The sequence below is a fragment of the Paracoccus sanguinis genome (genome assembly GCF_900106665.1).
Taxonomy (GTDB): domain Bacteria; phylum Pseudomonadota; class Alphaproteobacteria; order Rhodobacterales; family Rhodobacteraceae; genus Paracoccus; species Paracoccus panacisoli.
On record NZ_FNNA01000002.1, the window covers coordinates 729,964 to 784,183 of the forward strand.

Here is a 54,220-nt window from a genome sequence, read left to right on the forward strand (position 1 = left end):
GTCCTCGTAGGCGCGGTCCTCGAAATGCCCGCGGACGAAGGCGCCGCGGTCGATCCGCTCCATCGCGGCCAGCACGCGGGGGTCGGTCACCCCGCGCGAGCGGAGCTGGAAGACGAAGCGCATCTGCCGCTCGGCGGCGTCCGCGTCGGTGTCCAGCCCGAACGCCCCGGGGGCATCCTGGCCGTGGCCGATGTCATCCTCGGGCCCTTCGCCCGAGCCGTCGAAACCGTTGCCCGGGCCGGGGCGCGGCGCCATCGCCTCAGGCCCCGTCCCAGAGCGCGCCGAGCCGCGCGGTGGCGGCGGCGCAGGTCAGGTCTGGCCGCATCGCCGTGACGGCGACATGCCCGCCGAGCAGCGCCTCGACGTCGCTGCCCGCACCGGCAGGGGCGTCCTGCCCGCCGCCCGTGACCCAGAGGAACCGCCGCCCGTTCGGCGCCACCTGCGGCTTGACCGCAAAGCGCACCCCCTGCCGCCGACCCTGCGTCGTGGCCCGCGGGGCGCGGGTCTCGGCGGCGCTGACGGGGGGGAAGTTGACGTTGTAGAAGAGCGGGAAATCCTCGCCCTCGCCCCAGTCGGCACGCTCGAGCAGGGCTCGGATCACCCCCGGGCCGTGGACCCGGGCACTCTCGAACGGGTCCGCAAGCCGCGCCGTCGCCGGGCCCAGATACTGCGACAGCGCGATCGAGCGGATGCCCTGCAACGCCCCCTCCATCGCGCCGCCGACGGTGCCGGAGTACATCACGTTCTCGCCCGCGTTGTTGCCGCGGTTCACGCCCGAGAGGATCAGGTCGGGCGGCGCCGCGGCCATGATGTCGCCGACGCCGGCCAGCACGCAGTCGGCCGGGCTGCCCTCGGCCGCCCAGCGGCGGGGGGAGAGTTCGGCGATCAGCGTCGGGTGTGCGTAGCTGATGCAGTGCCCCACCCCCGACTGCTCGAAGGCCGGGGCGACGGTCCAGACCTCGCCCGCGGGGCCGGCGATCTCGGCGGCGATGTCGGCCAGCGCCTCGAGCCCCGGCGCGTTGATCCCGTCGTCGTTGGTGATGAGTATGCGCATGACAGCCCCGCCGAAAGGCGACCTGCCCCCGGTTCCGTCACTTGCTTAGCGCCCCGGCGCGGTCTGGCGCAAGCAACCGGGCCACGTGCGCCGCGTCACGCGACCCATTCGGGGTTTGACCCTGTGCGCGCCCGGCGTCAGGATGGGGAAAAGCCGGGCAGTCATGCAGATCTTCCTTCCCATCGCCGAAGTCTCGGTGAACGCCTTCACGCTGGTCGGGCTGGGCGGGATCGTCGGGCTGATGAGCGGCCTCTTCGGGGTCGGCGGCGGGTTCCTGATCACGCCGCTGCTGTTCTTCATCGGCATCCCCCCGGCCATCGCCGTGGCGACCGGGGCGAACCAGGTGGTGGCCTCGTCCTTTTCCGGCGTGCTGGCGCATCTGCGCCGCAACACCGTGGACATCCGCATGGGGCTGGTGCTGCTGGTGGGCGGGGTGGCCGGGTCGGCGCTGGGGGTGCTGGTCTTCAACCTTCTGCAGCGGGTCGGGCAGATGGAGCTGTTCGTGCAGCTGAGCTACGTCGTCTTCCTGGGCCTGATCGGCCTGACCATGCTGCGCGAGAGCCTGTCGGCGCTGCTCGCCGCGCGCAAGCGCAGCGGGGTACGGCGGCGGCTGCACCGGCACAGCTGGGTCCACCGCCTGCCGTGGAAGATGAAGTTCCGCGCCTCGGGCCTCTATATCTCGGTGATCCCGCCGCTGCTCGTGGGGCTGGCGGTCGGTGTGCTCGCCGCGGTGATGGGGGTGGGCGGCGGCTTCGTCATGGTCCCGGCGATGATCTATCTGCTGGGGATGCCGACCAAGGTCGTGATCGGCACCTCGCTCTTCCAGATCGCGGCGGTCAGCGCCTTCACCACGCTGATGCACGCGATCAGCTCGAACACCGTGGACATCATGCTGGCGGTGCTGCTGATCGTCGGCGGGGTGGTGGGGGCGCAGATCGGCACCCATCTCGGCGCCCGGCTCAGGGCCGAGCAGCTGCGGGTGCTGCTGGCGCTGCTGGTGCTCGCCGTCTGCGCGCGGCTGGCGATCGATCTGGCGCTGCCGCCCGAGCATCTGTTCTCGATCGCGCCGGGGCGGTCGTGAGGGGCGCGCGCGCCCTGGCCGCGGGGGTGCTGCTGGCGCTGCTGGCGGGTGGCGCCGGGGCGCAGACGCAGCCCGCCGCGGTGGCGCCGGCCGAGGCCCCCGCCGCGCCCGCCCGCGCCCCCGCCCCGGCCGAGCCCGGCACCCCCGAGCCGGAACGCATCGTCACCGGGCTCTCGCAGGACGCCGTCTCGATCACCACCAGCTTCACCGGCTCGGAAATCCTCATCTTCGGCGCCATCCGCCGCGACGCCCCCCCGCAGGCGGGGCCGGTCGGCATCATCGTGACGGTCGAGGGGCCCTCGCAGCAGGTCACCGTGCGCCGGAAAGAGCGGCTCGCCGGGATCTGGATCAACACCCAGTCGCTCAGGATCGCCGCGGCGCCGGATTTCTATGCCGTGGCGACCAGCGCGCCGCTGCCGGCGCTGCTCGACCCGGCCGAGGACACGCGCTTCCGCATCTCGCCCGCGCTGGCGATCCGGGCGCTGTCGGCCGAGGCCGAGGTCGAGAACGTCACCCCTTTCACCCAGGCGCTGCTGGACCTGCGCACCGCCTCGGGGCGCTACCGCGTTGACGAGGGGGCGGTGCACATCGTCGATGACACGCTGTTCCGGGCCGACGTGCGGATGCCCTCGAACCTCGTCGAGGGCGACTATCGGGCGCGCATCTTCCTCGTCCGCGACGGGGCGGTGATCGACTATGACCAGGCCCCGATCCGGGTCCGCAAGGTGGGGCTGGAACGCTGGCTCTACCGTTTGGCGATCGAGCAGCCGTTCTGGTACGGGCTCATGTCGCTGGCGATTGCGATGGCGGCGGGCTGGCTCGCCTCGGCGGCGTTCCGGGCGATCCGCCGCGGGTGACGCCTCGCCGGAACGTGAGGCACCCAAGCCCGCCCGGCGGCGTTACCGTTCCGCAACCTGATCCAACCCCGAGGTGCAAGATGACCCGTCCGCAACGCCCCGCCGCCCGCCGCCGTGTGGCACTGATCGGCGCCGCCGCGAGCCTGCTCGCGTGGCCCGCGCTGGCGCAGACCGCGCCCGCCGCGGCCCCTGCCGATCCCCACGCCGGGCACGCGGCCCCCGCTGCCACCACCGCCGCCGCCGCACCCGCCGGGGGGGCCGAAACCGACGCCGCCCGCGCCTACGCCCGGGCGATGGAGGCCATGCACGAAGGCATGATGGTCGCGCCGACCGGCGACGCCGACGTGGATTTCGTGCGCGGCATGATCCCGCACCATCAGGGCGCCATCGACATGGCCCGCATCCAGCTGCAGTTTGGCAAGGACCCCGAGCTGCGCAAGCTGTCCGAGGGGATCATCGCCGCGCAGGAGCGCGAGATCGCCGAGATGCAGGAGTGGCTGAAGCAGAACGCGCCCGACGTCGCCCGCACCGACGCCGAGCAGGCCGAGGCCGGGAACACGCCGGCGGCCTCGCCTGCGGGGACGCCCACGCCCTCGCCCGCCGGGACGCCCGAGCCGAAGCCCGCGACCCCGCCGTCGAACTGAGGCCGCTGCGGCGGCGCGCCCGGCCTCAGCGCGCGCCGCTGCACCGGGCGATCTCGGCCGCGGCGGCCGCCGTGCCGCCGGGGCCGTGGGTCAGGCCCAGCGCCGCCATCCCGGCCTCGACGCTCGCCAGCGTGCCGAGATGCATATGCGCGCTGACATGGCCCATATGCGCGATCCTGAGCGCGTCCGCGGGTTCGGCCGCACCAAGACCGATGCCGAGCGTCAGCCCGGCGTTGGCCTCGGTCCAGTGCCGCAGCCGCTCGGCCCCCGCGAGCGCCACCGCGGTCACCGACCGCCCCCGCGCCGCCGGATCGGCCACCTGCGCCCGGCAGGCGCTCCCCGCACCCCAGGCGTCGAGCGCCGCCCAGGTCGCGGCCGCCAGCGCCTCGTGCCGCGCCCACGCGGCCTCGAGCCCCTCGTCGTCCAGCAGCATCGCCAGCGCCTCGGTCAGCCCGTAGATATGCTGCACCGGCGGCGTGCCGCCCCAGAACTGCCACAGCTCCTGCGCGTTGGCCCGCGGCCCCCAGTTCCAATAGGGCGTCGGCCGCCCCCACCCCGCAGCCACCCGGTCCGAGAACCAGACGAACGCCAGCCCCGGCGGCACCATCAGCCCCTTCTGGCTGGCCGAGACGAGCACGTCGATGCCCCAGTCGTCCATCCGCATCTCCTCGCAGCCGAGCGAGGCGATCGCGTCCACCGCCAAGGCCGCCGGGTGGTCGCCCATCGCCGCGCGGATCGCGGGGATGTCGGCGCGCACCGAGCTGGCGGTGTCCACCTGGCAGACGAGGACGGCGCGGATCCGCCCCTCGCGGTCGGCGGCCAGCCGGTCGGCCACCCGCTGCGGATCGGGGGCGGTGAAGGGCGGGGACTCGATCATCTCGACCTCGACCCCGATCCCCTCGGCCGCCGCCGCCCAGGCGCGGCCGAAATGCCCCGAGACGAGCACCAGCGCCCGGTCGCCGGGGGCGAGCAGGTTGATGTTCGCGGCCTCCCACGCGGCGTGGCCGTTGCCGATGTAGGGCGCGACGTTGGCCCGCGTCCCGGCGAGTCGCTTGAGCTGCGCCATCGCCGCCTCGTTCAGCCCGACCAGCTCGCCGCCGTAGATGTCGGGCGAGGGCCGGTGCATGGCCCTGAGCACCCGGTCGGGCACCGGCGAGGGACCGGGGATGGCAAGCACGGGACGGCCGGCGGCGAGGCTCATGGCGGGCACCTTTCGGGGGGAGGAGCGTCGCCCGAGTGGTAGGCCCCGCCCGCCGCGGCGTCCAGAGCGGGGGCGGTGAGGGGGGCGGCGGGGGGGGCGCTCATGCCAGCGCTGACGCGCTGCGCGACGTTTGTGCAGCAGGAAAGCCCGCACGATGGCGTGGATGCCCGCCGCGTCCGACGCGCGCGGCTCGGGGCAGCCGACGGTGAGCGGGGGTGGACGCCAGCCGTGCGACGAACCGGATTGAGACGCTAAATCCGGTGCGCCCGCATCGGCGCAGACCGATCCGGGTCTGCGCCCTCCATCAGCAACGTCGCCCAGAGGCCGATCTTGGCCGGGGCGGGGCATCGAGATAATCGGCCAAACCCTGGCACCCGCTGGGCCGCCGCATCGGCATCATCGAGGCTGGTCCCGGCGACCTGCCGCCGGATCGGCAACCCCGAAGCCGACCGTGCGGCCGTCCCGGTGCAGCCGCTCAGGGCCGGGCTGCAAAACCCGTGCGCGGCGGGCGGCGTGAACAGCGGGGTGGAGCTGAGCCGCCGCTCAAAGCGTCATGAACATCCGCTGGAACGCCACGGCGCAGGCCACGACGCCGAGCACCGCGAGCAGCATCTGCCCGGTGGCAAAGGCGGCCGCCGTGGCAAAGAACACCACCGCGGTCAGGATCAGGCGCAACGCCAGCGGCCAGTGCGGCATCGGTCAGCCCTCGCTTCGGACCGCCCCACCCTCGCCGCCCCGGCCCCGACCGTCAACCGGACGCGCGGTCGCAGGGCCCCGGACCGATCGCCAACCGAGTGGGCGAGTGCGGCCGCAGTTTAGAGTGGCCGCGGCAACAGCTTTAGGTGCGCGATCGGGCAGCCCTCGCGTCAAACAACCGCCTTGTGGCCCGGCCCGGCAGGCGGCCCCTGCCCCGCACGCGGCCCCGGCCCCACACCCGGCCCGGTCCCCACACACGGCGCCGTCCTCGCAGACGGGCCCGGCCCGATCCGTCAGCCCGGAGCCCGCTGCCGATCAGCCCGACCGCACCCGCCGCACGTCCGCCCTAGCGTCAGCCTTCTTTATGGCCCAAAACCCGCCCGCGACGGGCGCAGGCGGCTCACGCCTCGACCGGCACCATCGTCCCGAGCATCGTCGCCACCTGCTTGCGCCCCGCAGGCCCCTCGGCCCAGACGTCGGACGCCACCACCACGATCCGCCGGCCGGCCTTGACCACCCGCCCCTCGGCCACCAGCCGGGCGCCGACCGCGGGGGCGAGCAGGTTGATCTTCATCTCGACCGTGACCACCTTGGACCCCTCGGGCAGGACCGAGAGCGCCGCATAGCCCGCCGCGCTGTCTCCGATGGAAAACGCGAGCCCCGCGTGCGCCGCCCCCTGCTGCTGCATCAGATGCGGCGCGATGGGCGCGGCGATCACCACTTCGCCCGCCGCGGCGCGCGCCATCTCGGCCCCCAGCGTCGTCATCATCGTCTGCCGCGCGAAACTCGCGCGCAGCCGTGCCTCGATTGCGTCCATCGCCACCTACTCCTCGAACAATCCCGCCTGCGCCGTGCGCGGCATCTCGAGCCCCAGATGCCGCCAGCCGGTCGCCCCCAGCATCCGCCCGCGCGGTGTCCGCTGGATCAGCCCCTGCTGGAGGAGATAGGGCTCGATCACCTCCTCGATCGCGTCGCGGCTTTCCGACAGCGCCGCGGAAAGCGTTTCCACGCCGACCGGGCCGCCGCCGTAATGCTCGGCCATCAGCGTCAGATAGCGCCGGTCGGCGCCGTCGAGCCCGAGGTCGTCCACCCCCAGCCGCGTCAGCGCCCGGTCGGCGAGCGCCCGGTCCAGCCGCCCGTCGCCCTCGACCAGCGCGAAATCCACCACCCGGCGCAAGAGCCGCCCGGCGATCCGCGGGGTGCCGCGGGCGCGGCGCGCGATCTCGCGCGTGCCCTCGGCATCGGCGTGGACGCCCATCAGCCGGGCGCCGCGGGCGACGATCTGGTCGAGCTCATCGACGGTGTAGAACTGCAGCCGCGTCGGGATGCCGAAGCGGTCGCGCAGCGGGGTCGTCAGCAGCCCCAGACGGGTCGTCGCGCCGACCAGCGTGAAGGGCTGCAGCTCGATCCGCACCGTGCGCGCCGCCGGCCCCTCGCCGATCACGAGGTCGAGCTCGAAATCCTCCATCGCCGGGTAGAGGATTTCTTCGACCGCCGGGTTCATGCGGTGGATCTCGTCGATGAACAGCACGTCGCGGGCGTCGAGGTTGGTCAGGATCGCGGCCAGATCGCCCGCCCGCGCCAGCACCGGCCCGGATGTCATCTTGAAGTTCACCCCCAGCTCGCGCGCCATGATCTGCGCGAGCGTGGTCTTGCCTAAGCCGGGGGGGCCATGGAACAGCGTGTGGTCCATCGCCTGCCCGCGCATCCGGGCGCTGTCGATGAAGACGCGCAGGTTGGCGCGCGCCTCGGCCTGGCCGATGAACTCCTCGAGCTTCTGCGGGCGCAGGGCGCGATCCTCGGCGTCGCCCTCCATCGGCGCGGGGCGCAGGGTAGGGTCGGGCTGGCTCAACGGACGACGCCGGGGGTGCGGGTGCCGGCCATCGCGGCCAGCCGGTCGATGCGGTCCTGGGTCGGCGGGTGGGTGGCGAACATGGCGTCCATCTTCAGCGCCCCCAGCGGGTTGACGATGAACATCGAGGCCGAGGCCGGGTTCCGCTCGGCCGGCAGGTTCACCGTCCGCCCGGCCGCGTTGGCGATCTTGGCCAGCGCCGAGGCGAGCTTGAGCGGCTGGCCAGAGATCTCGGCGCCGATGCGGTCGGCCTCGTATTCCCGGGTGCGCGAGATCGCCATCTGCACCAGCCCCGCGGCGAACGGCGCGACGAACATCGCCACCAGCCGCCCGATCCCGCCGCCGCGCCCGTCGCGGCCGCCCGCGAACATCATCATGTTGCCGAGCATGGCGATGGCGCCGGCGAGCGTCGCCGTCACCGTCATGGTCAGCGTGTCGCGCTGGCGGATATGGGCCAGCTCATGGGCGATCACCCCGGCCAGCTCGTCGCGGTCGAGGGTCCGCAGAAGCCCCTGCGAGACCGCCACGGCGGCATTCTGCGGATTTCGGCCGGTGGCAAAGGCGTTCGGCTGCTCGGCGGGCAGGATGTAGACCGCGGGCATCGGCAGCCCCGCGCGGTCGGCCAGCGCGCGCACCAGCGCCACCAGCTCGGCGCCGTTCGCCTCGGTCACGGGGATCGCCTGCTGCTGGCGCAGCACCGCCTTGTCGCTGTTCCACCACGCCCAGAGGTTCGTGGCCCCGGCAAAGACCAGCGCCATGATCGCGCCGCCCTGCCCGCCCAGAAGCCAGCCGAGTCCCATCACCAGCGCGGTGAGCGCCGCCATGAGGACGAAGGTGCGGGTGTAGCCGTTCATGCGCGTCGTCTCCTTGGTCCGGTCTCGATCAGGCCCCAGTCCTCGGGGGCGCGCAACCCTTTCGGCGCGCGCCGATCCGACGTCACTCCTTCGGCGCCAGCGCCCGCAGCGCGGCGCGGATCAGCGCGGGGGTGGGGGCGGCGGGGTCGCGGGCGGCGGCCTCGGCGACCGCGGCGGCGGCCTCGGAGGGGCCGTAGCCGAGGTTCGTCAGCGCCGAGAGCGCGTCGGCCGAGGCAGCGGCCGAGCTGGGCGCCGCGGTGCGGGGCGAGGGCGCCGGGGCGGGGGTGGCGTCGGGTTCGACCAGCCCCGCGCCCGCGTCGCCCAGCCCCGCGTCCACCGTCAGCGCGCCGCCCATGGCGATGACCTGCGGGGCGCGGTCCTTCAGCTCAAGCACCACGCGCTGCGCGAGCTTCGGCCCCACCCCCGGCGCCTTGCGGACCGCCGCCCAGTCGCCCAGCGCGATGGCGCGGCCCACGCCCTCGGCCCCGAGCGTGCCGAGGATCGCCAGCGACGCCTTGGCGCCGATCCCCTGCACCGAGGTCAGAAGCCGGTGCCATTCCTTCTCGAGCAGCGTCGGGAAGCCGAAGAGCTGCAGCAGATCCTCGCGCACGACGAGGTCGGTATAGAGCGCGGCGGCCTCGCCCACCCGCGGCAGGCTGGCGGCGGTGCGCTCGCTCACATGGACGATGTAGCCCACGCCGCGCACGTCGATCAGCACGTGGTCGGGGGCGCGGTGCAGGATCACCCCGGCGATGCGGCCGATCATCGGGCGGCCCTCATGCCACCACCTTGATCCTGAGCACCCGGCTCTGCAGGTGGCGCGCGTGGCAGATGGCGATGGCGAGCGCGTCCGCCGCGTCCGGCCCGGCCAGCGCCACGCCGGGGAGCGTCAGCCGCACCATGTGCTCGACCTGTTGCTTCTGGGCGTGGCCGACGCCGACGATGGCCTTCTTCACCGCGTTCGGGGCGTATTCCCCGACCGTCAGCCCCGCCTGCGCGGGGGCCAGAAGCGCGACCCCGCGGGCCTGCCCCAGCTTCAGCGTCCCCACCGCGTCCTTGTTGACGAAGGTCTGTTCGACCGCCGCCGCATCCGGCGCGTGGGCCGCGATCACCGCCACCAACCCGCGGTGCAGCTCGCACAGGCGCGCGGCGAGGCTGTCGGCGCCCGAGCGCACGATGCCGTTGGCGATGTGGGTGACGCGCGAGCCGTCGACCGCGATCACCCCCCAACCCATGTTCACCAGCCCGGGATCGATGCCCAGAACCCTCATGCCCGATCCCTCACCTCGTGCCATGGCGGTTCCGGTCCGCCCGAGGGCGCGCCGTCCGCGTTTTTTCAAACCGCTAGCACGAAACGCGAACATCGCCTAGCGGCATTTCGCCGTTTGCTTGACACCCATGGCCCCGCTTGGGAAACGGGGCCAAACGGGGGATTGAGATGTCGCCAGCCTTGATTGCCGCGCTGCCGTTCCTCGGGGCGCTGCTGCCCGGCCTGATGGTCCGCGCGGGCCGATCGGCCGCGGCGATCGCCTGCGGGACGGCGACGGCGCTGGCGCTGCTGGGCCTCGTGCTGCACACGCCGGCGATCATGGCGGGCGAGGTCATCACCGCCCGCATCCCGTGGATGCCGCAGATCGGGCTCGACGCCGATTTCCGCATCGACGGCTTGAGCCTGCTCTTCGGGATCCTGATCCTCGGGATCGGACTGCTGATCATCCTCTATGGCCGCTACTACCTGTCGCGCAAGGACGCGGCGGGGCCGTTCTTCACCTATCTGATGCTCTTCCAGGGCGCGATGATGGGGATCGTGCTCAGCGACAACATCCTGATGATGCTGGTCTTCTGGGAGCTGACGTCGCTCTCGTCCTTCCTGCTGATCGGGTTCTGGAAGCACCTGCCCGAGGGGCGGCAGGGGGCGCGGATGGCGCTGACGGTGACCGGGATGGGCGGGCTCGCGATGATCGCGGGCTGCCTGATCCTGGGGCAGATCGCCGGGTCCTACCGGCTTTCCGATATCCTGCTGGTGCGCGAGGCGATCCAGGCCTCGCCCTACTACCTGCCGGCGCTGGTGCTGATCCTGATCGGCGCCTTCACCAAGTCGGCGCAGTTCCCGTTCCATTTCTGGCTGCCGCGCGCGATGGCGGCCCCCACCCCGGTCAGCGCGTACCTTCACTCGGCCACGATGGTGAAGGCGGGGCTGTTCCTCATGGCGCGGCTCTGGCCGGTGCTGTCGGGGACGCCCGAGTGGTTCGCCATCGTCGCCACCACCGGCCTGCTGACCATGCTGATCGGGGCGGCGATCGCGCTCTTTCAGGACGACCTCAAGGGGCTTCTGGCCTATTCAACGGTCAGCCACCTCGGGCTGATCACCATGCTGCTGGGCTTCGGGACCGAGGCCGCGGCCATCGCTGCGGTGTTCCACATCATCGCCCACGCGAGCTTCAAGGCCGCGCTCTTCATGGCCGCGGGCATCGTCGATCACGAGGCGCACACCCGCTCGATCAAGCGACTGGGCGGCCTGCGCGGGCTGATGCCGCTGACCTTCGGGATCGTGCTCATCGCGTCGCTCTCGATGGCCGGCATTCCGCCCTTCAACGGCTTCATCTCCAAGGAGATGATGCTCGAGGAAGCGGCCCACGCCGTCTGGCGCGGGATGCCGTGGCTCGTGGGCGGCGTCGCCACCTTCGCGGCGCTGATCTCGGTCGCCTATGCGCTGCGGATGATCGTGCACGTCTTCCTCGGGCCGGTGCGCGACGACTATCCGGCCGCGCCCCATGATCCGGGCCCGGGGCTGATCTTCTCGCCCGCGCTGCTGGTGGGCATCGTGATCGTGACCGGCCTGTTCCCCGCGGCGACCGTGGGCTGGCTGGTCGATGCCGCCGCCGCGGCCGTCACCGGGGGCACGCCGCACGCGCATCTGGCGCTGTGGCACGGGGTCACCCCGGCGCTGTGGATGTCGGTGATCGCGGTCGCCGGCGGCGCGGTGCTGCTGGCGCTCTGGCACCCGATCGAGGCGCTGCGGACCCGCCTGCGGCCCCCGGACGCCAAGGCGATCTTTGACGCCATGACCGGCACGGCCGAGCGGTGGGCGCGGGCCTTCACCGACCGCTTCACCAACGGCTCGATGTCGCGCGCGCTCGCCGCCTTCATGCTGACCGCGGTGGCGGCGAGCTTCGTCGCCTGGCACACCGGGCAGGTCGGGCCCGAGACGCGGCCGATGCTGCCCATCACCCCGGTCGCGCTGGTCGGCTGGGTGATGCTGATGGTCGCCACCGGCACGATGGTCGCCCTGCACCGCCGCCGCATCCTCGCGCTGGTGCTGGTCGGCATCATCGGGCTGATCGTCAGCTGCACCTTCGTCTATCTCTCGGCCCCCGACCTCGCGCTGACCCAGATCACGGTCGAGGTGGTCACGGTCATCCTTCTGCTGCTGGCGCTGAACTTCCTGCCCAAGCGGACGGTGATGGACACCGGCAACTTCAAGCGCGGGGCCGATGCCTTCGTCGCGGCGGTGACCGGGCTCGGCGTCGGCGGGCTCGCCTATGCGATCATGCGGCGCGAGCCGGCGTTCGACCCGATCTCGGGCTACATGCTCGACAACAGCTACAAGCTGGGCGGCGGGGACAACGTGGTGAACGTGATCCTCGTCGATTTCCGCGGCTATGACACCTACGGCGAGATCATCGTGCTCGGCATCGCCGCGCTGACGATCTTTGCCCTGACCGAGACGCTGCTGACCGGGCGCTCGGGCGCGCGGCTCAGGAACTGGGTCCACGACATGCGGCGCGCGGGCGACCGGCATCCGCTGATGCTGGTGGTGGCGACGCGGGTGGTGCTGCCGATCTCGCTGGTGGTCGGGCTCTACATCTTCCTGCGCGGCCACAACGCGCCGGGCGGCGGGTTCATCGCCGGGCTCATCGTCTCGGTGGCGCTGGTCATGCAGTACATGGCCTCGGGCTTCGCCTGGGCGCAGGAGCGGCAGAACATCCCCTATCACGCGCTGATCGGGCTGGGCGCGCTCGCCGCCGGGATCACCGGCGCCGGGGCGTGGTTCGCGGGCAAGCCGTTCCTCACCTCGGCCTTCGGGTATTTCCACCTCGTCGGGATCGAGCCGTTCGAGCTGGCCACCGCCATGGGCTTCGACACCGGCGTGTTCCTGTGCGTCGTCGGCGCGGTGATGCTGGCGCTGAACTCGCTGTCGCGGATCGCCCGGCAGGCCGGGCAGAAGGTCAACGTCCACCCGATGGACATCCAGCTGGGAGGGCCGCGCTGATGGAGATCCTCGTGGCCTCGGCGCTGGGGTTCATGACCGCCGCCGGGGTCTATCTGACCCTGCGCAAGCGGACCTTCGCGGTGGTGCTGGGCATGACGCTGCTCAGCTACACCACCAACGTCTTCCTGTTCATCTCGGGCCGGCTGTCGGTCAACCTGCCGCCGGTCCTGCAGAAGGGCGTCACCGACTATTCCGACCCGCTGCCGCAGGCGCTGGTGCTGACCGCGATCGTGATCTCGTTCGGGATGACCGCGGTCGTGGTGATGATGGCGCTCGGCGCCTTCCTCGAGGGGGGCGACGACCACGCCGACATGCCGAAGGGTGACCGGCGCGAGGTCGCGCCGGGGGGCGAGAAGCCCTCGGCCCGGCCCGCCGACCGGCCGGAGGCCGCCCGATGAACCACTGGATCATCGCCCCCGTCGTGCTGCCCGCCTTCCTCGGGCCGCTGATCGTCCTCGGGATGCGGCACGACCTCGTGCTGCAGCGGGTGTTCTCGACCGTCGGCACCGCCGCGCAACTGGTCATCGCGCTGTGGCTGATGACCCAGGCCGCGGGCGGCGAGATCCAGGTCTACCGCATGGGCAACTGGGCGGCGCCCTTCGGCATCGCGCTGGTGCTCGACCGGCTGGCGGCGCTGATGCTGGTGCTGACCGCGGGGCTCGGGCTGATCGTCCAGCTTTACGCCATCGGCTCGGGCTGGGACCGCAAGGGCTGGCATTTCCACGCGCTGTGGCAGTTCCAGCTCATGGGGATCAGCGGCGCGTTCCTGACCGGCGACGCCTTCAACCTGTTCGTCTTCTTCGAGGTGCTGCTGATCGCCAGCTACGGGCTGATGATCCACGGCGGGGGCGAGATGCGGCTGCGCGCGGGCGTGCAGTATGTCGTCTACAACCTCGCCGGCTCGTGCCTGTTCCTTGCCGCGCTGGGGACGATCTATGCGGTCACCGGGACGCTGAACATGGCCGACCTCGCGGTGCGTGTGGCGCAGCTGCCGCCGCAGGACACCGCGCTGCTCAGAACCGGCGCGGTGCTTCTGATGCTGGTGTTCGCGGTCAAGGCGGCGCTGGTGCCGCTGCACTTCTGGCTGCCCTCGACCTATGCCCGCGCCCCCGGCCCGGCGGCCGCGCTGTTCGCGATCATGACCAAGGTCGGGGCCTACGCGATCATCCGCTTCTTCACCCTCGTCTTCCCCTCGGACAGCGTGATCGAGCGCTTTGCCGCCGACCTGCTGCTGCCCGCGGCGCTGGTCACGCTGGTGGTGGGGCAACTCGGCATCCTTGGCTCGCGCCACCTCGGCCGGGTCGCGGCCTTCGCGGCGCTCGGCTCGGTCGGGACGCTGATGATCGGGGTCGCGCAGTTCCGCCTGCCCGGCCTTTCGGCGGGGATCTGGTACCTGGTCCACTCGACCCTCGCCGCGGCGGCGCTGTTCCTCGTCATGGACCTGATCGGCGGGCGCCGCGCGGGCGGCAGCCTGTGGCTGCGCCCAATGCCGCCCATCGCGCAGGGGGGCATCGTCGGGGCGCTGTTCTTCGCCGCCGCCATCGGCATCGCCGGCCTGCCGCCGCTCTCGGGGTTCCTCGGCAAGCTCGCCATCCTGCAGGCCAGCCGGCACAGCGACCACACCCTGCTGATCTGGAGCGTGATCCTCGTCACCTCGCTGATCGCCATCTACGGCTTCGCCCGCGCCGGCTCGACGGTGTTCTGGCGCGCCCACCAGCACGGCCCCGAGCCCGCGCGGGTGGTGGTTGCGCCGAACGACCAGCGCCCGCTGCCGCCGAAGGTCGAGCCTGACGAGTGCATCCAGGACCTCGCCGACGCCCCGGCCCCGTGGCTCGCGCTGACCGCCACCGCCACGCTGATCGCCGGCATGGCGCTGCTGACGGTGTTCGCCGGGCCGATGATGGACTATGCTCAGGCCACCGCCCGGCAACTGATCGACCCCGCCCCCTATGTCGAGGCGGTGCTGCTGCGGCAGGAGGGCACGAAATGATCCGCCGCATCCTGCCCCACCCGGTCCTGTCGCTGGTCTGCGCGCTGGTCTGGATCCTGCTCGTCAACCGCTTCGCCTGGGGCTCGCTGGTGTTCGCGCTGGTGATCGGCCTCGTCGTGCCGGTGGCGACCGCGCCCTACTGGCCCGACCGCGCCCGCATCCACAACCCGGTCAAGATCGCCGCCTACATCGTCATCGTGATCTGGGACATCATCGTGGCCAACATCGCGGTGGCCCGGATCGTGCTCTTCATGCCCAAGCACGACCTGCGCCCGGTCTGGCTGCCGGTCCCGCTGGCGCTGACCACGCCCGAGGCGATCTCGGTCCTGGCCGGCACCATTACCCTCACCCCCGGCACCGTGAGCTGCGATCTGAGCGAGGACGGCAAGGTGCTGCTCGTCCACTGCCTGCACGCGCCGGACCCGCAGTCCGTGCTCGACGACATCAAGGGCCGCTACGAGGCCCGGCTGCTGGAGATCTTCGCATGACGCTGTTCGGCATGGGCCTCCTCGATCTCGCACTCGCCTTCGCCTTCGGCTGCTATGCGCTGGCGCAGCTCTTCTGCCTCTACCGCGTCGTGTTTGCGCCGGGGTTGAGCGACCGGGTGCTGGCGCTCGACACGATGGCGATCAACATGATCGCGCTGATCACGCTGTTCGGCATCCGCGAGGGGACGGCGATGTATTTCGAGGCGACGATGCTGTTTGCGATGGTGGGCTTCGTCTCGACGGTGGCCTTCGCCAAGTTCGTGCTCAGGGGGGACATCATCGAATGAGCCTCGTCGCAGAGATCTTCATCGCCTTCCTGCTGGTCGTCGGCGGGGTGTTCGGGGTCGTCGGCGGCTGGGGGCTGGTGCGCCTGCCCGACCCGATGACGCGGCTGCACGCCCCGACCAAGGCGGCGACGCTGGGGGTGGGCGCGGTGCTGATCGCGTCGATGGCGACGATGTGGTTCCGCTACGGGATCGTGAGCTGGCACGAGTTCATGATCGCGCTGTTCCTGTTCCTGACCGCCCCGATCACCGGGATGTTCATCGCCAAGGCGCATCTGCACCTGTCGTGGAAGCGCGACGAGCTGCCCCCGCCCGGGCCGACCACGCCGACCGAATGGGCGACCTACGGCGACACCGCCGCCGAGTGCGCCATCGTCACCGGCCCCTACCACGCCGAGAAGCGCAGCGAGTAGCGCCGCGCCTCAGCCCGGTGGCGGGGCGTCGAGCTCATCGAAATGCCGCGCCACGTTGCGGCTGAGGTTGTCGAGGTGGCTCGCCATGTGCCGCTGCATCGCGCCCGCATCCCGCGCCCTGAGCGCCGCGACCATGCCGCGGTGGTCGGCCAGCACCTGAGCCGCATCCGACCGCCGCCGCGCCGACAGATAGCGGATGCGCCAGAGCCGGGCGAGGTATTCCTCGTGGCTGCGGCTCAGCGCGGCATTGTGGCCGGCGGCGACGATGGCGCGGTGCATCTTCATGTCGAGGTCGAACACCTCGAGCGGGTCGCCCTCGGCGTGGTTCGCCTCGACCGTGCGCGCCAGCGCGGCGATGGCGGCGATCTCGGCCTCGGTCGCGTGGGCGCAGGCGAGTTCGCCCCCGTGCAGTTCGAGGAGCCGCAGCACCGCCACCTCGTCCAGCGCCTCGGCCCGGGTCATGTCGGTGACGAGCGGGCTGCGCAGCGGGCGCAGCGTCACCAGCCCCTCTTGCGCGAGGATGCGGACCGCCTCGCGCAGCGGGGTGCGGCTGATGCCCAGGCGCTCGGCGTGGTCGCGTTCCTTGATCGGGCTGCCGGGCGGGATGGTGCCGGTCAGGATCTCGCGCCGCAGCCGGTCGGCGATGGCGGCGGGGATGGTCGCCACCTCGGCCCCCTCGGCGGGGTGGTCGCCGGGGCTGCCGCCGGGGTCGGGGGTTGCGCTGGCTTCGCTCATAAGGGGGCCGCCTCGCCTGTCGGGTCCGGTCAGTTGACCGGCGTTTCGGGGGACCGTCCGGCGAGGACGGCGGCGAGGTTGCGCCGCTGCAGCGCCCCCATCGCGGCCCGCGTCTCGACCGTGGCCGAGTCGATATGCGGCAGCGGCAGCAGGTTACCGAGCCGCGCGAGCTCCGGGTCGACCGAAGGTTCGCCGCGGAACACGTCGAGCGCCGCGCCCCCCAGCCGCCCCTCGGCCAGCGCCCGGGTCAGGGCGCCCTCGTCCACCACGCTGCCGCGCGAGACGTTGACCAGCACCCCCTCGGGGCCGAGCGCGTCGATGATCGCCGCCGACACCATCCCCTCGGTGTCCGGGCCGCCGACCACGATCACGAACAGGTCGTCGACCGCGCGGGCCAGTGCCAGCGGGTCGGGGTGCGCGGTCCAGCCGGGCGGCGTCTCTTTCGGGTGCCGCGACCAGTAGTGCACCGGGCACTTGAAGGCCGAAAGCCGATCCGCGATCTCGCGCCCGATCCGGCCGAGCCCGAGGATGCCGACCGTCCGCCCCGTGGCCTTGCGCGCCAGCGGCGGCCCGCCCTCCGTGGCCCAGCGGCCCGAGCGCACGGCGGCGATGCCCGGCTCGAACCCGCGCAGCAGCGCGATCCACATCCCCACGGCGAGGTCGGCCACGTCGTCGTTCAGCACCTCGGGGGTGTTGGTCACGGTGATGCCGCGCGCGCTCGCCGCCGCCACGTCGATGGCGTCGTAGCCCACGCCGAAGTTGGCGATCACCCGCAGCCCCGGCAGCAGGTCCATCTCGGCCCCGCCGAAGGGCGCGTGCCCGGCATAGGCCACCCCGCGCACCGCCGCGCGCGCGGCCTCGTCCAGGCCGGCCAGCGCGCCCGGGTCGGGCAGCGCCCGCGCCCCCATCGCCGCCAGCGCGTCGCGGTCGGTGTCGGTGTAGCGGCCGATGGCGAGAATCCCGGTCATGCCCAATCCTTACAACGCGGCGGTGATGCCGCCATCCACGTAAATCACCGTGCCGTTGACGAAGGACGCTGCGTCCGACGACAGGAACACCGCCGCGCCGACCAGCTCCTCGACCCGGCCCCAGCGGCCGGCAGGGGTGCGGCGGGCCAGCCAGTCGCTGAACGCCGGATCGGCGACCAGCGCGGCGTTGAGCGGCGTCTCGAAATACCCGGGCGCGAGGCCGTTGCAGTTCAGCCCGTGCCGCGCCCAGTCGGTCGCCATCCCCTTGGTCAGGTTCGCCACCGCCCCCTTGGTCGCCGTGTAGGGCGCGATGCCCGGCCGGGCGAGCGCCGACTGCACCGAGCAGATGTTGACGATATGCCCCCGCCCCCGCGCGATCATGTGCCGCGCGCAGGCCTGCGCCACGTTGAAGACGCTGGCCACGTTGACCTGCAACAGGCGCTGGAAGGCATCGTCGGGAAACGTCTCGAGCGGGGCGCGGTGCTGCTGGCCCGCGTTGTTGATCAGGATGTCGATGGGACCGACGCCGGCCTCGAACCCGTCCACGGCGGTGCGGGCGGCGGCATGGTCGGTCACGTCGAAGGGCAGCGTGGCGACCTCGTGGCCCGCCGCCGCCAAGCCCTCGGCCGCGGCATCGAGGCGAGCCGCGTCGCGGGCGTCCAGCACCACCGCGGCGCCGGCGGCGGCGAGCCCGCGCGCCAGCGCCAGCCCGATCCCCTGCGAGGCGCCGGTGACCAGCGCCCGCCGCGCGCTGAGGTCGAAGAGCGACAGCCCCTGCGGCAGCGCCTCGGCCGGGGCGCCCATCAGCCGCGGCCGATGAACGGCATGTTGGTCGCCATCACCGTCACGAACTGCACGTTCGCGCCCTCGGGCAGCGACGCCATGTGCAGCACCGTGTCGGCCACCGCCATCGCGTCCATCACCGGCTCGATCCGCGTCGAGCCGTCCGCCTGCGCGACCCCCTTGGTCATCGGCACCGCCATCTCAGTCAGCGCGTTGCCGATGTCGATCTGCCCGCAGGCGATGTTGAACGGCCGCCCGTCGAGGCTGATCGACCGCGTGATCCCCGTCACCGCGTGTTTCGAGGTCGTGTACCCGATCGAGCCGGGCCGCGGCGCGTGGGCCGAGACCGAGCCGTTGTTGATGATCCGCCCGCCCTGCGGCGATTGCGCCCGCATGATGCGGAAGGCCGCGCGGGCGCACAGGAAGACGCCGATGACGTTGACCTCGATCACCCGGCGGAACTCGTCGGGGGCAACCTCGTCGGGGGTCTGGGCGACCAGCCCGGTCCCGGCGTTGTTGAAGAGCACGTCCACCCGGCCCCATTCCGCCGCGGCGCGGTCGAAGGCCGCGTCCACCGCACCCGCGTCGCAGACGTCGCAGGGCAGGACCAGCGCCCCGCTGTCGCCGGCGGTCTCGCGCAGCGCGTCCTCGCGCCGGCCGATCAGCCCGACCCGCCAGCCGGCGTCGAGGAAGCGCCGTGCCGTGACCCGGCCGATGCCGCTGCCCGCGCCGGTGATGATGATGCTACGCTCCATCGCTCGCCCCCCGTCAGTGGTTGTCGCGCGGCAGCGTCTTGACCACCCGCTGATAGGCCGTTGCCAGTTCAAGGCAGCCGCCCTGCGCAAGCTGCCCGACCTCCTTGCGATAGATCTCCTCCCACGGGGTCTGGTTGACGAGCTCGGGCGGCGTCCACGCCGCGCGCCGCGCCGCCCACTCCTCCGCATCGACCAGCGCGTCGAGCCGCCGGGCGTTCAGGTCCAGCCGCACCCGGTCCCCGGTCTCGAGCAGCGCCAGCCCGCCCCCGACCGCCGCCTCGGGCGAGGCGTTGAGGATCGAGGGGCTTTCCGACGTCCCCGACTGCCGCCCGTCGCCCACGGTCGGCATGTGGTTGATCCCCTGCCGGATCATCGCGTCCGGCGGCTGCATGTTCACCACCTCGGCGCTGCCCGGATAGCCGACGCAGCCCACGTTGCGGATGAAGAGGATGCAGTGCTCGTCGATCCCCAGCGCCGCGTCGTTGATCCGCGCGTGGTAGTCCTCGGGGCCCTCGAAGACGATGGCCCGCGCCTCGAACACCCCCTCGCGCCCCGGCTCGGACAGGAAGCGCTGCCGGAAATCGGCCGAGATCACGCTGGTCTTCATCAGCGCCGAATCGAACAGGTTGCCCGAGAGGACGAGGAACCCCGCCCGCTCGCGCAGCGGATCGCTGACCGGCCGGATCACCGCCCGGTCGGTCGAGCGGATCGCGGCGACGTTCTCGCCCGCCGTCCGCCCGGTGACGGTCATCGCGCCCTCGTTGAGCAGCCCCGCCTGAAGCAGCTCGCCCATCACCGCGGCGACGCCGCCGGCGCGGAAGAAGCTCTCGCCCAGGTACTCGCCCGCGGGCTGCATGTTGACGAGCAGCGGCAGATCGAAGCCCACCGTCTCCCAGTCCTGCACGTCGAGCTCGACCCCGGCGTGGCGGGCCACGGCCTGCAGATGCGGCGGCGCGTTGGTCGAGCCGCCGATGGCGGTGTTGACGCGGATCGCGTTCTCGAAGGCCGCCCGGGTCAGGATGTCCGAGGGCTTGAGGTCGTCGAGCACCATCTGGACGATGCGCTTGCCGGTCTCATAGGCCATCGCCATCCGCTCGCGGAACGGCGCGGGGATCGCCGAGCAGCCCGGCAGGCTCATCCCCAGCGCCTCGGCCATGGCGTTCATGGTGCTCGCCGTGCCCATCGTGTTGCAATGGCCGAGCGAGGGGGCCGAGGCGCAGACCCGCTCGATGAACTCGGGGTAGTCGATCTTGCCTTCGGAAAGCAGCCGTCGGCTTTCCCAGACGATGGTGCCCGAGCCCGCGCGCTTGCCCTGCCACCAGCCGTCGAGCATCGGCCCCCCGTTGAGCGTGATCGCGGGCAGGTCCACGGTCGCCGCCCCCATCAGCATGGCGGGGGTGGTCTTGTCGCAGCCGGTGGTCAGCACCACCCCGTCCAGCGGATAGCCGTGCAGCACCTCGACCAGGCCCAGATAGGCGAGGTTGCGGTCGAGTGCGGCGGTCGGGCGCTTGCCGGTCTCCTGGATCGGGTGGACCGGAAACTCCATCGGGACGCCGCCGGCGGCGCGGATGCCTTCCTTGATGCGGTCCATCAGGAAGACGTGGATCTTGTTGCAAGGCGCGATGTCGCTGCCGGTCTGGGCGATGCCGATGATCGGCTTTTCGCTGGTCAGTTCCTCGCGCGTGTAGGTGCTGTTCTGGTAGCGCTCGAGATACAGCGCCGTCATGCCCGGGTTGTTCGGGTTGTCGAACCATTCCTGGCTGCGAAAGCGCTTGTTGGCGCGGGTGTCGGACATGGGCCACCTTCCACGGCTTGCTGCTGCCCGGATGGTATACCATAATCCCCGCGACGCAAGCGGCGGGGAGGGCGCGCAGATGGCGGGTTGGGAGGGGATCTGGCCGGTGGCGCCGACGCCGTTTCACGCGGACGGGACGCTCGACCTTGACGGCATGACGCGGGTGCTCGACTGCATCATCGACCAGGGCGCGACGGGGATCTGCATCCTCGCCAACTTCTCGGAACAGTTCCTGCTGGCCGATGACGAGCGCGAGACGCTGACGCGCCTGTCGCTCGACCACGTCGCGGGGCGGGTGCCGGTGATCGTCACGATCAGCCATTTCGCCACACGGATCGCGGTCGAGCGCGCCCGCCGCGCCAGGGCGCAGGGGGCGGCGGCGGTGATGATGATGGCGCCCTATCACGGCGCCACGCTGCGCGGCACGCCCGACCAGACCTTCGAGCAATTCGCCGCGGTGGGCGAGGTCGGCATCCCCATCATGGTGCAGGACGCGCCGATGTCGGGGGTCGAGCTGACCGTGCCGCTGCTGGTGCGGATGGCGCGCGAGATCGAGATGGTGAAGCTCTTCAAGATCGAATCCGTGCAGGCCGCGGCCAAGCTGCGCGCGCTGATCGCCGAAGGCGGCGACGCCATCGAGGCGCCGATGGACGGCGAAGAGGCGATCACGCTTCTGGCCGACCTCGACGCGGGCGCGACGGGGTCGATGACCTCAGCCTCGATCGTGGACCAGATCAGGCCGGTGCTCGACCTCTGGGCCGCGGGCGAGCGGGAGGCCGCGACGGAGGCCTATGCCCGCATCCTGCCCTTCGTGAACCACGAGAACCGGCAATGCGGCTTCCGCGCCGCCAAGGCGCTGATGGTCGAGGGGGGCGTGATCGGCTCGGACGCCTGCCGCCACCCGATCCCGCCCCTGCACCCGGCGACGCGGGCCATGGCCATCGACCTCGCGCGGCGGGTCGACCCGGTGGTGCTGCGATGGGGGAAATGATGCCGCTTCCGACCGAGGGGATGTTCGTCGGCCGCGTCTGGCGGCCCGGAATCGGCCCGGCGCTGGTGGTCCACCGCGACGGCCGGCTGGTGGACGTGACCGCCCCCGCCGCGCCCACGATGCGCGACCTGCTCGAGATGGACGACCCGGCCGGCTGGATCGCCGCGCAGGCGGGCGAGGACATCGGCGCGCTGGCCGAGTTCGCCGTGACGGCGGGGGGCGAGGACGCCGCCCGGCTGCTCTCGCCCGCCGATCTGCAGGCGATCAAGGCCTCGGGCGTGACCTTCGCCGCCTCGATGGTCGAGCGGGTGATCGAGGAACAGGCGGCGGGCGACCCCGACCTCGCCGCCGGCATCCGTGACCGCATCGGCGCGGCCATCGGCGCCAACCTGCGCGGCATCGTGCCGGGCTCGGACCGCGCCGCCGAGGTCGCGCGCATCCTCAAGGCCGAGGGGCTCTGGTCGCAGTACCTCGAGGTCGGGATCGGCCCGGACGCGGAAATCTTCACCAAGTGCCAGCCGATGGCCTCGGTCGGCTGGGGGGCCGAGGTCGGGCTGCACCCGATCAGCCGCTGGAACAACCCCGAGCCGGAAATCGTGCTGGCCGTCGATTCGCGCGGCCGCATCAAGGGCGCGACGCTCGGCAACGACGTGAACCTGCGCGATGTCGAGGGGCGCTCGGCGCTGCTGCTCGGCAAGGCCAAGGACAACAACGCCTCGGCCGCCATCGGCCCGTTCCTGCGGCTGTTCGACGCGGGCTATGGGCTCGACGACGTGCGCCGGGCCGAGCTGACGCTGCGGGTCGAGGGCACGGACGGTTTCGTGCTCGACGGGCGGTCCTTGATGGACCAGATCAGCCGCGATCCGGCTGATCTGGTGGCGCAGGCGGTGGGGCCGCACCACCAGTATCCCGACGGGTTCATGCTGTATCTCGGCACGCTCTTCGCCCCGACGCAGGACCGCGACGCGCCCGGGCAGGGCTTCACCCACCACACGGGCGACGTGGTGACGATCAGCGAACCGGCGCTCGGGGCGCTGACCAACACCGTGCGGCTGTCGACCGAGTGCCCACCGTGGCGGTTCGGGGCCGCGGCGCTCATGCGCAACCTTGCCGGGCGCGGGCTGCTCGGCGCCTGACGCCCCTTGATCCGCCCCCCGGCGCTTGGCAATGTATACATCAGCAAGCGAGGGGGGACGCGGCATGAGGGTTCTGATCCTGGGCGGAGCGGGCATGGTCGGCCGCAACCTCGCCGCCCGGCTGGTGGCCGACGGCAGCCTCGGCGGCGCGCTGGTCGAGGAAATCACGCTCTTCGACGTGGTGCCCGCCACCACCCCCGGGTCGGACCGCACCGCGATCACCGTGCGCACCGGCGACATCGCCGACGAGGCGACCGTGACCGCGCTGGTGGCCGAGCGGCCGGAGGTGATCTTCCACCTCGCCGCCATCGTCTCGGGCGAGGCCGAGGCGGATTTCGACAAGGGCTACCGCATCAACCTGGACGGCACCCGGCTCTTGTTCGAGGCGATCCGCGCGCTCGGCGACTACCACCCGCGGGTTGTGTATACATCCTCGATCGCCGTCTTCGGGGCGCCTTTCCCCGAGGCCATCGGCGACGAGTTCCTGACCGCGCCGATGACCAGCTACGGCACCCAGAAGATGATCGGCGAGCTGCTGCTCAACGACTATTCCCGCCGCGGCATCTTCGACGGGGTGGGCATCCGCCTGCCGACCATCGTCGTGCGCCCCGGCGCGGCGAACAAGGCGGCCTCGGGGTTCTTCTCGGGCATCATCCGCGAGCCGCTGGCCGGGCTCGAGGCGATCCTGCCGGTCGAGGACGAGGTGCTGCACTGGATGGCCTCGCCTGCCTCGGCGACCGGGTTCCTGATCCATGCAGCGACCATGGACACCGGCGCCCTTGGCGCGCGGCGCTGCCTGACCATGCCGGGCCTTGCCATCACGGTGGGCGAGATGATCGCGGCGCTCGGCCGTGTCGCCGGGCCCGAGGCGGTGGCCCGCATCCGCCGCCAGCCCGACGCCACCATCCGCGGCATCGTGGCGGGCTGGCCGCGGCGCTTCGACGCGACCCGCGCGGCCGCCCTCGGGTTCACCGCCGACACGGATTTCGAGGACGTCATCCGCGCCCATATCCGCGACACCGACGCTGCCGCCGGGGGACCGCAGGGATGAACGCCACCGGCGCCCCGCCCTTCCGGGCCGCGCGGCCCCGCCCGCTGCCGCCCGGCGCGGGCGGGCTGAACGCCCGCGACCGCGCCTATCTGGACCTGCGCTACCGCATCCTGAACGGCCGCCTCGCGCCCGGCACGACGCTGCTCGAGACCGAGATCGCGGCGCTTCTGGGTCTGTCGCGGACCCCGGTGCGCGAGGCGCTGATCCGGCTGGCCGAAGAGGGGCTGGTGCTGATCCGCCCCCGCCACGGGGTCACGGTGATCGACCTGACGGTGAGCGATTTCCGCGACATCCTCGACGTGTTCTCGGCGCTCGAGGTCCGCGCCGTGGCGCTGGCCGCGGCCCGCCCGCCTGCGCCCGCCGATGCCGCCCGGCTGACCCAGCTCGTCCAGCGGATGGAGCGCGCGACCGAGGCCGGGGACATCGCCCGCTGGTCGGACCTCGACGACGACTTTCACTCGACGCTCGTGGGGCTCTGCGGCAACGCCCGGCTCCTCAGGTCGATCGGGGAATACTGGGGGCAGCAGTATCGCGGCCGGCGGCTGATCCTGCCGCACCGGCCGTTGCCCGAGGATTCGAACCGCGAGCATCGGGTGATCCTTGAGGCGGTGCTCGCGGGCGACGCCGAGGCCGCGCACGCCGCCCACCTCGCCCACCGCGCGCGGGCCGACCGCGACCAGCTCGCGCTGCTGACGCAGGTGCTGGGGCCGGGGATGCCGGCGCGCCCCGACCCGCGCCCCGCCGACCGCCCCGCCCCCGCAGAGGAAAGCGAGACGACATGAACCGCATCGACCTCGACGGCCGCCGCGCCGTCGTCACCGGCGGCGCCCAGGGCCTGGGCCGCGCCATCGCCGAACGCCTCGCCGCCAGCGGCGCCCGCGTCGAGATCTGGGACGTGCAGGACGCCACGCCCACGGCCGACGTCCTCGGCGCCACCGCCCGCCGGCTGGACCTGACCGACGAGGCCGCCGTCACCGCCGCCGCCGCCGCCGCGGGCGCGGTCGACATCCTCGTGAACAACGCCGGCATCACCGGCGGCAACGCGCCCACGTGGGAGATCGCGCCCGACATCTGGCGCCGGGTTATGGAGGTGAACCTGACCGCCCCCTACCTGACCTGCCGCGCGCTGGTGCCCGGGATGGTCAGTCGCGGCTACGGGCGGATCGTCAACATCGCCTCGGTCGCGGCCAAGGAAGGGAACCCGAACGCCGCGCATTACTCGGCCTCGAAGGCGGGGGTGATCGCGCTCACGAAGTCGCTGGGGAAGGAGCTGGCCGAGACCGGCGTGCTGGTGAACTGCGTCACGCCCGCCGCGGCGCGCACCCCGATCTTCGACCAGATGAGCCCGCAGCATATCGACTATATGCTCTCGAAGATCCCGATGAAGCGGTTCCTGGAACCCGCCGAGGCCGCCGCGATGGTGGCCTGGCTCGCGTCCGAGGACTGCGCCTTCTCGACCGGCGCGGTGTTCGACCTGTCGGGCGGGCGGGCCACCTATTGATCCGGCTGGCCCTGCCCTCGGGGGTCTGGGCCGGGATCGACCCGCTGGGCGCGACGCTGGCGGCGCTGGTGCTGCCCGACCGCGCCGGGAGGCTGGCCGACGTGCTGCTGTCCCCCGCCACCCGCGGCGGCGGCCCCTACATGGGCGTGACGGTCGGGCGCTATGCCAACCGGATCGCCGGGGCCGCCTTTGCGCTGGACGGCGCGACCCACAGGCTCAGCGCCAATGACGGGCCGAACTGCCTGCATGGCGGGGCCGAGGGGTTCGATGCCCGCGCGTGGCAGGTGGCGGCGTCCGACCCGCGCGGGGTGACGCTGCGCCTGTCCAGCCCGGACGGCGATCAGGGGTTTCCCGGACGGCTCACGGCCGAGGCCGCCTATGCGATGAGCGAGGATGCAGCGGGGGTGCGGCTGGCGCTGATCCTCACCGCGACGACCGACCGGGCGACTCCGGTGAGCCTGACGAACCACGCCTATCTCAACCTGTCGGGCGGCGACGAGACGATCGAGGACCACCGCCTCGGCGTCGCGGCGCGGCGCTATCTGCCGGTCACGCCCGCGGCGATCCCCCTGCCCGAGGCGCCCGCGCCGGTCGCGGGCACGCCCTTCGACCGGCGCACCCCGGCGCGGCTGGGCGAGCGGCTGGCCGCCCCGCATCCGCAGATCGCGGCGATGGGCGGGATCGACCATTGCCTCGCGCTCGACGGGCACGGGCTGCGCGCGGCGGCGACGCTGGCGCACCCGCGCTCGGGGCGGCGGATGGTACTCTGGACTGATGCGCCGGGGATGCAGGTCTATACCGGCAACGGCCTCTCGGGGGTGGCGCTGCGGGGCGGCGGGGTGGCGCAGCGCTGGGGGGCGGTCTGCCTCGAGCCGGGGGCATGGCCCGACGCGCCGAACCGGGCCGATTTCCCCTCGGCGATCCTGCGTCCCGGCGCGGTGTACCGCCACCGGATGATCTGGGTGTTTCCGCGCCCCGCCTGAGGCCCGCCTCAGGCTCGCGGGTGGGCGGCGCGGTGGACGGCCACCAGCCGCGCGTCATCGACGCCGGTATAGACCTGCGTGGTCGAGAGCCGCGCATGGCCCAGAAGCTGCTGGATGGTCCTGAGATCGCCCCCCGCCGCCAGCAGATGGGTGGCAAAGCTGTGCCGCAGCGCGTGCGGCGTCGCCGTCTCGGGCAGGCCCAGCGCCTGCCGCAGCGCCGCCATCGCCCCCTGCACCTGCCCCGGCGCAAGCCGCCCACCGCGGGCACCGCGGAACAGCGGCTCGTCCTTCTGGGGCGCGAAGGGGGCGAGGCGCAGGTATTCGGCCACCGCCGCCCGCGCCGCGGGCAGCACCGGCACCACCCGCTCTTTCCCGCCCTTGCCGCGGACCCGCAGCGCCTCGGCAAACGGCCAGTCCTGCCCGTCGAGCGCCAGCGCCTCGGATATCCGCAGGCCCAGCCCGTAGAGCAGCGTCAGCACCGCCGCATCCCGCGCCGCGATCCACGGCGTCGGGTGCTGCGCGCCGGCGAGGTCCAGCACCGCGCGGGCCTGCGCCGGGGCGATGGGCCGCGGCAGGCTGCGCCGGTAGCGCGGACCGCGGGTCGACAGCGCGCGCGAGGCGTCGAACCCCTCGCGGTCCGACATCCAGCGCAGGAACCCCCGCACAGCCGAGAGCCGGCGGGCGAGGCTGCGGGGCGAGAGGCCGCGGGCGCTCTCGGCGGCGGCAAAGGCGCGCAGGTCGGTCTGGGTCAGGTCGGCAAGCGTCGCGGGCAGCGCCGGGGTGCCGTGATAGCCGCCGAGAAAGGCGAGGAACGCCAGCAGGTCGCCCTGATAGGCGGTGATGGTGTGCGCGGCCCGGCCCCGGGTGCTGCGTTCACCCTCGAGCCAGCGCGCCAGCGCATCGGCCATCGCCGGCGCAAGAGCCAGCGGGGTGAGGGGCGCCGACGGGGCCGGCGCCCGGCTCATTCCCGAAGCCAGCCGATCAGCACCAGCCGAAACACCTGCGCGAAGAACCGCAGCAGGTCGGTGCCTTGCGCCGGCGAGAACCGCGTCGGATCGAGCGAGCCCATGACCAGCAGCGCCGGGCGGCGGCCGGGACCGAGGTCGAGCGGCAAGAGCGCCTCGGACGCGACCTCGGTGCCGTGCACGGCCCGCGTCTCGCCGCTTGCGCGCCGCAGGATGATGTCGTCGCCGCGCGGGGCGCGCCGGCCGGCGGCGATCATCCGCGCCACGCTGCCCTCGGGGGCGACCACCAGCGGGCCGGTGTCGGCGCTGGGGGCGGTGCCCTCGGCCCCCTCCATCACCAGCCGCAGGGTCTCCACCCGCAGGATCGGCGCCACGTCGCTGTCGAGCGTCTCGAGGAACCCCGCGAAGTCCATCGGCTCGATCAGCGCCAGCACCGCGCGGTGGATGACCTGGGTGCCGGACTGGTTCTCGTAGGCGGCCGAGATCACGCTTTCATGGGCGCTCTCGAGCCGGTCGAGCCGATGCTCGAGCGCTTCCATCGCGCGGCCGCGGATGTCGATGACGTTGGCGCCCTGCTCGGCCTCGCGCGCGGCGACGAGCGCGCGCATCAGCTCGCGGTCGGCGAGGATCAGCCCCGGCTCGGCCAGCAGCCGGGCGCGGGTCTCGGGCGAGAGCGCGGCGGCGTCGCCCTCGGCCGGGGCGGCGGCCGCCACCGCGGCCGCGCCCTCGGGCTGGCCCTCGGAATGGCCCTCGGCCTCGCCGGTCATGCGCCGATCTTCTGGCCGGTCTTGGCCCAGTCGGCGTTGAACTGTTCCAGCCCCTTGTCGGTCAGCACGTGGTTCGCCATCGCCTTGATGACCGCGGGCGGGGCGGTGATCACGTCGGCGCCGATGCGTGCACATTCGATGATGTGGTTGACCGAGCGGATCGAGGCGGCGAGCAGGTTCGTCTCGTAGCCGTAGTTGTCATAGATGGTGCGGATGTCGGCGATCAGCTCCATCCCGTCCAGGCCGATGTCGTCCAGCCGGCCGATGAAGGGCGAGATGAACGTGGCCCCCGCCTTGGCCGCGAGGATCGCCTGCGCGGGGGTGAAGCACAGCGTGACGTTGACCATGTGGCCGTCGTCGGTCAGCGCCTTGCAGGCCTTGAGCCCGTCCCAGGTCAGCGGCACCTTGACGGTGACGTTGGGGGCGATCTGGGCGAGGTGCTTGCCCTCGCGGATCATGTCCTCGGCCTTTTCCGAGACGACCTCGGCCGAGACCGGGCCGGGGACGAGATCGCAGATCTCCTTGGTGACCTCGGCGATGTCGCGCCCGGACTTGAGGATCAGCGAGGGGTTCGTGGTGACCCCGTCCACCATCCCCAGCTCGTGCAGCTCGCGGATCGCGGCGATGTCGGCGGTGTCAACGAAAAATCTCATGGCGAGGGGCCTTCTGCGGCGAAAGGGGGCGTCGGCGCGGGTTTATCGCAGAACGGCGGATGCGGAAAGCCCGAAGGGCTGCGGGGGGCGTGGGGCTGCAGAGCGCCAGAGCGGCCGCGCGGCCCCTGCCCCTTGCCCGACGCCCGCCCGCCGGTCTATGCGGCCGCCGATCCAGCCACCCCGACGAGGACCCCGATGGAACAGAAGTTCGAGCGCGCGCTCTTTGCCACCCGCTGGCTGATGGCGCCGATGTATCTCGGGCTGATCGGCGCGCTGGTGATGATGGTGATCGTGTTCCTGCGCCAGGTCGCCTATTACGTGCCGCAGGCCCTGACCATGAGCGCCGAGACGGCGATCCTCGCCTCGCTCTCGCTCATCGACCTGACGCTGGCGGCGAACCTGCTGCTGATCGTGATCTTCTCGGGCTATGAGAACTTCGTCTCCAAGCTCGACCTCGATGCGCAGCACGAGCGGCCGTCGTGGATGGGCACCGTCGATTTCTCGGGGCTGAAGATGAAGCTGATCGCCTCGATCGTGGCGATCTCGGCCATCGACCTGCTCAAGCGGTTCATGGAGCTCGGGCGCCCCGGCATCACCCCGCTGGGCGACCGCGAGCTGCGCTGGCTGGTCATCATCCACGTGGTGTTCGTGGTCTCGGGGCTGCTGATGGCGGCGATGGACTGGCTGATCGCCCGCAGCGGGAAGAAATACGGCGGGGCGTGAGGCGCGCGGGCGCAGAGGCGCCCACGCTGGTAACGCGCCTCAGGGCGTGAGCCCCTGCGGGTCGGGCAGGCCGTGGACCCGCGCCGTCGCGGTCAGCGTGTTGGCCAGCAGGCAGGCGATGGTCATCGGCCCGACCCCGCCCGGCACCGGGGTAATCGCGCCGGCAACCGCGCGGGCGCTCTCGAAATCGACGTCGCCCACCAGCCCGTCCTCGGTCCGGTTGATCCCCACGTCGATCACCGTCGCGCCGGGCTTCAGCCAGTCGCCCTGCACGAAGCGGGGACGGCCCACGGCGGCCACGACGATCTCGGCCCGCCGGCAGAGGTCGGGCAGGTCGCGGGTGCGCGAATGGGCCACCGTCACCGTGGCGCTGTCGGCGGTGAGCAGCTGCGCCATCGGCTTGCCGACGATGTTCGACCGCCCGATCACCAGCGCGTCGCGGCCCGCAAGCGACCCGAGCCGGTCGCGCAGCAGCATCAGGCACCCCAGCGGCGTGCAGGGCACCATTGCCTTCTGCCCCGTCGCCAGACGCCCGGCGTTGAGCACCGTGAAGCCGTCCACGTCCTTCTCGGGCGCGATGGCGTTGATCACCGCGGCCTCGTCCATGTGCTTCGGCAGCGGCAACTGCACGAGGATGCCGTTGACCGCCGGGTCGTCGTTCAGCCGCGCGATCAGCGCCAGCAGATCAGCCTCGGACGTGTCGGTGGGCAGGCGGTGGGCGAAGCCTTCCATCCCCACCTCGGCGGTGGCCTTGCCCTTGGCGCGGACGTAGAGACCGGACGCCGGGTCGTCGCCGACCAGCACCACGGCGAGGCCGGGGGTGATGCCGTGCGCGGCCTTCATCGCCGCCACCTCGGCCGCGATGCGGGCGCGCAGCCCGGCGGCGAAGGCCTTTCCGTCGATCAGCTCAGCGGTCATCGGTTTCCCCCAGCGCGCGCGCCTCTTGCGCGATGAAATGCTCCATCATGACCCGCCACAGCGCCTCGGCCAGGTCCGGGTCGACGCCCTCGGCCGCGGCGTTGCGGCGGGCGTTGGCGGCGACCTCCTCGACCCGCGCGCCGATGCGGGCGGGCAGGCCGGCGGCGGCCTTGATCTCGGCCGCGCGGTCGATCAGCCGGGCGCGGCGGCCGAGCAGCGCGGCCATCTCGCGGTCGAGCGCGTCGATGGCGGCGCGCAGCGCATCCATGTCGGGCAGCGAGGCGGGATCGGGCCGGTCGGTCATGGCGGGGTCATTGCCCCGCGGCGGGCGGCTGTGCAAGGGGGCGCGGGTGGCGGCTTGACCCCGCCCACCCCCGTGGCGGAGCCTTGCCCTGATGCCGGAGGTCCGATGACACCCTATGCCGATCCGCACGGCCCCTCGGGAGTCGCGGCCTACACGCTCGGCCCCGCGCACATCGACGTGCGGTTCAAGAGCGGGGCGGTTTACCGCTATACGGTGCTGTCGGTGGGTCAGGCCAACTTCGACCACATGGCGCGCCTCGCCCGCGCCGGCGCGGGGCTTTCGACCTTCATCAGCCGGGTGGTCCACGACCGTTACGCGGAGCGCCTCGCCTGACGCGGTGCGAGGTGGCGAGGGGGCGCGCAGCGCCTCGCCTATGAATCGGGCGTTACCGCATCCCGTGGCGCCAGGCCCCTGACCCACGACCGGGCACCGAGTGGCGCACCGCCGGACAGCAACCGGCGCTCAACTTGAATGGGGAGCCCGCCCCCGCGCCACCACAGCAAAAAGCCCCGGCGCGAACCGGGGCTTTTCTAAACCTCTCACAAAGCTCAGGCCGTCGGCACCGGCGCCTGTCCCGCCGGGGGCACCCGCGGGATCGCCGGGACCGAGGGGATCGCCGAGGGCGGGGTGTCATCGTCGCCGCCCAGCGCCTCACCGCGGATGACCTTGCCGATCTCCTCGCCGGTGAGGGTCTCGTATTCCAGCAGACCCTTGGCCAGCCGCTCGAACTGCTCTTCCTTCTCGATGAGGATGCGGCGGGCCTCCTGATAGCCCTCCTCGATCAGCTCGCGGACCTCTTCCTCGATCATCTCCTTGGTCTTGGCCGAGACCGAGAAGCCGCCGGTGTTGCCCGAGTAGCCCTCGTGCGCCTCGGCATAGTCCACCGCGCCGACCTTGTCGGACATCCCCCAGCGCATGACCATCGCGCGGGCCAGCGCCGACGCCTGCTGGATGTCGCCGGCCGGGCCGTTCGAGACGCCCTCTTCGCCATACTTGATGATCTCGGCCGCCTTGCCGGCCATCGTCATGGTGATCTTCTGCTTGGCCTCGTCCTTGTGATAGTTCAGCCGGTCCATCTCGGGCAGGCTGACCACCATCCCCAGCGCGCCGCCACGCGGGATGATCGTGGCCTTGTAGACCGGGTCGCACTTGGGCAGCGACAGCCCGACGATGGCGTGGCCGGCCTCGTGATAGGCGGTCTTTTCCTTCTGCTCGGGCGTCAGCACCATCGAGCGGCGCTCGACGCCGAGCATCACCTTGTCCTTGGCGTTCTCGAAATCCTCCATCGTGACGAAGCGCCGTCCGATGCGCGCGGCCATCAGCGCCGCCTCGTTCACGAGGTTCATCAGGTCGGCGCCCGAGAAGCCCGGCGTGCCCCGCGCGATCAGGCGCAGGTCGACGTCCGGCCCCTGCGGCACCTTGCGGGCGTGGACGTTGAGGATCTTCTCGCGGCCCTTGATGTCGGGGTTCGGCACGTGGATCTGCCGGTCGAAGCGGCCGGGACGCAGCAGCGCCGGGTCGAGCACGTCCTTGCGGTTCGTGGCGGCGATGATGATGATCCCCTCGTTCGCCTCGAACCCGTCCATCTCGACCAGAAGCTGGTTCAGCGTCTGCTCGCGCTCGTCGTTGCCGCCGCCGATGCCGACGCCGCGGGCGCGGCCGACCGCGTCGATCTCGTCGATGAAGACGATGCAGGGGGCGGATTTCTTGGCCTGCTCGAACATGTCGCGGACCCGGCTGGCGCCGACGCCCACGAACATCTCGACGAAGTCCGAACCCGAGATGGTGAAGAACGGCACCCCCGCCTCACCCGCGATGGCGCGGGCGAGCAGGGTCTTACCCGTCCCCGGAGGGCCGACCAGCAGCGCGCCTTTGGGGATCTTGCCGCCGAGGCGCGAGAACTTCTGCGGGTTGCGCAGGAACTCGACGATCTCCTCCAGCTCCTCCTTCGCCTCGTCGATGCCGGCCACGTCGTCGAAGGTCACCCGGCCGTGCTTTTCGGTCAGCAGCTTCGCCTTGGACTTGCCGAAGCCCATCGCCCCGCCTTTGCCGCCGCCCTGCATCCGGTTCATCATGAAGATCCAGACGCCGATCAGCAGGATGAAGGGCAGCCACACGCCCAGAAGCGACATGAAGCCGGACTGCTGCTGGCGCTCGACCCGCACGTCCACGTCATTGGCGATCAGCTTGTCGGCGATGTCCTCGCCCATCGGGCGCACGGTGACGTACTGGCGATTGTCCTTGCCGGTGGCGATCACCTGCTCGCCGTCGATGGTGGCGGCGACCACCTGGTCGTTCTCGACGCGCTTGAGGAACTCGGAATAGCTGATCTGGGTGCTGTTCATCTGCGCGCTGCCACCGCCGAAGGCGTTGAACAGGGCCAGGATCATCAGGAACAGGACCACCCAGAAGGCGATGTTGCGCGCATTGCCCAAGGGCATATCCTCCGCGGGGGGAAAGCAGGTTTCGGCTGAAAATAGGCGCTCGGGCGCGAGGGTTCAATGCGCCCGCAGGATGGCGAGCCAATCGGCGCGCCCGCGCAGCGGTGTGGCGGTCACCCCGGCGCCCGGATCGAGCAGCGGCAGCAGGGTGCGCCCGCCCGCCTCGACGGCCGGGGCCGCGAGCAACGCGACGCGCGGCAGGCCCGCCCCGCGCCAGTCGCGGGCGGCCAGCGCGGCGGGGGGCGTGGCGGTGACGCGGGCGCCCGGCGGCAGCCCCAGAAGGCGCCAGCGGTCGTCCCAAATGGCCGAGCCGTCCGCCCCGGCCTCGGCCGCGGGCGCGCGGGCCGCGGCGGCGGGCTCGCGCAGCAGGGCTACCCCGTCCGCGCGGGGGCGGGCGATGACCCCGGCGAGCGTCGCGGGGGCGCCCGCCGCCAGCGCCGCCAGCAGCCGCGACAGATCGTCGCCCCGGGGGGCATAGTCGGCCCCGGTGACCCAGCGCAGCCCGGCGGCGATCAGCCGGCGGCGCGTCTCGGCCGGTTGGGCCAGCACCGCGGTCGGCAGCAGCAGCATCCCGCGGTCTGCCTCTACCCCCGCGGCCACGGTGGCGGCGTGATCGGCGAGCGCCGCCCGCGCCTCGGAAAGCCACGCGGCCGAACGCGCCAGCCCCGGCACCGGCAGGTCGAGCGCGGCAATCGCCTGCCGCACCCGCACCCGGTCGAAGCCCGGGTCGTCGTTGGTGGGATCGTCGCTCCACCCCAGGCCGCGGGCGGTCAGCCAGTCGCGCAGCGCCGCCCGCCGGACCCCCAGCATCGGGCGCAGCCACAGCGTCCCGCCCTGTTGCCGCGCGGCGGCCATGCCCGAGAGCCCGTCGAGCCCCGCCCCGCGCCCGAGCCGCATCACCAGCGTCTCGGCCTGATCGTCCATCGTGTGGCCCAGCGCCACCGCGCCCAGCTCCGCCCCGTCGGCCCAGTCCGCGAGCAGCCGCAGCCGCGCCGCCCGCGCCGCCGCCATCAGGTTGCCCGCCGGCGCCCGCCCCCCGTGGTCCCAGACGAGCACCCGGTGCGGCACCCCCAGCGCGGCACAGGCGCGGGCGACGGCGGCGGCCTCGTCGCCCGAACCGGGGCGCAGGCGGTGGTCGACGGTTGCCACGGCCAGCCGGACGCCACGGGCCTGCGCCCACGGCGCGGCGATGTGCAGGAGTGCGGTGGAATCGCTGCCGCCCGAGACCGCCAGCCCCAGCGCGGGCAGCGCCCCAGCGAGGCGGTCGAGCTCGGCGCGGACGGCCTCCTCCGGGTCGGCGGGCCCGAGCGGGTCCGTCCCCCCCGCGGGGTCAGCCGCCATCGGCGAGGTCGGCTGCAGCCTCGGGGTCGGCGCTGGCCTCGGGGTCGGCACCGGGATCGGCGGCGGGGTCTGCGGCGGGTTCTGCGTCGGCGCCCGGGGGCACCGCGGCAGGCTCGCCCTGCATCGCCGCGGCGCAGTTGGCGGCGGTGCTGCGGCGCTCGGCCTCGTCGGCCTGCGGGGTGCCGGCGAAGCGGGTGGTCAGCTCGGTCAGATAGACGCAGCCGGCGCTCGGCGCCTTGCCGACGGCCGCCACGCGGGACAGGCCTAGCAGCGCGTCGGCCGCGCGCGGCCCGGTCGGCGCGGCGGCGAAGGCCGACAGCCACGCGGCCGTCGCCCCCTTGGCGTCGCCCGCGCTGTCGAGCGCCGCGCCGCGCAGGAACTGCGCCTCGGCGGCGGCGGGGCTGTCGGCATGGGTGCGGGCGAAGGCGGCGAAAAGCTCGGCGGCGCGGGGGAAATCCCCCTGCTGCATCGCCGCGCTCGCGGCCTCGAAGCTGCGCCGTTCCGCGGCCGTCAGCGGCACGGCGGCAGAGGGCGTGACCGGATCGGCCCCGGCGGGGTGCCCCGTCGCGGGCCCGGGCGCGGCCACGGGGCCGCCCACGACCCCGCCCACGACTCCGCCCGTCCCCGCCGACTGGTCGCCCAGCGTCGGCGTGGTCAGCGCGCCGAGGTCGCAGCCGTCCTCCATCTCGCAGAGGCGGAATTCGATGTCGCCGATCCGGTTGGTGCCGTCGCGCACCACCTGGTCGATGCGCTTGCGCAGCCGCTCGGCCTCGCCGGTGAGGCGGGCGAGGTCACGCTCCATCGCGTTCATCCGGTCGATGGCGCTGTCGCCGCCCGCGGCCTGAAAGCCGGCCGCGCCCGAGGCGTTCAGCTCGGCCCTGAGCGCCTTCAGCTCGGCGGCCAGCGCCTTGAGGTCGGCGCGAAGGTCGGCGAGCGTCCGCCCGTCAGCCGCCGGAGCCGCGGTTGCGGGCGCAGGCGTTGCGGGGACCGCCGTCTGCGCCGCCGCAGGCCACGCGAGTGCCGACAGCACCGCGGACAGGACCAGCGCGCGGCGCATCAGACGCCGGCGCCGGGCGAGACGATGGTGACGGCGCGGCGGTTCTTGACCTGGCATTCGGGGGTCGAGCAGACCTCGACCGGCCGTTCCTTGCCGTAGGAGCTGGTGCGGATGCGCCCGGCCTCGACCCCTTGCGAGACGAGGTATTCCTGCACCGCCCCGGCCCGGCGGGCGCCGAGCGCGAGGTTGTATTCGCGGGTGCCCTTCTCGTCCGAATGCCCCTCGACCACGGTCGAGAAGCTGCCGTTCTGCTTGAGCCACGCGGCCTGCCGCACCAGCGTCGCGCGGGCGGTGCCGTCAAGCGTGGCGTCGTTCTCGGGGAACATCACCGTGTCGCCGGCGGTGCGGATGAAATCCGCCGCGGTCGCGGTGCCGGGCAGGTTGCCGCCCCGCACCTCGCCGGTGTAGCGGGCGGGGCCGCCGGCGGTGCCGGCGTAGGGGTCGGCGACGACCACCGGCGCGGGCGGCTGGGCGCAGGCCCCGAGCAATGCCAGCGCCGCGGCCGCAGCCCCGATCCGAAACCCGTTCATCATCTCACCCACGCCCCTCTGCGGTCGCCGCGGCCCGTCGCCCGACCGATTGTTCATGGCAGCAGCGGCCCCCAGTCGGGGTCCGACGCCGCGCCTTCGATATCCAGCGGGCGCATGTTGCGCCCCGTCACGTCCACGGAATGCAGCCTCGACACCCCGTCCCCGCCCGGAGTCTGCCGCGTGAACATCACCACGCGGCCATTGGGGGCCCAAGTCGGGCCCTCGTCAAGGAACGATTCAGTCAGCATTTTCTCTTCCGTGCCATCCGGGCGCATCACCCCGATGTGGAAATTGTCGCCGTTCTGGTTGGTAAAGGCGATGAGATCGCCCTTGGGCGACCACGCAGGCGTGCCATAGCTGCCCTCGCCAAAGCTGATCCGCTGCGGCTCGCCCGACCCGTCGGCGGGCATGACATAGATCTGCTGGGCGCCCGACTGGTCGCTTTCGAAGACGATCTGGCGGCCGTCCGGGCTGAAGCTCGGCGAGGTCTCGATCGCCTGCGTCTCGACCATCGGCCGCTCGGCGCCGGTCGCCACGTCCATCTGCCACAGGTCAGTGTTGCCGCCCTTCTCGCGCGAATAGACGATCCAGCGCCCGTCGGGCGAGAAGGCCGGGGCAAAGCTCATCGTCCCCGCCTCCATCTTCAGCGGCCGGGACTGGACGGTGGCCACGTCCATCAGCATGATCTGCGGCATCCCGCTGGAAAAGCTGGTGTAGAGCAGCCGCTCGCCATCCGGCGAGAAGCGGGGCGAGACGACCAGATCGGCGTCGTCGGTCACCCAGATCGGGTTGGCGCCGTCGTAATCCATGATCCCAATGCGCTTGAGGCGCGCGTCCTTGGGCCCGGTCTCGGACACGAAGGCCACGCGGCTGTCGAAATAGGCGGTCTCGCCGGTGATCCGCGCATAGATCTGGTCGGCGACCTTGTGGGCCACGCGCCGCCAGCCCGCGCGGGGGGCGTCGAACTGCAACCCGTCGCCGAGCGGCTGGCCCGAGAACACGTCGTAGAGCTTGAACTTCACCGTCACGTTGTCGCCGTCGAGCGCCACCGCCCCGGTCACCAGCGCCTCGGCGTTGACCGCGCGCCAGTCGGGATAGGCCACCGGCGCCTCGAACCCCTCGGGGCGGGCCACCTGCGCGTCCTCGGGGATCTCGCGGAAGAGGTCGGTGCCGGTCAGGTCGGCCGTCACCACCCGCTGGATGTCGGCGGCGAGCGTCCCCGCCCCGCCCTCGTCGAAGAACGGCACCACGGCGATCGGCATCGGCTCGACCTGGCCGCCGGTGATCTCGATCCTGAGCGGGCCCTGGTCCTCGTCGGCAGCGAGCCCCGCGGCGGGCACCGCATCCTGCGCCAGCGCGGGGGTGAGCGGCGGCAGCGCCATGAGCGCGGCGAGGGCCACGGACAGGACGGGCAGGCGCGGGGTCATCTGGGCGAGGGTCATGATGCGCGTCTCCTTAATCTCGTTTGCGGCCCGGCGCCATGCGGGGCGGGCTGTGCTTTCGGCCATGCGGTCAGCGGATCCGCGCCCCGCCCTGGGGGCGGAACTCGATGATGATCTCGCGCCAGCGGGTGTATTTCTCGGCCGGCAGGCGATAGCCGTCCTGCTGCAGCGCGCAGCGCAGGATCGCCCGGCGCGCCGCCTCGAACGCCTGCGCGGCGGCCGCGTCCGAGCCGCCCTCGGCGCCGACCAGCCGCACCGTCTCGGCATCGGGCATCCCGGCGGGCGTCATCTCGAAGGCGACCGTCACCGCCGTCCGCTGCGCGTCGCGCGACAGCGAGCCGATGTTCCAGCAGGCCTCGATCTGCATCCTGAGCCCGTCCTTTTCCCCGCGCGAGAGGGGCGGGCCGGCGCTCGCCCGCCCGCCGCCGCCATCCGAGCCGGCGCCGGGCGGGGTCGGGCCCAGCGCCTCCTCGAGCGCCTGGGTGAGGGCGTCGGGCTCGTCCGGGGCGATGCGGGGGGCCTCGGCCTCCTCGCGGGCCTGCGCCTCGGCGCGGGCGCGCTCGGCCTCGGCCGCCTGCGCGAGCGCGGCGGCGGCCGCGGCGGCGGCGGCCTCCTCCTCGGCGCGGCGGCGCTCTTGCTCGGCGCGACGCTGTTCTTCGGCCTCGGCGGCGCGGCGGGCCTCTTCGGCGGCGCGGGCCTCGGCCTGGCGCTCGGCTTCGGCCTGGCGCTCGGCTTCCTGCCGTTCGGCCTCGGCCTGGCGCTCGGCTTCCGCCTGCCGTTCCGCGTCCAGCGCGGCCTGGCGCTCGGCTTCCTCGCGGGCGCGGGCCTCGGCCTCGGCGCGCTCGGCCGCCTCGGCCTCGGCGGCGGCGGCCGCGGCGGCGCGTTCGGCCTCGGCGCGGGCGGCGGCCTCGGCGGCAAGGCGCTGCGCCTCGGCCTGGGCGGCGGCCTCGGCCGCGGCCTTTGCGGCTTCCCGCTCCGCCGCCTGCGCGGCAGCCTGCCTTGCGGCGGCCTCGGCCGCTGCCTGCTCGGCCGCCGCCTGCCGCGCCGCTTCAGCGGCGGCCTCGGCCGCGGCGCGCTCGGCCAGACGCTGCCGCGCCGCGGCCACGTCGAAGGGGGCGCGCGAGCTGGTCAGCGCCGGGGGCGGCGGCGGCACGTCGGGGATGTCGGGCGCGCTCGGCGGCGGCTGCTCGAGCGTCGGGGCGGCGCCGGTCGGGCGCGGCTGCGCCAGCCCCGCGACCACGGCGCCCAAGGGCGAGGCCTCGGTCTCGGTCGAGGGCTGCTGCGGCGAGGGCGCCACCGTCGCCACCGCGACCGGCGTCTGCGGCACCTGCAGGTCCGAGAGATTCGGCGCCGCCTCGCCCGACACCTCGGGCGCGGGCAGCGCGGTCGGATCAGCGTTCGGCGCGGGCGGTGACATGGCGACCGGGCCGCCGGCCACGACCTCGGCCGAGGGCGGGCGCGGCTGGGCGGGGGTGGCGCTGGCGGTGTCGCCCACCGGGCCCGCGCCGCGGCTGGCCGCGGCCATCGCCTCGAACTCGACCGAGCTCATCGTCTCGACCGGGGCCATGCGGATCGCCGGGGCCTGCGGGGCGCGGAACAGCGCGCCCCCCAGCGCCACCGAGGCGATCAGCCCGGCGTGCGCGACGCCCGAGATCCAGGCGCCGATCCGGCGCTCGCGCGCCTCGGTCGGGGGGAAGGGATCAGCCATTCCCCGGGGCGCCCGGCTGGGGCTGGACGGCGGGAGGCGTGGCGGAAGGGGCGGCGGGCTGGGCTGCGGGCTGGGCGGCAGGGACGGCTGCGGGCTGGACGGCCCCCGGCGCACCGGCGTCCATCGTCGGCCCGCCCGCATCCGTCACCAGCACGATGTCGTGGTAGCCGGCGGCGTTCAGCGCCCCCATCACCTGCATCACCCGCGCGTAAGCCACCGCCCCGTCCGCGCGCAGATAGATCCGTGGCGAGGCGCGCTCGGCCGCCACCGCGCGCAGGCGGGTGACGAACTCGTCCTCGGGAACCGTCGTGGTCATCAGCACCAGCGGGCCATCGGCGGGGATCGAGACGGTCAGCGGCTCTTCCGGCTCGGCCCGCACCGCCTCGGCGGCGGTCTGCGGCAGTTGCAGCGGCACGCCCACAGTCAGAAGCGGCGCGGCGACCATGAAGATGATCAGCAGCACCAGCATCACGTCCACGAAGGGGGTGACGTTGATCTCGGCCATCGGCGCGCTGCGGCGCCGCCCGCGGCGGCCCGATTGCGCGGCGCCGGCAAGGGCCGTCTTGCGGCTTCCCTTGCCGGGCAGGGGTCCGGCGCCCATCAGCTGTCCTCGATCTGGCGCGAGAGGATGGTCGAGAACTCGTCGGCAAACGCCTCGTGCGCGCCGGTGATGCGGTCGGCGTCGGTGGCGAGCTTGTTGTAGAACACCACCGCCGGGATCGCGGCGAGCAGGCCCAGCGCAGTCGCTACCAGCGCCTCGGCGATGCCGGGGGCGACCACGGCCAGGCTGGTGTTCTGGCTGAGCGCGATCCCCTCGAACGCGGTCTTGATCCCCCAGACGGTGCCGAAGAGCCCGATGAACGGCGCGGTCGAGCCTACCGTGGCAAGGAACGGCAACCCGCGGGTCAGGCGGTCGTTCTCGCGGTTGATGGCGACCGACATGGCCCGGTCGATGCGCGACGAGGCGCCGGGGATCAGCGCCCCGTCATCCTTCTGCGAGCGCCGCCACTCGGTCATGCCGGCGGTGAACACCCGCTCGGCGGCGCCGCGGGCGCGGCCGTTCATGCGGTCGAAGATGTCGTCGAGCGGCTCGCCCGACCAGAAGCGGCGGTCGAAGCCCGCGGTGTCGCGGCGGGTCGCGGTCTGCACCAGCAGCTTCTGGATGATGATCGTCCAGGACCAGACCGAGGCCAGCACCAGCAGCACCATGACGATCTTGACCGTCAGCGTGGCGCGCAGGAACAGCGCGATCAGCGAGAAATCGGTGGGCGCGCCGAGAGCGACGGTGTCCATGCGGTCTGTCCCCTTGCCATGGGCCGGGCGGTCGGATGACCGCGCGATGGGCGGCGTTTTGCCGCAAGAGGGTCGCGGAAGGCCAGCCTTGGCGCAACACAGTTGCGTGCGGGGGACGCCGCGTCGGCGGCACACCGCTGCCGCGGGGCGCCCCTCAGACCCCCAGCGCCGCGGCGACGGCGGCGGGCGGGCGCTGCGGGCGCATGACCGACAAATCCACGCAGACCAGCGTCACGCGGGCAGTGAACAGCACCGTGCCGTCACGCTCGACCGACTGGTCGAGCAGCATCCGCGGCCCGTCCAGCCCCACCGGCCGGGTGACGACCTCGAGCAGGTCGTCGAAGCGGCCGGGGCGCAGATAGTCGGCCTCGACCCGGCGGACGACGAAGCCCAGCCCGTGCTCGGCATAAAGCCGGCTCTGGTCCACGCCCGCCGCGCGCAGCCACTCGCTGCGGCCCCGCTCGATGAACTTGAGGTAGTTGGCGTAATAGACCACCTGCCCGAGGTCGGTGTCCTCGTAATAGACGCGGACGGAAAGGCGATGGGCCGAGGGGGTCGTGGTGGGGGTCGTGTCGGACATGACCCGCCCTAAACCACGCCCCACGTGGGGTGGCAAGCACCCGCCCCTCCCCTCGGGCTGGACCCAAATATCCCCGCCGGAGGCAGCCGACCTGACCACCCGCGCAGCCGCCGCCCGAACGCGCCGCGCCTACATCCGCGCCGCGAGCCGCAGCGCGTGCGCCGGGTCCGTCGCCGCCAGCGGCAGAAGCGGGTCGTAGGCCGCCCGGATCAGCGCCGCGAGGTCGGGCGTGGGGGTGACGTGGGCCGCAAAGCTCAGCAGGGCGTTGACCGCCACGTCCTCGGCCAGCGCCGCGGGATGGGCGCCCGCCAGCGCCCCGCCGAGGCGCAGGAAGCTCAGGCAGGCGCGGATGCCGCCGTCCGCGTCGAAGCGCAGCAGGCGGTAGCGGTCGGCGCCCCCCTCGGCCAGCCGCGCGGGCAGCCCGGCCCGCCCGGTCAGCCGGTCGAGGTCGGGAAGCTCGGCCAGCTCCGCCCACTCGCGCACGGCAAAGACCATGAGGTTGGCGCCCATCTCGGGGTCGGTCTCGGCCATCGGGTGCCGCGCATGGGCCAGTGCCGCCGCCATCGCGGCGCGGAACACCGTCAGCGAGGCATCGTCCAGCCCGAACACCACCGGCGCCACCGGCCGCCCCCACCGGGCGCACAGGAACTTGCCGTCCGCGCCGGTGAAGAGCGCCGCGATCTCGTCGGCCGTCATCGCGCCCTGCCCCCTCACGCGCCCCGCCCCCTCACGCGCCCTGCCTCGCAGCCGTCACGCCCCCGGCTCCGGCAGGCGGCGGAAGTAGCCCGGGTAGTCGCGCACCATCCCGTCCGCGTCGACGGGCAGCTCGGCGGTGAAGTGGCGGAACAGCCCCTCGTAGCGATAGCGGCCCTCGTCGAGGCAGGTGTAGCGCTGCGCCGCGCGGGTGGGGGCGAAGGCGCCCTCGATCTGGCAGGGCAGCGGGACATAGGCCACGGCGATCTCGGCCGACTGTCGGGCGGCGAGGCCGAGGCGCCGGATCGGCAGCGCGTTGGTGGCGGGCGTCACCCCGATGTCGACGTCAAGGCAGCCGTCGAGCGCCGGGATCGCCGCCCCGGTCAGGGCGTCGATCCAGGCCCCCTGCCCGTCCGCCCGCAGCTTCAGCGCCGGGCCGCCGGTATAGCAGAGCCAGACCTCGCGGGTGGCGCCCGCGGCATCCGTGCGGACCCGGTAATGCGCGCCGTAGAGGCTGCCGCGCTGTCCCGCCACCACCCCGTCGAGCGTCAGCCCGTCCGGCCCGGTAGTGACGTCGCAATGGTCGAGCCCCTGCCCGTCCCAGCCGGTCCAGCGCAGTTGCCGCCGCATGAGCCGCCCCTCCCAGCCGCTTACGAGACGATGGTCGCCTCGGTCGCGGCGCGCAGCTCGGCCTCGGTCACGCCGTCGGCGCATTCGACGATCCTGAGCCCGCCCGGCACCACGTCGAGCACGCCGAGGTTGGTGATGATCCGGTCCACCACGCCCTTGCCGGTCAGCGGCAGGGTGCAGGCGCGCAGCACCTTGGATTCGCCCGCCTTGTTGGTGTGGTCCATCACCACCACCACGCGGCCGACGCCGGCGACGAGGTCCATCGCCCCGCCCATGCCCTTGACCAGCTTGCCGGGGATCATCCAGTTGGCGAGGTCGCCGTTCTCGGCCACCTCCATCGCGCCGAGGATGGCCATGGCGATCTTGCCGCCGCGGATCATCGCGAAGCTCTGGGCGCTGTCGAAATAGGCCGAGTGCGGCAGTTCGGTGATGGTCTGCTTGCCGGCGTTGATGAGGTCGGCGTCCTCCTCGCCCTCGTAGGGGAAGGGGCCCATGCCGAGCATCCCGTTCTCGGACTGCAGCGTGACGTGCACCCCCTCGGGGATGTAGTTCGACACCAGCGTCGGGATGCCGATCCCGAGGTTGACGTACCAGCCGTCCTGCAGCTCCTGCGCGGCCCGCGCCGCCATCTGGTTGCGGTCCCAGGCCATCAGGCGTTCCCCCCGTTCGTCGCCGCCGCGGCCTCGGGCCGCTTCCTCACCGTGCGCTGTTCGATGCGTTTCTCGTGCTGGCCCTGGATCAGCCGGTGGACGTAGATCCCCGGCAGGTGGACGTGATCGGGGTCGAGCGAACCGGCGGGCACGATCTCCTCGACCTCGACCACGCAGATGCGGCCGCAGGTCGCCGCCGGCACGTTGAAGTTCCGCGCCGTCTTGCGGAACACGAGGTTGCCGGTCTCGTCGGCCTTCCAAGCCTTGACGATCGAGAGGTCCGTGACGATCCCGCGCTCGAGGATGTAGTCCTCGCCGTCGAAATTCTTGACCTCTTTGCCCTCGGCGATGACCGTCCCCACCCCGGTCTTGGTGTAGAAGCCGGGGATGCCGGCGCCGCCGGCGCGCATCCGCTCGGCCAGCGTGCCCTGCGGGTTGAACTCGAGTTCCAGCTCGCCCGAGAGATACTGGCGCATGAACTCGGCGTTCTCGCCCACGTACGAGGACTGCATCTTGGCGATCTGCTTGCTGTCGAGCAGGATGCCGAGGCCGAACCCGTCCACGCCGCAGTTGTTCGACGCGATGGTGAGGTTCTTCACCCCCGCCTTGTGGATCGCGGCAATCAGCAGCTCGGGGATGCCGCAGAGGCCGAAGCCGCCCGCGGCGATGGACATCCCGTCCTTGAGCACCCCCTCGAGTGCTGCGTCGGCGTTGTCGTAGATCTTCTGCATGGCCCCCCGCCTGTCCCCAAATCCCGGTCACGCCCGGTTCTGCACGGGGGGAAAGGGCGTGTCAACGCAGCGTCACTTAGGCGATGGGGGGCGAGGGGGCGCGCACGTCGGGGGCACCCTGCGGGTCGGGCGGTGGCCCGGGCAGGCGCGCCCCGCCGCGGCGTCGGGCGGCGGGGCGGATGGTGCGGCGGGGGCCTCAGTTCGAGGCGGTGCAGTCCTCGAGCACCCGCTCTTCCTTGCCGTTGGTCGTGGCGTAGAGATCGGCCGAGTCGCCCTTGGTCACCAGCTCGTAGGTGTAGTCGGGGTTGATGGCGGTGTAGCGCGCGCCCGACGCCGAGACGGCGATCTGCATCGGGATCAGCTCGTCCTGCTGGAGGATGGTGGCGAAGCTCGACCCGCCGGCGGTGTTCACGAACACCGCGTGCAGGATCTTGTTGCCGGCGCAGGCGTAGCTGACCGCCTCGATGCTGTCGCCCGGCGCCGGTTCGGTCGAGGGCGGGGTGGTGGCAGCCGGGGCGGCCGCCGCGGCGGGGGCGGCAGGCGCGGCGGCGGGCGCGGCTTTGGGCGCAGGGGTTTCGGCCAGCGCAGGCGCGGCGGCGCAGAGCGCGGCGAGGATCAGGGCAGAAGTCCGCATGTGATATCCCTTTCAGGGTTGCGCGTTCCCCTTGAGGGGTAGGCCGAGCCACCGCCACGGACAACCCGCCCGGCGGCACGATGGCGTGAGGCGCCCGCCACGGACAACCCGCCCGGCGGCACGATGGCGTGAGGCGCCCGCCGCGCGCAGCCCCGACCGGCGCGCGGGTGGCGCGGGCAGGAGCCTCCGGCGGGGATATTTGGGTCCAGCCCGAGGCGGGCGCGGCGCGCCGTCCCGGCGGGGCGGGTTGGCGGGCGCCTTGGGGGATGTCAGGCCGTGGGAGGGGGCGCGGGGCGCCCCGCTCGGGGATCGGCGGTCAGTCGGCGGGGTCGGCGGGTTTGGCCGCCTTGGGCTTGGCGGCGGGCTTGGCCTTGGTCGCGGATTTGGCGGCGGGCTTCTTCGCCGCGGCCTTGACCGGCGCCGCATCCTCTGCGGCATCCGACGTGGCCGCCGCCTTGCCGGCCGCCGGCTTCTTCGCGGCGGCCTTGGCCGTCCCGGCTTTCGCCGTGGTCTTCTTGGCCGCAGGCTTCTTCGCCGCACCAGCCTTCGTTGTGCTGGCCTTCGCCGCCGGCTTCTTCGCCGCCGCCTTGCGCGGCGCCTTGCCGCCCTTCGCCGCCTTCGCCGCGATCAGCTCCAGCGCCGCCTCGAGCGTCACCGCCTCGGGCGCCATGTCGCGCGGCAGGGTGGCGTTGACCTTGCCCCACTTGACGTAAGGCCCGAACCGGCCATTCAGCACCTGCACCGGCCCGCCGTCCGGGTGCTCGCCCAGTTCCGCCAGCGGCGCCGCCGCCGGCGCCCGCCCGCGCGAGGCCTTCTGCGCCAGCACCTCGACCGCGCGGTTCATGCCGATGGTGAACACCTCGTCCACCTCGGGCAGGTTGGCGTATTTCGACCCGTGCTTGACGAACGGCCCGTATCGCCCGATCCCGGCCTCGACCACCACCCCGTCCTCGGGGTGCGGGCCGATCTCGCGCGGCAGGTCCAGCAGCATCAGCGCCCGCTCGAGGTCGACGCCCGCCGCCTCCCACCCCTTGGGGATCGAGGCGCGCGGCGGCTTCGGCACCTCGGCCGTCGCCTCGCCGCGCTGGACGTAAGGTCCGAAGCGGCCGTTCCGCAGGCTGATCTCGCGGCCCTCGGGATCGGTGCCCAGCACCGCGTCGCCCAGCGCCTCGCCCTCGGGGCCCGACAGCGGCCGGGTGTAGCGGCACTCGGGGTAGTTCGAGCAGCCGATGAACGCCCCGCCCGAGCGCGCCGTCTTGAGGTTCAGCCGCCCGCGGTGGCAGAGCGGACATTCGCGCGGATCGCCCCCGTCCGCCCGCGGCGGGTAGAGATGCGGCGCCAAGGCCTCGTCGATCGCCGTCAGCACCTCGGAGATGCGCAGCTCGCTCGTCCCCGCCAGCGCCGCGGTGAAGTCGCGCCAGAACCGCCGCAGCACCTCGCGGTACTCGCGCGAGCCGGACGAGATGTCGTCGAGCTCGCCCTCCATGTCGGCGGTGAAGTCGTATGAGACGTAGCGCGGGAAGTACTTGGTCAGGAAGATGGTGACGAGCCGCCCCTTATCCTCGGGGATCAGCCGGTTCTTGTCCTTGCGCACATAGTCGCGGTCCTGGATCGTGGTGACGATCGAGGCATAGGTCGAGGGCCGGCCGATGCCGAGCTCCTCCATCCGCTTGACCAGCGTCGCCTCGGTATAGCGCGGCGGGGGCTGGGTGAAATGCTGGCGGCCCAGCACGGCGCGGGCGGCGTCGGCGACCAGCCCCTCGGACCCGGCGTCGAGCTCCCCCGCGAAGCCGCCCGCGACCTTGGCCGCGGGCTCGCCCTGGGCAATCTGCGGCAGGCGGGCGCTGTCCTCGCCGTCCTCGCCGTCGTCGTGGCCCTGGTCATAGACCCGAAGGAACCCGTCGAAGAGCATCACCTGACCGGTCGCGCGCAGCCCCACCTGGCCGTCGGCCGAGCCGATCTCGACGGTGGTGCGCTCCATCCGCGCGGCCTCCATCTGACTCGCCAGCGTGCGCTTCCAGATCAGGTCGTAAAGGCGCTTCTGCTCGGGCTCGGCCGACAGCTTGTCGGGCGAGCGCATCATGTCGGTCGGACGGATGCACTCATGCGCCTCTTGCGCGTTCTTGGCCTTGTTCTTGTACATCCGCGGCGAGGCCGGCAGGTAGTCCGCCCCGAACCGCGCCTTGATCGCATCGCGGGCGGCCATCACCGCCTCGGGCGCCATGTCGATCCCGTCGGTCCGCATGTAGGTGATGTAGCCCGCCTCATAGAGCCGCTGGGCCGCGCCCATGCAGGCCTTGGCGCCCATGCCGAGCTTGCGCGACGCCTCTTGCTGCAGGGTCGAGGTCATGAACGGCGGCCACGGGTTGCGGCTCGCGGGTTTCGAGGCGACCGAGGTCACGGTCAGGTCGCGGCTTTCCACCGCGGCCACCGCAAGCGCGGCGCGTTCGGCGTCGGCGAGGTCGAACCGCTCGAGCTTCTTGCCGGCGTAGCTGACCAGTTGCGCCTGATAGGGCGCCCCCGAGGGCGTGGCGAGCGCGGCGTGGACGGACCAGTATTCGCGGGCCCGGAACGCCTCGATCTCCATCTCGCGGTCGACGATGATGCGCAGCGCCACCGACTGCACCCGCCCCGCCGAGCGCGAGCCGGGCAGCTTGCGCCACAGCACCGGCGAGAGGTTGAAGCCGACGAGGTAATCCAGCGCCCGGCGGGCCAGATAGGCGTCGACCAGCGGCTGGTCGATCTCGCGCGGGTGGGCCATCGCCTCGGTCACGGCGCTCTTGGTGATGGCGTTGAAGGTGACGCGGCTCACCTGCGCCTTCTTCAGCGACGACGCCAGCGCCTCCTTGAGGTGCCACGAGATCGCCTCGCCCTCGCGGTCGGGGTCGGTGGCGAGGATCAGGTTCGGGTCGCGGGCGAGCGCATCCTTGATCGCCTTGACGTGCTTCTTCGAGTCCGCCGCGACCTCCCACGTCATGGCGAAATCGGCGTCGGTATCGACCGAGCCGTCCTTGGGCGGCAGGTCGCGGACGTGACCGAACGAGGCCAGGACGGTGTAGTCGTCGCCCAGATACTTGTTGATCGTCTTGGCCTTGGCGGGGGATTCGACGACGACGACGGGCATGGGGCTCTCCGGGGGACGATTCGGGCGGGGAACATGGGCACCCCGGCGGGGGGTGTCAACGCCGGCCCCTGCGGCGGCCTTGGAGCCAGAGGCGGGTGGGGCGCACCTTTCTGGCGCAAGGACCCGCGGGGGAGTCTCTGGCCGGAGACGGGGGCGGCGGCCGCCGGCGGGCCGCGGATCAGGGCGCGGCGGGGACGCTCAGCTCGACCAGATTGCCGTCGGGATCACGCAGATAGACCGAGGTCAGCGGCCCCTGCGCCCCGGTCCGCGGCACCGGCCCGAGTTCGACGGCCAGCCCGGCTGCGGCGAGATGCGCGGAGAGGTCCGCCACGTCGCCCTCGACCAGAAAACACAGGTCGGCGCTGCCGGGGCGGGGGTGGGCGGCATGGGGGGCGATCTCGGCGCCGGCCTGATGCAGGTTGATCTTCTGGCCCCCGAAGGCCAGCGCCACCCGCCCCTCGCCGAAGCGGACCCGCGTCATCCCGAGCGCCTCATAGAACGCAACCGTGGCCTCGATGTCGGTCACGGTCAGCACCAGGTGGTCGAGCGCCCGCACCCGCAGGGGCATCAGATCCCGTCGCCGACGAAGGCCTTTTCGACCACGAACTCCTTGGGGTCGCTGTTGGCGCCCTCGCGCAGCCCGAAGCCTTCCAGCACCGCCTTGACGTCGACGTTGAAGGCGAGGCTGCCGCAGACCATCGCCCGGTCCTCGGCCGGGTTCATCGCCGGCAGGCCGAGGTCGGCGAAGACCTTGCCCGAGGTCAGGTTGTCGGTGATCCGGCCCATCCGCGCGGTCGCCTCGCGGGTGGTCGTCGGGTAATAGATCAGCCGCTTGTCGAAATCGGCGCCGAACACCTCGGTCAGCAGCTCGTCGCCATGCAGGTTCGCCACCAGCTCGCGGCCATAATCCAGCTCGGCCGCCTCGCGGCAGGTGTGCATCATGATGACCTGCTCGTAGCGCTCGAACGTCTCGGGGTCGCGCATGAGCGAGGCGAAGGGCGCGATGCCGGTGCCGGTGGCGAGGAACCATAGCCGCTTGCCGGGCAGCAGCGCGTCGAGCACCAGCGTGCCCACCGGCTTCGGCCGCAGGATGATCTGGTCGCCCTCGCGGATGTGCTGCAGCCGCGAGGTCAGCGGCCCGTCCGGCACCTTGATCGAGTAGAACTCGAGCTCTTCGTCCCAGTTGGGCGAGGCGATGGAGTAGGCCCGCAGGATCGGCTTGCCGTTGTCGTCGGGCAGGCCGATCATCACGAACTCGCCCGAGCGGAAGCGCAGGCTGGCCGGCCGCGTGACCCGGAACGAGAACAGCCGGTCGGTCCAGTGGTGCACCGCCGTCACCGTCTGCGCATCGGGCATCAGCGCCGCGGTCGAGGCGGGCTTGGCCGCGGGGGCAGCTTGCCCAACGGTCGGGTTCGAGGCGGTGTCATCGGCCACGGGGAAATCCAGCGTCATATCAGTGTCCCGGAATATCTAGTGCAAAGCGGCCCGGGCTTCTAGCCCGCGAGCCGCGACCTGTGGTCCCAGTCGCGCCAGTCGGCGCGGGCGAGCCACTGCGGGGCCGGCTGACGGCGCGAGAGCGCGGCCGGGATCTCGACCTCGTCGAAGCCCACGCGGCGGGCCATCGCATACTGGTCGGCGATCAGCCCGCCGGTGGCGCGCAGCCGCCCGGCATAGCCCAGCTCGCGCAGGATACGGGCGAGCGAGAAGCCGCGCCCGTCAGTCATCGCCGGAAACTCCACCGCGATCAGCGCCGCGCCGAGATGCTGGCCGAGGCTCGCCGGATCGGTGTCGGGCGGCAGGCTGACGTCCGGCGTGCCCTCGACGGGGTGGAAGCCGTCGTCGCGCACCAGCACCGGGGCGTCGGCCGCCTCGGCGCCGGGCAGGGTCACGATGGTGGCCGAGGACGCCGGCAGGGGCGCCACGGGGTCGGCGTCGGCACGGGGGCGCGGGGTCGGGGTCATCGTCGGGGCCTCGGGCTGGGTCGGGACGGAATCGGTGGGAACGGGGCTGATCGCGGCGGCGGGCACGGGCTCGGGGGCGGGTGCGGGCTCGGGCACCGCATCAGGCACCGCCTCGGGCGCCAGCGGCCCGCGGACGATCTTGCCGCCGATGAAGTGGATGCCGCACTCGGTCTTGGCCGAGCCGCGCCAGCGCCCGGCGCGCGGGTCCTCGCCCGGCTTCACCGGCGAGGTGCAGGGCGCGCAGCCGATCGAGGGGTAGCCGCGCGCCACCAGCGGGTGCCGGGGCAGCGCGTTCTCGTCCATGTACTCGACCACGTCCTGCGCCCGCCAGTGCGCCAGCGGATTGACCCGCAGCCGCGAGGGCGCCTCGGGCTCGAAGAACTCGAGCTCGACCCGCTGCCCGCCCTGAAAGCGCTTGCGCCCCGTGATCCAGCCGTCGAACCCCGCCAGCGCACGCTCGAGCGGCACCACCTTGCGGGCGTTGCAGCAGGCGTCGGTGTCGCGCTGGTTCAGCGTGCCGCCGGGGTCGGCGGCGGCGATCTCGTCGTCCGAGGCGCGGATCACCCGGATGTCCGTCAGCGGCAGCCGCGCGGCGATCTCGCGCTGATAGGCGAGCGTCTCGGGGAACAGCATCCCGGTGTCCACGAACAGCACCGGCGTATCGGGCGCCGCGACCGACAGCATGTGCAGCAGCACCACCGACTCGGCGCCGAATGACGACACCAGCGCCACCCGGCCGAGGTCGGGGTCGGCCAGCGCATGGCGCAGCACCGACACCGCCGCGTGGTTGCGGTAGCGGTCGTTGAGCGCCCGCGCCCGGTCCTCGAGCGTCAGGTCAAGCATGGGCGGCCTCGGGGTAGAGCGCGGCCTTGAAGGGCGCGGGCCCCAGCCGGCGCAGCGCGTCGATGAACCGCTCGTCCGGCGTCTCGCGCACGGCGAGATAGGCGTCGAGCAGCCGCCCGATGGCGGGCACCACCTGGTCGTAGGGGAAGCCCGCCCCGGCGCGCTCGCCGATCGCAGGCGCATCGTAGCCGTCGCCGCCGAGCGTGATCTGGTAGTTCTCGACCCCCGCGCGATCCAGCCCGAGGATGCCGACGTGGCCCAGGTGGTGATGCCCGCAGGCGTTGATGCAGCCCGAGATGCGCAGGTCGAAGGCCCCGATCTCGTCGTCGAGGTCGCGGGCGCGGACATAGGCCGCGATCTCCTGCGCGACGGGGATCGAGCGGGCGGTGGCCAGGGTGCAGAAATCCATCCCCGGGCAGGCCACGATGTCGGTGATCCGCCCCGCGTTGGCGGTGGCAAGCCCCGCCGCCCGCAGCCCCGCGTAAAGCGCGGGCAGCGCGTCGAGCGGGACGTGCGGCAGCACCACATTCTGGTCATGCGCGATCCGCAGGTCGCCGTAGCCGTGCCGCTCGGCCAAGTCGGCGAGGGTGCGCATCTGCTCCGAGGTCGCGTCGCCCGGCGTGGCGCCGGCGGCCTTGAGCGTCACGGTGACGCTCGCATGGCCCGGCACCCGGTGGGGCGACAGGTTGGTGTCGGTGAAGGACCGGAACGCCGGGTCGGCGGCGCGCGCGGCCTCATACCCCGCAGCGTCCACCTCGCGGAAGGCGGGCGGGGCGAAGCGGGCGCGCAGGCTCTCGAGCAGCGCCGTGTCCACGCCGCGGAAGACGGCGCGGCGGCGGGCGAACTCGGCCTCGATCTCGGCGCGCATCACGTCCAGCCCGCGCTCGGCCACGGTAATCTTGATCCGCGCCTTGTACTTGTTGTCGCGCCGGCCGCTCAGGTTGTAGGCGGCGAGGATCGCCTCGACGTAGGGCAGCAGGTCCGCGGCGGGCAGGAAGTCGCGCACCACCTGCCCCAGCATCGGCGTCCGGCCAAGGCCGCCACCGATCCACACCTCGAAGCCCAGCGCCCCGTCCTGCCGCTTGAGCCGCAGGCCGATGTCATGGGCCGGGATCACCGCCCGGTCCTTCGCCCCGCCCGAGACGGCGATCTTGAACTTGCGCGGCAGGAACTGAAACTCGGCGTGGTCGGTGGACCAGACGCGCAGCAGCTCGGCCCAGGGGCGCGGATCGTCGGCCTCATCGGCGGCGGCGCCCGCGAAGGCGTCGGTCGTCACGTTGCGGATCGTGTTGCCCGAGGTCTGGATCGCGTGCAGCCCCACATCCGCCAGCGCGTCGAGGATGTCGGGGATGTCCACCAGCGCCGGCCAGTTGAACTGGATGTTCTGGCGGGTGGTGAAATGCCCGTAGCCGCGGTCCCAGCGGTCGGCGATAGCCGCGAGCCCGCGCATCTGGTCGGGCGAGATGGTCCCGTAGGGGATCGCCACCCGCAGCATGTAGGCGTGCAGCTGCAGGTAGACGCCGTTCATCAGCCGCAGCGGCCGGAACTCGTCCTCGGTCAGGCTGCCGTCGAGCCGCCGCGCCACCTGCGCGCGGAACTGGGCCGCGCGATGGCGCAGGTAGGCCTGCCCGTCGGTATCCTGGCGGGCGGTGTCGTGGGGGGCTGCGTCAAACATGGGCGGCCTCGGCGGTCAGGGGGGCGGTCAGGGGGGCGGTCAAGGGGTCGGCGGAGTTGGCGGCGGCCTGCGCGGCGCGGGCGGCGGGCTCGGTCGTCGGGCCGCTGTGGCGGAAGGCCTCGCGGAAATGGGCGGGCGCGGCACGGCCGTCGGCGGTGCGGTTCGCCTCGATCAGATAGGGGCCGACGACGACGTGGCCCTGGGCCTGCGCCTCGAGCAGCGCGAACTCGGCCAGCCCCGCGTCCTCATAGAGCGTCGCCGCGCGCGGGTCGGTGGTCCAGCCACCCGCCCCCATCCACACGCAGCGCCCGTCGCGCAGCGTGTTGGCAGTCAGCACCGCGGGCGTGGCGGGCGAGGGGGTGAAGCTCTTGGACATCGTCAGACCCTTTCGGCAATGACCAGATAATAGGAAAATCATGTTGCATTCCGCCAGTCTCCGGCGGAAATAAGACCGTCCCTCCCCCCGCCTCCCCCTCAATCGGAAAAATATTCCTCATGGCGCAGACGCCGCAAACGCCCGTCCGGCTGGACGACACTGACCGCAAGATACTCTCCCTTCTCCAGCAGGATTCGAGCCTGCCGCTGGAGGAGGTGGCGACCCGCATCGGCGCCTCGCGCACCCCGGTCTGGAACCGCATCCGGCGGATGCGCGAGCAGGGGGTGATCCGCGGGCAGGTGGCGCTGCTCGATGCCGAATCGCTCGGGCTCGAGGCGTGCTTCTTCGTGCTGATCCGCACGACCGAGCACGACGCCGACTGGGCCGCGCGCTTCCTCGCCGCGGTCCGCGCCCGCCCCGAGGTGATCGAGGCGCACCGGTTGGCCGGCGACATCGACTATATCCTCAAGGTGATGGTCAAGAACGCCCGCGCCTATGACCGCTTCTACCAGTCGCTGATCTCCGAGGTGCGGATCCAGAACGTCACCGCGCTGCTGTCGATGGAGGAGATGAAGGCCACCACCGCCCTGCCCATCCCCGAGGCGTGAGGGCCACCGGTCGCGGGGGCTCTGCCCCCCGCGTCCGTGCCGGACGCGTCCCCCGGGATATTTGGGTCAGAGGAGAAACTGGCCTGGGCCGCGCCCCTTATCGTGCGATGCCGCCCGCTCTCGAGGCGATGGGGGCCGCAGGAGGCAGCGCGCCGCGTCCCCTGCCCTCCGGTCGTCCCGGGGCGAGCGCCCCTCGTGCGGCCACGGTTGCGCGCCCGCACGGGCGGTGACACAAGGCGGGATGGATTTGCGTCTCAAGGCCCTTGGGGTTCATCTGTTCACGGCCACCGGGGCCGTCCTGTCGATGCTCGCACTGCTCGCCGCGGTCGACGGGAAATGGTCCACCATGTTCGCCTGGCTGATCGTGGCGCTGGTGGTGGACGGGCTCGACGGCCCGCTGGCGCGCCGCTACCGCGTCAAGGAGAACTGGCCGACGCATGACGGGGTGCTGATGGACCTCATCATCGACTACCTGACCTACGTGTTCATCCCGGCCTATGCGCTCTTCAAGTCGGGGCTGCTCAGCGGCTGGACCGGCTGGCTCTGCATCATCGCCATCGTCTACGGCTCGGTGATCTATTTCGCCGACACCCGGATGAAGACGGTGGACAACAGCTTCTCGGGCTTTCCGGCCTGCTGGAACATGGTGGTGCTGGTGCTCTTCGCGCTCAAGCCCTCGTTCTGGGTGATCGCCATCATCGTCGTGGCGCTGACCGTGGCGATGTTCCTGCCCGTCAAGTTCATCCACCCGGTGCGGACCGAGCGCTGGCGGGCCGTCTCGCTGCCGATGACCATCGCCTGGGTCGTCTCGGCCGGCTGGGCCATCGCGGTCGGGTTCCACCCGCAAAGCTGGGCGCTCTGGGGGCTGGTCGTCAGCTCGCTGTGGCTGATGCTGGCCGGGATCGCCCAGCAGATCATCCCGCCCCAGCGCCGCCGCGCTTGATCGGGCGCGCCCGCGCCGCCTAAGCTTCCCCCGCAGCGGGCGGCATCGTGCCGCCCCCCGGAGGGGACCGATGTTTCAACGTTTTCTGCTGACCACCGCGGCCGCCGTGGCGCTCATCTCGGGGCCGGCGCTTGCCGCGCAGGACGCCATCCGGCTGGGCATGGTACTCGAACCGCCGGGCCTCGACCCGACCGCCAACGCCGCCGCCGCCATCGACGAGATCACCTATGCCAACCTCTTCGAGG

General features: G+C 72.6%; 58 protein-coding genes and 2 pseudogenes (2 of these 60 running past the window's edge). 20 read left to right on the forward strand and 40 right to left on the reverse strand.

From position 1 onward, the window contains the following. Positions 1-255 carry the beginning of a protein-L-isoaspartate(D-aspartate) O-methyltransferase gene (locus BLW17_RS09985; RefSeq protein WP_269429099.1) on the reverse strand. 495 nt of this gene lie to the left of the window's left edge, so the window shows 255 of its 750 coding nt (coding positions 1-255); its start codon is at positions 253-255; its stop codon lies beyond the left edge, outside the window. A gap of 4 nt (positions 256-259) precedes the next feature. Further along, positions 260-1,054 (reverse strand): 5'/3'-nucleotidase SurE, encoded by a 795-nt coding sequence (gene surE, locus BLW17_RS09990; protein WP_036735795.1) that lies wholly within the window; start codon positions 1,052-1,054, stop codon positions 260-262. Positions 1,055-1,217: 163 nt separating this feature from the next. On the opposite strand from surE, the gene BLW17_RS09995 reads away from it, so the two are divergent. The 3 genes from BLW17_RS09995 to copM all read left to right on the forward strand — a co-directional run bounded on the left by BLW17_RS09995 (position 1,218) and on the right by copM (position 3,636). Continuing rightward, positions 1,218-2,135, forward strand: a complete 918-nt coding sequence (locus BLW17_RS09995; RefSeq protein WP_036735792.1) for a sulfite exporter TauE/SafE family protein — start codon at positions 1,218-1,220, stop codon at positions 2,133-2,135. After that, the gene (locus tag BLW17_RS10000) at positions 2,132-2,992 is read left to right on the forward strand and encodes a TIGR02186 family protein (protein ID WP_244507320.1); all 861 of its coding nucleotides are present in this window, start codon (positions 2,132-2,134) and stop codon (positions 2,990-2,992) included. The genes BLW17_RS09995 and BLW17_RS10000 overlap by 4 nt, the downstream gene beginning before the upstream one ends. A gap of 80 nt (positions 2,993-3,072) precedes the next feature. Beyond that, entirely contained in the window at positions 3,073-3,636 is a 564-nt protein-coding gene (copM, locus tag BLW17_RS10005) for a CopM family metallochaperone (RefSeq protein ID WP_081969286.1), read from the forward strand. Positions 3,637-3,661: 25 nt separating this feature from the next. Here copM and BLW17_RS10010 read toward each other — a convergent pair whose 3' ends face one another. From BLW17_RS10010 to ruvC, 7 genes are all read right to left on the reverse strand, one after another. Then, entirely contained in the window at positions 3,662-4,837 is a 1,176-nt protein-coding gene (locus tag BLW17_RS10010; protein ID WP_036736932.1) for a pyridoxal-phosphate-dependent aminotransferase family protein, read from the reverse strand. 543 nt (positions 4,838-5,380) lie between these two features. After that, positions 5,381-5,533, reverse strand: a complete 153-nt coding sequence (locus tag BLW17_RS18130; protein WP_156116155.1) for a hypothetical protein — start codon at positions 5,531-5,533, stop codon at positions 5,381-5,383. A gap of 400 nt (positions 5,534-5,933) precedes the next feature. Further along, entirely contained in the window at positions 5,934-6,350 is a 417-nt protein-coding gene (locus tag BLW17_RS10015) for a PaaI family thioesterase (protein ID WP_036734358.1), read from the reverse strand. 6 nt (positions 6,351-6,356) lie between these two features. Continuing rightward, positions 6,357-7,385 carry a Holliday junction branch migration DNA helicase RuvB gene (gene ruvB / locus BLW17_RS10020; RefSeq protein WP_036734356.1) on the reverse strand — a complete coding sequence of 343 codons (1,029 nt, stop codon included), beginning with the start codon at positions 7,383-7,385 and terminating at the stop codon, positions 6,357-6,359. Continuing rightward, positions 7,382-8,239 carry a M48 family metalloprotease gene (locus BLW17_RS10025; protein ID WP_036734353.1) on the reverse strand — a complete coding sequence of 286 codons (858 nt, stop codon included), beginning with the start codon at positions 8,237-8,239 and terminating at the stop codon, positions 7,382-7,384. Before BLW17_RS10025 ends, ruvB begins: the two co-directional genes overlap by 4 nt. Positions 8,240-8,321: 82 nt before the next feature. Then, positions 8,322-9,005 carry a Holliday junction branch migration protein RuvA gene (gene ruvA, locus BLW17_RS10030; protein ID WP_036710525.1) on the reverse strand — a complete coding sequence of 228 codons (684 nt, stop codon included), beginning with the start codon at positions 9,003-9,005 and terminating at the stop codon, positions 8,322-8,324. A gap of 10 nt (positions 9,006-9,015) precedes the next feature. Beyond that, a complete protein-coding gene (ruvC, locus tag BLW17_RS10035) occupies positions 9,016-9,510 on the reverse strand; it encodes a crossover junction endodeoxyribonuclease RuvC (protein ID WP_036702760.1) in 495 nt (164 codons plus the stop codon). A 167-nt stretch (positions 9,511-9,677) separates the two neighbouring features. Here ruvC and BLW17_RS10040 point away from each other — a divergent pair, with 167 nt between their 5' ends. Genes BLW17_RS10040 through BLW17_RS10065 form a run of 6 tightly spaced genes read left to right on the forward strand, consistent with a single transcriptional unit; the run spans position 9,678 to position 15,687 of the window. Beyond that, a complete protein-coding gene (locus BLW17_RS10040; RefSeq protein ID WP_036734351.1) occupies positions 9,678-12,512 on the forward strand; it encodes a monovalent cation/H+ antiporter subunit A in 2,835 nt (944 codons plus the stop codon). Beyond that, the gene (locus BLW17_RS10045; protein ID WP_052171829.1) at positions 12,512-12,910 is read left to right on the forward strand and encodes a Na+/H+ antiporter subunit C; all 399 of its coding nucleotides are present in this window, start codon (positions 12,512-12,514) and stop codon (positions 12,908-12,910) included. The genes BLW17_RS10040 and BLW17_RS10045 overlap by 1 nt, the downstream gene beginning before the upstream one ends. Further along, positions 12,907-14,502 (forward strand): monovalent cation/H+ antiporter subunit D, encoded by a 1,596-nt coding sequence (locus BLW17_RS10050; protein ID WP_036734349.1) that lies wholly within the window; start codon positions 12,907-12,909, stop codon positions 14,500-14,502. Before BLW17_RS10045 ends, BLW17_RS10050 begins: the two co-directional genes overlap by 4 nt. After that, positions 14,499-14,990: a Na+/H+ antiporter subunit E gene (locus BLW17_RS10055; protein WP_036702756.1), complete on the forward strand. Its 492-nt coding sequence runs from the start codon at positions 14,499-14,501 to the stop codon at positions 14,988-14,990. Before BLW17_RS10050 ends, BLW17_RS10055 begins: the two co-directional genes overlap by 4 nt. After that, the gene (locus BLW17_RS10060) at positions 14,987-15,277 is read left to right on the forward strand and encodes a K+/H+ antiporter subunit F (RefSeq protein WP_231555327.1); all 291 of its coding nucleotides are present in this window, start codon (positions 14,987-14,989) and stop codon (positions 15,275-15,277) included. The genes BLW17_RS10055 and BLW17_RS10060 overlap by 4 nt, the downstream gene beginning before the upstream one ends. Then, a complete protein-coding gene (locus tag BLW17_RS10065; RefSeq protein ID WP_052171828.1) occupies positions 15,274-15,687 on the forward strand; it encodes a Na+/H+ antiporter subunit G in 414 nt (137 codons plus the stop codon). Before BLW17_RS10060 ends, BLW17_RS10065 begins: the two co-directional genes overlap by 4 nt. Positions 15,688-15,696: 9 nt before the next feature. Here the strand turns inward: BLW17_RS10065 and BLW17_RS10070 are convergent, their stop codons facing one another. The 5 genes from BLW17_RS10070 to BLW17_RS10090 are packed head-to-tail and all read right to left on the reverse strand — an operon-like array spanning position 15,697 to position 20,723. Continuing rightward, positions 15,697-16,422 (reverse strand): GntR family transcriptional regulator, encoded by a 726-nt coding sequence (locus tag BLW17_RS10070; RefSeq protein WP_052176457.1) that lies wholly within the window; start codon positions 16,420-16,422, stop codon positions 15,697-15,699. A gap of 29 nt (positions 16,423-16,451) precedes the next feature. Beyond that, positions 16,452-17,390: a 2-hydroxyacid dehydrogenase gene (locus BLW17_RS10075; protein ID WP_036734347.1), complete on the reverse strand. Its 939-nt coding sequence runs from the start codon at positions 17,388-17,390 to the stop codon at positions 16,452-16,454. 9 nt (positions 17,391-17,399) lie between these two features. Next, positions 17,400-18,194, reverse strand: a complete 795-nt coding sequence (locus BLW17_RS10080; RefSeq protein ID WP_036734345.1) for an SDR family oxidoreductase — start codon at positions 18,192-18,194, stop codon at positions 17,400-17,402. Further along, entirely contained in the window at positions 18,194-18,928 is a 735-nt protein-coding gene (locus BLW17_RS10085; RefSeq protein ID WP_036734343.1) for an SDR family oxidoreductase, read from the reverse strand. The genes BLW17_RS10080 and BLW17_RS10085 overlap by 1 nt, the downstream gene beginning before the upstream one ends. A 13-nt stretch (positions 18,929-18,941) precedes the next feature. Continuing rightward, positions 18,942-20,723, reverse strand: a complete 1,782-nt coding sequence (locus tag BLW17_RS10090; RefSeq protein WP_036734341.1) for an IlvD/Edd family dehydratase — start codon at positions 20,721-20,723, stop codon at positions 18,942-18,944. 79 nt (positions 20,724-20,802) lie between these two features. Here BLW17_RS10090 and BLW17_RS10095 point away from each other — a divergent pair, with 79 nt between their 5' ends. The 6 genes from BLW17_RS10095 (at position 20,803) to BLW17_RS10120 (ending at position 26,385) form a co-directional block, all read left to right on the forward strand. Beyond that, positions 20,803-21,714, forward strand: coding sequence for a dihydrodipicolinate synthase family protein (locus tag BLW17_RS10095; RefSeq protein WP_036734339.1), 912 nt, complete (start codon positions 20,803-20,805; stop codon positions 21,712-21,714). Next, positions 21,714-22,850, forward strand: a complete 1,137-nt coding sequence (locus BLW17_RS10100) for a fumarylacetoacetate hydrolase family protein (RefSeq protein ID WP_425287088.1) — start codon at positions 21,714-21,716, stop codon at positions 22,848-22,850. Before BLW17_RS10095 ends, BLW17_RS10100 begins: the two co-directional genes overlap by 1 nt. A 64-nt stretch (positions 22,851-22,914) precedes the next feature. Beyond that, on the forward strand, positions 22,915-23,901 hold the full coding sequence (denD, locus tag BLW17_RS10105) for a D-erythronate dehydrogenase (RefSeq protein WP_036734336.1): 987 nt from the start codon (positions 22,915-22,917) through the stop codon (positions 23,899-23,901). Continuing rightward, complete coding sequence (locus tag BLW17_RS10110; RefSeq protein ID WP_074826533.1) at positions 23,898-24,683, forward strand: GntR family transcriptional regulator; 786 nt, start codon at positions 23,898-23,900, stop codon at positions 24,681-24,683. The genes denD and BLW17_RS10110 overlap by 4 nt, the downstream gene beginning before the upstream one ends. Then, complete coding sequence (locus BLW17_RS10115) at positions 24,680-25,402, forward strand: SDR family oxidoreductase (protein WP_036737064.1); 723 nt, start codon at positions 24,680-24,682, stop codon at positions 25,400-25,402. Before BLW17_RS10110 ends, BLW17_RS10115 begins: the two co-directional genes overlap by 4 nt. Further along, positions 25,399-26,385, forward strand: a complete 987-nt coding sequence (locus BLW17_RS10120; RefSeq protein ID WP_170835598.1) for an aldose epimerase family protein — start codon at positions 25,399-25,401, stop codon at positions 26,383-26,385. The genes BLW17_RS10115 and BLW17_RS10120 overlap by 4 nt, the downstream gene beginning before the upstream one ends. Positions 26,386-26,393: 8 nt before the next feature. Here the strand turns inward: BLW17_RS10120 and BLW17_RS10125 are convergent, their stop codons facing one another. The 3 genes from BLW17_RS10125 to fsa are packed head-to-tail and all read right to left on the reverse strand — an operon-like array spanning position 26,394 to position 28,770. Beyond that, entirely contained in the window at positions 26,394-27,350 is a 957-nt protein-coding gene (locus BLW17_RS10125; RefSeq protein WP_052176542.1) for a tyrosine recombinase XerC, read from the reverse strand. Then, positions 27,347-28,117: a DUF484 family protein gene (locus tag BLW17_RS10130; protein ID WP_081969210.1), complete on the reverse strand. Its 771-nt coding sequence runs from the start codon at positions 28,115-28,117 to the stop codon at positions 27,347-27,349. The genes BLW17_RS10125 and BLW17_RS10130 overlap by 4 nt, the downstream gene beginning before the upstream one ends. Continuing rightward, positions 28,114-28,770 (reverse strand): fructose-6-phosphate aldolase, encoded by a 657-nt coding sequence (gene fsa / locus BLW17_RS10135; RefSeq protein ID WP_036704902.1) that lies wholly within the window; start codon positions 28,768-28,770, stop codon positions 28,114-28,116. The genes BLW17_RS10130 and fsa overlap by 4 nt, the downstream gene beginning before the upstream one ends. Positions 28,771-28,965: 195 nt before the next feature. On the opposite strand from fsa, the gene BLW17_RS10140 reads away from it, so the two are divergent. Then, positions 28,966-29,493: a TIGR00645 family protein gene (locus BLW17_RS10140; RefSeq protein ID WP_036704900.1), complete on the forward strand. Its 528-nt coding sequence runs from the start codon at positions 28,966-28,968 to the stop codon at positions 29,491-29,493. A gap of 39 nt (positions 29,494-29,532) precedes the next feature. On the opposite strand, the gene folD is transcribed toward BLW17_RS10140, so the two are convergent. Then, the gene (gene folD / locus BLW17_RS10145) at positions 29,533-30,411 is read right to left on the reverse strand and encodes a bifunctional methylenetetrahydrofolate dehydrogenase/methenyltetrahydrofolate cyclohydrolase FolD (RefSeq protein WP_036704899.1); all 879 of its coding nucleotides are present in this window, start codon (positions 30,409-30,411) and stop codon (positions 29,533-29,535) included. Further along, a complete protein-coding gene (locus BLW17_RS10150) occupies positions 30,401-30,715 on the reverse strand; it encodes a chorismate mutase (RefSeq protein ID WP_036735386.1) in 315 nt (104 codons plus the stop codon). Before BLW17_RS10150 ends, folD begins: the two co-directional genes overlap by 11 nt. Positions 30,716-30,820: 105 nt before the next feature. On the opposite strand from BLW17_RS10150, the gene BLW17_RS10155 reads away from it, so the two are divergent. Continuing rightward, a complete protein-coding gene (locus BLW17_RS10155) occupies positions 30,821-31,048 on the forward strand; it encodes a hypothetical protein (RefSeq protein ID WP_036735389.1) in 228 nt (75 codons plus the stop codon). 215 nt (positions 31,049-31,263) lie between these two features. Here BLW17_RS10155 and ftsH read toward each other — a convergent pair whose 3' ends face one another. From ftsH to BLW17_RS10260, 21 genes and pseudogenes are all read right to left on the reverse strand, one after another. Next, the gene (gene ftsH, locus BLW17_RS10160) at positions 31,264-33,150 is read right to left on the reverse strand and encodes an ATP-dependent zinc metalloprotease FtsH (RefSeq protein ID WP_036735391.1); all 1,887 of its coding nucleotides are present in this window, start codon (positions 33,148-33,150) and stop codon (positions 31,264-31,266) included. Between the two features lie 63 nt (positions 33,151-33,213). Further along, complete coding sequence (gene tilS, locus BLW17_RS10165; protein WP_036735393.1) at positions 33,214-34,497, reverse strand: tRNA lysidine(34) synthetase TilS; 1,284 nt, start codon at positions 34,495-34,497, stop codon at positions 33,214-33,216. Next, a complete protein-coding gene (locus tag BLW17_RS10170) occupies positions 34,487-35,554 on the reverse strand; it encodes a tol-pal system YbgF family protein (RefSeq protein ID WP_036735396.1) in 1,068 nt (355 codons plus the stop codon). The genes tilS and BLW17_RS10170 overlap by 11 nt, the downstream gene beginning before the upstream one ends. Then, positions 35,554-36,084 carry an OmpA family protein gene (locus tag BLW17_RS10175; protein WP_036705447.1) on the reverse strand — a complete coding sequence of 177 codons (531 nt, stop codon included), beginning with the start codon at positions 36,082-36,084 and terminating at the stop codon, positions 35,554-35,556. The genes BLW17_RS10170 and BLW17_RS10175 overlap by 1 nt, the downstream gene beginning before the upstream one ends. A gap of 53 nt (positions 36,085-36,137) precedes the next feature. After that, the gene (gene tolB / locus BLW17_RS10180) at positions 36,138-37,466 is read right to left on the reverse strand and encodes a Tol-Pal system beta propeller repeat protein TolB (protein WP_394318420.1); all 1,329 of its coding nucleotides are present in this window, start codon (positions 37,464-37,466) and stop codon (positions 36,138-36,140) included. Positions 37,467-37,596: 130 nt separating this feature from the next. Next, positions 37,597-39,234 (reverse strand): hypothetical protein, encoded by a 1,638-nt coding sequence (locus tag BLW17_RS10185; protein ID WP_074826536.1) that lies wholly within the window; start codon positions 39,232-39,234, stop codon positions 37,597-37,599. Positions 39,235-39,337: 103 nt separating this feature from the next. Next, positions 39,338-39,835, reverse strand: a pseudogene (locus BLW17_RS10190) (ExbD/TolR family protein); the annotation flags it as partial. After that, entirely contained in the window at positions 39,835-40,527 is a 693-nt protein-coding gene (gene tolQ, locus BLW17_RS10195; protein ID WP_036705851.1) for a protein TolQ, read from the reverse strand. The gene tolQ and the pseudogene BLW17_RS10190, both read right to left, overlap by 1 nt. Before the next feature lie 154 nt (positions 40,528-40,681). Then, positions 40,682-41,107 (reverse strand): tol-pal system-associated acyl-CoA thioesterase, encoded by a 426-nt coding sequence (gene ybgC / locus BLW17_RS10200; RefSeq protein WP_036712860.1) that lies wholly within the window; start codon positions 41,105-41,107, stop codon positions 40,682-40,684. 129 nt (positions 41,108-41,236) lie between these two features. Then, positions 41,237-41,803, reverse strand: coding sequence for a hypothetical protein (locus BLW17_RS10205; protein ID WP_036736913.1), 567 nt, complete (start codon positions 41,801-41,803; stop codon positions 41,237-41,239). A 54-nt stretch (positions 41,804-41,857) separates the two neighbouring features. Next, a complete protein-coding gene (locus BLW17_RS10210; protein ID WP_036737018.1) occupies positions 41,858-42,430 on the reverse strand; it encodes a putative glycolipid-binding domain-containing protein in 573 nt (190 codons plus the stop codon). A 20-nt stretch (positions 42,431-42,450) separates the two neighbouring features. After that, entirely contained in the window at positions 42,451-43,080 is a 630-nt protein-coding gene (locus tag BLW17_RS10215; protein ID WP_036705695.1) for a 3-oxoacid CoA-transferase subunit B, read from the reverse strand. Beyond that, positions 43,080-43,811 (reverse strand): CoA transferase subunit A, encoded by a 732-nt coding sequence (locus BLW17_RS10220; protein ID WP_036712472.1) that lies wholly within the window; start codon positions 43,809-43,811, stop codon positions 43,080-43,082. Before BLW17_RS10220 ends, BLW17_RS10215 begins: the two co-directional genes overlap by 1 nt. 196 nt (positions 43,812-44,007) lie before the next feature. Continuing rightward, positions 44,008-44,445: an MliC family protein gene (locus tag BLW17_RS17790; RefSeq protein ID WP_139305974.1), complete on the reverse strand. Its 438-nt coding sequence runs from the start codon at positions 44,443-44,445 to the stop codon at positions 44,008-44,010. A 316-nt stretch (positions 44,446-44,761) separates the two neighbouring features. Then, positions 44,762-47,569, reverse strand: coding sequence for a type I DNA topoisomerase (gene topA / locus BLW17_RS10230; protein WP_081969280.1), 2,808 nt, complete (start codon positions 47,567-47,569; stop codon positions 44,762-44,764). 178 nt (positions 47,570-47,747) lie between these two features. Continuing rightward, complete coding sequence (locus BLW17_RS10235) at positions 47,748-48,137, reverse strand: VOC family protein (protein WP_211656935.1); 390 nt, start codon at positions 48,135-48,137, stop codon at positions 47,748-47,750. Next, a complete protein-coding gene (locus BLW17_RS10240) occupies positions 48,137-48,925 on the reverse strand; it encodes a ferredoxin--NADP reductase (protein WP_036735996.1) in 789 nt (262 codons plus the stop codon). Before BLW17_RS10240 ends, BLW17_RS10235 begins: the two co-directional genes overlap by 1 nt. Before the next feature lie 137 nt (positions 48,926-49,062). Beyond that, positions 49,063-49,530: a DUF934 domain-containing protein gene (locus BLW17_RS18135; protein ID WP_170835606.1), complete on the reverse strand. Its 468-nt coding sequence runs from the start codon at positions 49,528-49,530 to the stop codon at positions 49,063-49,065. A gap of 117 nt (positions 49,531-49,647) precedes the next feature. Beyond that, a pseudogene (locus tag BLW17_RS18140) lies at positions 49,648-50,373 on the reverse strand (phosphoadenylyl-sulfate reductase); the annotation flags it as partial. After that, the gene (locus BLW17_RS10255; RefSeq protein ID WP_052176589.1) at positions 50,366-52,048 is read right to left on the reverse strand and encodes a nitrite/sulfite reductase; all 1,683 of its coding nucleotides are present in this window, start codon (positions 52,046-52,048) and stop codon (positions 50,366-50,368) included. The pseudogene BLW17_RS18140 and the gene BLW17_RS10255, both read right to left, overlap by 8 nt. Beyond that, entirely contained in the window at positions 52,041-52,424 is a 384-nt protein-coding gene (locus tag BLW17_RS10260; RefSeq protein ID WP_052176588.1) for a DUF2849 domain-containing protein, read from the reverse strand. The genes BLW17_RS10255 and BLW17_RS10260 overlap by 8 nt, the downstream gene beginning before the upstream one ends. A gap of 119 nt (positions 52,425-52,543) precedes the next feature. On the opposite strand from BLW17_RS10260, the gene BLW17_RS10265 reads away from it, so the two are divergent. The 3 genes from BLW17_RS10265 to BLW17_RS10275 all read left to right on the forward strand — a co-directional run. Continuing rightward, a complete protein-coding gene (locus BLW17_RS10265) occupies positions 52,544-53,032 on the forward strand; it encodes an Lrp/AsnC family transcriptional regulator (RefSeq protein ID WP_036735982.1) in 489 nt (162 codons plus the stop codon). Between the two features lie 241 nt (positions 53,033-53,273). Further along, on the forward strand, positions 53,274-53,975 hold the full coding sequence (locus BLW17_RS10270) for a CDP-alcohol phosphatidyltransferase family protein (RefSeq protein WP_036705434.1): 702 nt from the start codon (positions 53,274-53,276) through the stop codon (positions 53,973-53,975). A 70-nt stretch (positions 53,976-54,045) separates the two neighbouring features. Next, a protein-coding gene (locus BLW17_RS10275) for an ABC transporter substrate-binding protein (protein ID WP_036735979.1) crosses the window boundary here: on the forward strand, positions 54,046-54,220 show its 5' end (the start). Its footprint extends 1,301 nt past the window's final position; 175 of the gene's 1,476 nt are visible here — the first part of the coding sequence; its start codon is at positions 54,046-54,048; its stop codon lies off the right edge, out of view.

Coding starts and splice junctions, on each gene's coding strand:
- BLW17_RS10215 (WP_036705695.1), bottom strand. CDS start 43,080: ATGGCCTGGGACCGCAACCAGATGGCGGCGCGGGCCGCGCAGGAGCTG.
- ybgC (WP_036712860.1), bottom strand. CDS start 41,107: ATGTCCGACACGACCCCCACCACGACCCCCTCGGCCCATCGCCTTTCC.
- BLW17_RS18130 (WP_156116155.1), bottom strand. CDS start 5,533: ATGCCGCACTGGCCGCTGGCGTTGCGCCTGATCCTGACCGCGGTGGTG.
- BLW17_RS10045 (WP_052171829.1), top strand. CDS start 12,512: ATGGAGATCCTCGTGGCCTCGGCGCTGGGGTTCATGACCGCCGCCGGG.
- ruvC (WP_036702760.1), bottom strand. CDS start 9,510: ATGAGGGTTCTGGGCATCGATCCCGGGCTGGTGAACATGGGTTGGGGG.
- BLW17_RS10220 (WP_036712472.1), bottom strand. CDS start 43,811: ATGCAGAAGATCTACGACAACGCCGACGCAGCACTCGAGGGGGTGCTC.
- BLW17_RS10055 (WP_036702756.1), top strand. CDS start 14,499: ATGATCCGCCGCATCCTGCCCCACCCGGTCCTGTCGCTGGTCTGCGCG.
- BLW17_RS10260 (WP_052176588.1), bottom strand. CDS start 52,424: ATGTCCAAGAGCTTCACCCCCTCGCCCGCCACGCCCGCGGTGCTGACT.
- BLW17_RS10015 (WP_036734358.1), bottom strand. CDS start 6,350: ATGGACGCAATCGAGGCACGGCTGCGCGCGAGTTTCGCGCGGCAGACG.
- ruvA (WP_036710525.1), bottom strand. CDS start 9,005: ATGATCGGCCGCATCGCCGGGGTGATCCTGCACCGCGCCCCCGACCAC.
- BLW17_RS10010 (WP_036736932.1), bottom strand. CDS start 4,837: ATGAGCCTCGCCGCCGGCCGTCCCGTGCTTGCCATCCCCGGTCCCTCG.
- BLW17_RS10175 (WP_036705447.1), bottom strand. CDS start 36,084: ATGAACGGGTTTCGGATCGGGGCTGCGGCCGCGGCGCTGGCATTGCTC.
- BLW17_RS10170 (WP_036735396.1), bottom strand. CDS start 35,554: ATGCGCCGCGCGCTGGTCCTGTCCGCGGTGCTGTCGGCACTCGCGTGG.
- BLW17_RS17790 (WP_139305974.1), bottom strand. CDS start 44,445: ATGCGGACTTCTGCCCTGATCCTCGCCGCGCTCTGCGCCGCCGCGCCT.
- BLW17_RS10060 (WP_231555327.1), top strand. CDS start 14,987: ATGACGCTGTTCGGCATGGGCCTCCTCGATCTCGCACTCGCCTTCGCC.
- BLW17_RS10265 (WP_036735982.1), top strand. CDS start 52,544: ATGGCGCAGACGCCGCAAACGCCCGTCCGGCTGGACGACACTGACCGC.
- BLW17_RS10240 (WP_036735996.1), bottom strand. CDS start 48,925: ATGCCCGATGCGCAGACGGTGACGGCGGTGCACCACTGGACCGACCGG.
- fsa (WP_036704902.1), bottom strand. CDS start 28,770: ATGAGATTTTTCGTTGACACCGCCGACATCGCCGCGATCCGCGAGCTG.
- BLW17_RS09995 (WP_036735792.1), top strand. CDS start 1,218: ATGCAGATCTTCCTTCCCATCGCCGAAGTCTCGGTGAACGCCTTCACG.
- BLW17_RS10205 (WP_036736913.1), bottom strand. CDS start 41,803: ATGACGGCCGACGAGATCGCGGCGCTCTTCACCGGCGCGGACGGCAAG.
- BLW17_RS10075 (WP_036734347.1), bottom strand. CDS start 17,390: ATGACCGGGATTCTCGCCATCGGCCGCTACACCGACACCGACCGCGAC.
- BLW17_RS10090 (WP_036734341.1), bottom strand. CDS start 20,723: ATGTCCGACACCCGCGCCAACAAGCGCTTTCGCAGCCAGGAATGGTTC.
- BLW17_RS10185 (WP_074826536.1), bottom strand. CDS start 39,234: ATGGCTGATCCCTTCCCCCCGACCGAGGCGCGCGAGCGCCGGATCGGC.
- BLW17_RS10065 (WP_052171828.1), top strand. CDS start 15,274: ATGAGCCTCGTCGCAGAGATCTTCATCGCCTTCCTGCTGGTCGTCGGC.
- BLW17_RS10125 (WP_052176542.1), bottom strand. CDS start 27,350: ATGAGCCGGGCGCCGGCCCCGTCGGCGCCCCTCACCCCGCTGGCTCTT.
- BLW17_RS10100 (WP_425287088.1), top strand. CDS start 21,714: ATGCCGCTTCCGACCGAGGGGATGTTCGTCGGCCGCGTCTGGCGGCCC.
- BLW17_RS10270 (WP_036705434.1), top strand. CDS start 53,274: ATGGATTTGCGTCTCAAGGCCCTTGGGGTTCATCTGTTCACGGCCACC.
- denD (WP_036734336.1), top strand. CDS start 22,915: ATGAGGGTTCTGATCCTGGGCGGAGCGGGCATGGTCGGCCGCAACCTC.
- BLW17_RS10070 (WP_052176457.1), bottom strand. CDS start 16,422: ATGAGCGAAGCCAGCGCAACCCCCGACCCCGGCGGCAGCCCCGGCGAC.
- topA (WP_081969280.1), bottom strand. CDS start 47,569: ATGCCCGTCGTCGTCGTCGAATCCCCCGCCAAGGCCAAGACGATCAAC.
- BLW17_RS10130 (WP_081969210.1), bottom strand. CDS start 28,117: ATGACCGGCGAGGCCGAGGGCCATTCCGAGGGCCAGCCCGAGGGCGCG.
- BLW17_RS10115 (WP_036737064.1), top strand. CDS start 24,680: ATGAACCGCATCGACCTCGACGGCCGCCGCGCCGTCGTCACCGGCGGC.
- BLW17_RS10140 (WP_036704900.1), top strand. CDS start 28,966: ATGGAACAGAAGTTCGAGCGCGCGCTCTTTGCCACCCGCTGGCTGATG.
- tolB (WP_394318420.1), bottom strand. CDS start 37,466: ATGGCGCTGCCGCCGCTCACCCCCGCGCTGGCGCAGGATGCGGTGCCC.
- BLW17_RS10095 (WP_036734339.1), top strand. CDS start 20,803: ATGGCGGGTTGGGAGGGGATCTGGCCGGTGGCGCCGACGCCGTTTCAC.
- BLW17_RS10155 (WP_036735389.1), top strand. CDS start 30,821: ATGACACCCTATGCCGATCCGCACGGCCCCTCGGGAGTCGCGGCCTAC.
- surE (WP_036735795.1), bottom strand. CDS start 1,054: ATGCGCATACTCATCACCAACGACGACGGGATCAACGCGCCGGGGCTC.
- BLW17_RS10025 (WP_036734353.1), bottom strand. CDS start 8,239: ATGAACGGCTACACCCGCACCTTCGTCCTCATGGCGGCGCTCACCGCG.
- BLW17_RS10085 (WP_036734343.1), bottom strand. CDS start 18,928: ATGGAGCGTAGCATCATCATCACCGGCGCGGGCAGCGGCATCGGCCGG.
- tilS (WP_036735393.1), bottom strand. CDS start 34,497: ATGGCGGCTGACCCCGCGGGGGGGACGGACCCGCTCGGGCCCGCCGAC.
- BLW17_RS10040 (WP_036734351.1), top strand. CDS start 9,678: ATGTCGCCAGCCTTGATTGCCGCGCTGCCGTTCCTCGGGGCGCTGCTG.
- BLW17_RS10255 (WP_052176589.1), bottom strand. CDS start 52,048: ATGTTTGACGCAGCCCCCCACGACACCGCCCGCCAGGATACCGACGGG.
- BLW17_RS10235 (WP_211656935.1), bottom strand. CDS start 48,137: ATGCCCCTGCGGGTGCGGGCGCTCGACCACCTGGTGCTGACCGTGACC.
- BLW17_RS10050 (WP_036734349.1), top strand. CDS start 12,907: ATGAACCACTGGATCATCGCCCCCGTCGTGCTGCCCGCCTTCCTCGGG.
- BLW17_RS10150 (WP_036735386.1), bottom strand. CDS start 30,715: ATGACCGACCGGCCCGATCCCGCCTCGCTGCCCGACATGGATGCGCTG.
- folD (WP_036704899.1), bottom strand. CDS start 30,411: ATGACCGCTGAGCTGATCGACGGAAAGGCCTTCGCCGCCGGGCTGCGC.
- tolQ (WP_036705851.1), bottom strand. CDS start 40,527: ATGGACACCGTCGCTCTCGGCGCGCCCACCGATTTCTCGCTGATCGCG.
- BLW17_RS10080 (WP_036734345.1), bottom strand. CDS start 18,194: ATGGGCGCCCCGGCCGAGGCGCTGCCGCAGGGGCTGTCGCTCTTCGAC.
- BLW17_RS10110 (WP_074826533.1), top strand. CDS start 23,898: ATGAACGCCACCGGCGCCCCGCCCTTCCGGGCCGCGCGGCCCCGCCCG.
- BLW17_RS10210 (WP_036737018.1), bottom strand. CDS start 42,430: ATGCGGCGGCAACTGCGCTGGACCGGCTGGGACGGGCAGGGGCTCGAC.
- BLW17_RS18135 (WP_170835606.1), bottom strand. CDS start 49,530: ATGACCCCGACCCCGCGCCCCCGTGCCGACGCCGACCCCGTGGCGCCC.
- copM (WP_081969286.1), top strand. CDS start 3,073: ATGACCCGTCCGCAACGCCCCGCCGCCCGCCGCCGTGTGGCACTGATC.